Below are 57,671 nucleotides of genomic sequence, written 5' to 3'. Positions count from 1 at the left end.
GATGTCGTCGCCCTCTTGCCATACACCAATGACTTTATAATCGTAGAAAATACGGATAGGCTTTCCGATTAACCAGGCATTGGTCAAATCATCTTTTCCATCCGCGCGCAGTTTGGTGATTTTATTGTTGTTATAGGCAAAGGTCGTATTGACGTTCCATTGGAAATTGCCATTTTTGACCGGTATGGCATTCAAGGTAACTTCGATCCCTTTGTTTGAGGTTTCACCGATATTGGTCAAAATGGTGTTGTAACCGTTCATGACAGGAACCTGTTCACTTAATAAGAGATCCGATGTCTTAGAGGAGTAGTAGTCGATCGTTCCTGAAAGTCTATTTTTGAGAATACCAAAATCCAAACCAAGGTTTAATGAAGCTGTTGTTTCCCACGTTAGATTACTTCCACGGCCATTGAAATTCATCACAAGTCCTTTGACGGGGTCAAGACCATAGATATAATCGACGTTAGTCAGACGGTCGTAAGTTTGATATGGCGATACGGCCTGGTTTCCATTTTTACCATAAGAAACACGAAGTTTTAATAAATCGAAATAATCCTGCACATTTCCTTCTTTAGAAACCACCCAGGCTCCTGCAACCGATGGGAAAAATGCATATCGGTTGTTGATCGAGAATGCACTATAACCGTCCGAACGACCGGTTAAAGTTAATAGGTAACGATCCTTAAAAGCATAGTTGATTCTTCCCATGTAGGAAATCATCGCTGTATTTTGCAGATTAGATTCGATCTTAAGATTTTTAGAGGCAGAGGCCATGTTGTTATATCCGGCATCTGATACAAAATCGTCTCCGTTCATTCTTGAAGTTTTCAAATTTGTTTTCTGCGAAGAATAGAGACCCACGACATTGATCTTGTGGTCACCAAAGGTACGGTCATAGGTCAAGAGATTTTCCCAGGTCCAGTCCCAAAAATGCTCATTGTAAATTGATCCGGTACCATTTACGCCACGTCCTGTAACCGTATTTGAACCGTAATAGGAGTTTTCATTAATATTTCGGTAGTTGGTTCCGAATGTGGTTTTGAAACTTAATCCTTCGATAGGGAGTTTCACATCAAGCCAAGTATTCGCATAGACTGTTCTTCTGGTCTGATCCCATTGGCCTTTTTCGTCTGCAAAAGGATGCGCCCATAGTGTTTGTGCATACATCGGGTACGTTATAGCAGTACCATCGGCATCGCGGTTTTTACTGTAAGGGGAAAGTTTTACAACACTCTCGAAGTTGGGCTGTACGCCGTCGCGGTTCCCTTGAGAAGCCTGCATGGTCATTCCTAGCTTTAACCAAGAGCTTAAACTTTGATTGAGGTTCAGATTGACATTGTATCTTTCGTATGGCGTATTTTTTACAACGCCATCTTGATTTAGGTAGCTCACAGATGCATAATAATCGGATTTATCCGTTCCGCCCGAAAAACTGAGTTGATGTTCCTGAACAGGAGCGCCGCTATTGAATACTTCATCCTGCCAATTGACTTCTTCCCCTTTTTTGTATTGTTCCAATACGTTGGCAAAAAGATAATTCTCAGGGTTAAGCTGATCGCCGGTTTTTCCTTTCGAAGCCTGGTAATCACGCGTAAATTGGATGTATTGTGGGCCGTTCATCAATTTAAGACGACGTTCTACACTTTGTACCCCAAAATAACCGTTATAATTGATGCGTGCTTTTCCTGCTGCACCCTTTTTTGAGGTGATAAGGATAACGCCATTTGCAGCTCTTGAACCATAAATTGCAGTGGATGAGGCATCTTTCAATACCGAGATACTGGCAATTGTATTGGAAGAGATATCACCCAAGGAACCACTAAAAGGGATTCCATCCAAGATAATTAGGGGAGCATTGGACGCGGATATCGAGTTCTCACCCCGAATATTGATAGAAGCTGTTTCACCAGGTTTGGCTGAACCGGAATTGATCGCCAGACCAGAAATCTTACCTTGAAGTTTATCGACAACATTCGGTGAATTTATTCGTTCTAGGGATTTTGCTTCCACTGTAGCGATGCTTCCTGTCAAATCGCTCTTTTTCTGTTTACCATAACCTACGACCACAACTTCATCCAAAACATCCTCGGATTTTGTCAAGGTTATTTGTGCTGCTTGTGCCGCGGAGACTTCTTTCGCTGTAAATCCGATCGAGTTAAATGTTAGGATGGCATTTTTTGAACTGACGCTCAGGGAGAAGATACCGTCTTGATTGGTTGTCGTTGCTGCCGCTTTACCTTTTTCAGAAACGGTAACGCCGCTTATTGGTTTCCCAGTTTCATCAACGACCTTTCCGGAGATGACTTGCTGGAAGGGTGAACGACTGGTTATTGCAACCAAATTACGTGGGTTCGCTACCCCGTAAATAGGTGCCGCTGATGACAAGATTGATAATGGTGTCAGAAGGATGAGATGACTCTTTTTGACCATAGGTGTGTAATTTAGATTCAGTAAGTGTTTAATGCGGCAATTATAAAGAAATAAACCTTTGGCAATTCTATTGCTTCTTGGAAAAAACGATTGCATGAACTACGAAAACGTTATAGAAATGGGTATTTGTAATGAAAATTGGAGCTAATAAAAGCTGATTTGTTCTGTTAGGAACTCGGATCGTTAATAGCCTATGTACACCGAGTGCTTTTATTGTTGTTCAGTTATGTCATCACGATGCCATACGTCGAAAAAAGGGATGAAATCGGTTAAAAGAGTCGTTTTTCTGCTCTTTTTTTAGTATTTTGGGGTAATTTGCTCTTTGTAGCCCATCCCGTTAGCTACCTGCGGATTCGTTTAAGATTGATTTTTTGGGTAAATTTGTGTTTTAGTAGCTAAGGGCTGATGCTGTTTTTCCTCAAAGTCTTTGTTTTTGTAGTAAAAACCTTCAGCTTGTTTTTGTAATTGTGGTATACCACGTTATGAAGCTTATATTATTAGTATTTATTTAAATAGAAAATTATGTCTATTGTAAGAGAGTCCGATCTGATTGGAATTGGAAAAAAATTTCAAATTGAAACCGATGCGGGAGACAATATGGTTGTTGTTATCCATGACGATGGCAGACGGGAACTTTATCGCTATGATGATGAGGAACATGAGTCACGTTGCGTCATGACACTCAATGACGATGAATCTCGGCAGATTGCGGGTATTATCGGTGGTTTGTCCTACAAGCCTAAAGCTTTGGAGACAATTGAAGTTGCTTTGGACGATTTACGCATTGAATGGTACAAAGTGGAAGGCAAAAATGAGGGTGCCGGAAAGACAATTGGAGAGCTGGAAGTTCGTCAACGTACAGGCGCATCGATTATTGCTGGGATACGGGATGATGATACGGTTATAAATCCAGGACCGTCTTATTTGATTAGCCCAGGCACCACACTTGTCATCGCTGGAAAGAAGAATAATATTAAACTTTTGAAGGAAATTTTACTGTAATTTATGCTATCACATACCTTAATACTGGAAATTGGAATCGCTGTAGGACTTGTTGCCATTGTTGGCCTCATCGCCAATAAGCTTAAGTTTTCTGTTATTCCATTTTTCATTATTATAGGAATGGTTTTGGGGCAGCACGCTCCGCAGGTTGGTCTGGTGGATTTAACATTTACAGAAAGTAAACCCTTTATTGATTTCATGGGACGGTTGGGCGTATTATTCCTGCTGTTCTACCTTGGCCTTGAGTTTTCGGTCAATCGACTGATTAAATCCGGTAAAGCAATTGTCACCGGCGGAACAATTTACGTCTTATTGAACTTTACCTCAGGGTTGTTGATTGGTTGGTTGATGGATATGCCATTTAAGGAGATGATGGTGTTATGTGGTATCATGACGAGTTCATCCACGGCGATTGTTGCAAAGGTGCTGACAGATCTCAAACGCACAGCCAACCCGGAGACGGAGGTCATCATGGGGATGATTATGTTCGATGACCTGTTTATAGCGATGCATATTTCTTTCCTTTCGGGCCTGATACTAACAGGAAGCAGTTCGTTTTGGACGGTAGCTGGAACTTCCTTACTGGCTTTGGGATTTATATTGGCCTTTTTGATTTTAGGCAGAAAATTGGTGCCTGCGATCGATCGCTTATTGAAGGAGAAAACTTCTGAATTATTTATATTGATCATCTTTGCCTTACTTTTTATTGTGGCAGGTTTCTCCGAAACCATCCATGTTGCGGAGGCTATCGGGGCATTGATGGCCGGCTTAGTGTTGGCGGATTCGCAATACATCAAAAAGATTGAATCGATGGTGCTGCCCTATAAGGACTTTTTTGGGGCCATGTTTTTCTTTAGTTTCGGATTGTCTATTGACATTATGTCCCTTGGAGGAGCTGTCTTTTGGGCTTCGATTGCAGCGCTGGTGACGGTGATGGGGAATCTTGCTTCGGGCTATTTTGCAGCTAAATTTTCGGGTATGAAACCTAAAACTTCTTTTGATATTGGCTTTACCTTGTCTGCGCGGGGAGAGTTTTCCATTATCATGGCAAATATTGGTAAAGCAGGGGCTTTATTACCCGTTATTCAATCTTTTGTGGTTGTATATGTGCTCATTCTTTCCATTGTATCCCCACTATTGACCAAAGAGTCACGTAAGCTTTGGAAATTACTTTTCGGTGCGGATGCCAATAGCGCCAAGCCTTTGAAAAAGTTGAGTGATTTGGAAAATAATAGTCTCGGTAAATAGACAGGTTACACTCGTCCACTTAAAAGTGCTGTTCAAAAAATAGAGCAAGATTTTTAGATCAAGTTCATCAGTGGTATGACATGGCTTCTTCCAGCTGTTTGATCAACAGCTCTCTTTCCATTGGATAACCTGCTTTCGAAAGTTCATATGTCCCATCCTTTTTAATAATAAAATAAGTCGGGAAGCTATCACTACCTGTTTTGTTCATTGCGTCTTCTGAAAGCTCCCGGCTTGCTAAAACATGACTTCCTTCCATACTATAATAGCGGATGAGTTTTTTCCAATTGAGTTGATTTTTTAAGTCAAAGTTTGAGATATAAAGGAATTGCAGATCCTTATTTTTAAAGTGTGTTTTCAATGCATGTGCATTTTTCTCAATTTCTTGATGACAGGGGCCACACCAAGTTCCCCACATATCAACCAAAACAGTTCTTCCTTTGAATAGGTTGATTACATCATCCAGCTTTTTCAATCGGCCACTGCTATCTAAAAAGACCATTTTTTCATTCAACGGTCGCTTCTCGTTTATACGTGCTTCAGTGATCATTGGTTCGTAAAGAGAACGGTATAAACTGGTCGGATATTTAGCCTTAAAACGGTCGAAGATGACTGTAGCATTGGTTTTTTTTGACCTGCTCATCATTTGTAAGAGGTAAGCATATAGATATTCGTTGATTTGACCTGTAAATTCCTTATTGATGATCTTTTCTTGCAATAAGTTCTCCGGATCACCGGAGTATGCTTGTGCTCTTTGGTTTGAAGGAAATTCCGAATAATAGGTCGAAAGGAAATCGCTTGACTGAGCAGTAGCCCAAAGTTCTTCTTTCCTTTGTAAAAGATAATTTCCGATCAGCATTTTATATATTGGACTGATCAATGCTTCGGCATTATTCAAGGGGTATACAGCCAGTAGACTATCCCTTTTCTGTTTCCAGATTGCCGTCAATTTTTCACTATCATCTCGTGATTCTAAATAAAACTTATGGTTACCGTAAAAATTGAGAAACAATTCTGCAGGAGCATAAGCCAGATTGTATTGTAGAACTTTTTCGAAGGTTGCCGTTGGTTTGTTTTGAGTAATATATCTCTTGGTTTCCTGGCTTAAGCTATCCATATTTTTTTGTATCGCCACAAGTAACCTATCTGGAAGCGAATCCTCCCGAAGTTCTTCAAAAATAAATGTCGTCGGGGAAATAGAACGGCTGATTGTTCTCACTACCTTTACCTGTTATTGTAATCTGATCTTTACCATCTTTTGAAATCTACCCGAACATGAAGATGATCTCCGGGGGAAATGTACAATTGTTGACTCCAATTGGAATTACTGACACCTGTCACATAGAGTTTGGTGATGTGGGGAATCGTAAAAGTCTTATTAAACCGATTATTGATGAGTTTATAAGTTGATGACCCATCGGATGTGATTGTATTGACCCCAATAGCATCCAGCTGTATTGTGTTTCTCTTGGGGAGATGAAATATCGATCGTGAGCGTTGCTTCTTGCGTATGAGATTGATTGATAAATACAAGGAATAGTCCAAAGGCGAGAAGCAGCGGTTTTTTCATATATTGGTTATTTCTAACTAAATATAGGAAAAATTAAACTTCAAATTGCTATCTAAGTATACCTAGAAAAGGTCCAATTATCTCTAATGTGGACCTTTTTTAGGTATGTATCTTTTAAACCTGTCCTCCGCATTTAATGCTCATGTGAAATCACAGTTTGTATTTTTTGATAAAGTTTTTGAGTTTCTTTCGGATTTCGCTATAAAAACCCTAACTCTAGTTTTGCTTCTTCCGACATCATGTCTTTTGTCCATGGTGGATCAAATGTCAATTCGACCAATGCTTCTTTGACACCTGCTACAGCAGCAACTTTTTCTTGAACTTCATTCATGATTTCGCCTGCCACGGGGCAGCCAGGAGCAGTCAACGTCATTACAATCTTTGCAATACCCTCTTCCTTCGTAATGATTTCATATACAAGCCCCAAATCCACAATATTTGCGGGTTTCAGTTCAGGATCATAAATTGTTTCCAGTACAGCTTGGATCTGTGGCGCCAGACCCAGTTTATCTAATACAATGATACTCATTTATTCCGTTTTTTATCGTGAATAGCGTCCTGATAGATCGCTAATAACTTCGCTTCATTTATTTCAGGCGTAAAATTACTAAAATAGTAAGCAATACAGGTCTTTCTTATCTCATCTTTTTCATTTGTTGTTTTTGTGCTCCACTCCCTCAAACATTGGATGATATCGTTTTTGTTGTGGGGATCGAACGTTTGTCCTGTTTTGCCAGGGATAATCAGTTCGGGGAGTGGGCCTAAATTGGAGCAAAGCACAGCTGTTCCGACTGAATAAGCCTCAAGAATCGTAATCGGCATCCCTTCAAAACAAATCGATGGTACAAGTAAAGCCTGTGCTTTGGCTATCAAGGGAAGTATTTCTGATCTCTTTTTAAAACCGAGGTAGGAAATATTCGCCTGGTCTTTAATGCTTCTCAAAACCTCATTTTCGAGCGGACCGCCGCCGATAATTGCTAGTTGAAAATCTGTGCCGATGAAAGCATCGATCAGCTGTAATATCCCCTTTTCATCTGAAAGACGGCCGACATATACAAAGTGGGCCTGCGGCCCCTCTGGTGCTATTCTCGTAGGAAAGACAAAGTTCGGTTTTATCGCGAATTGAACAGGCGGAAGGTGTAACGTCGATTCAACGAATATGTTCTTTGCAAAGGAGCTTAAATTGATGTAGCGATTGACCTTTCTCCAAGTCCCAATTTTACGGTGAAACCAATAATTCAGTGCGAGAAGAAATGTTTTTACGATAGAATTGTTAAATGCTTTTTGTCGGACGGCTGTCCATGGAAACTCCTCTTGGATTGAATCCAGAAAGAGACGGTTATGGTGGTACAGTGTCGCCGAAGGGCATAGTAAACGAAAATTGTGCAGGGTCATGACCTGGGGGACGCCGAGTTTGGCAATGGTACGCACGATAATCGGGCCGGCTGCATAATGCGTGTTGTGAACGTGAACGATGTCTGGTTTAAACGCCCGAATTATTTTTTTGACACGTTGAGCAGCGCAAATATTCCAAAAAGATCCTATTGTCTGTAGTGCACCCTGCAACCCCTTTTTATTTTGAAAGGTTAGCGTTTGGACCTCATGTCCTTGCGCGAGGAGGGAAGATTCCTGCTGAAATACAGTGTCTTCACCACCAGGATCTTGATAAAATGTATGGATAATCAGTATGCGCATAATAAAAGACTTATACAAATGTACAATTTTGAGGTGACTTCCTTTAAAGGGACAAAATTGCCATTTCTATATGATTATTGCTATATTCGCAAGATTCGATCGTAAAGATATATGCAACATTTACAACAACTCGTGATAGAGGCGATAGAGACAAGTCAATTTCCTGAAACACCATCAAATTTATATGATCCGATACGGTATATATTGACTTTGGGCGGAAAGAGGGTTCGACCTGTGCTGACATTGATGGCCGCCGAATTATTCGGCATGCAAGAGATGGAGGAAATTATCCCTGCTGCCAAAGCAGTGGAGTTTTTTCATAACTTTTCACTGATCCACGATGATCTGATGGATAAGGCTCCTTTAAGAAGAGGTAAAACGACAGTTCACGAAAAGTGGGATGCTAATATTGCCATATTGTCTGGAGACGGCTTGTTGGTCAAAGCGTATGAGGAAATTTCAAAGTGTAATCCTATTTACTTGCCTGCAACTTTGAAAATTTTGAGTAAAGTGGCTATGGAGGTATGTGAAGGCCAGCAATTAGATATGGATTATGAGAGCCGGGATTCGCTGACAATGCCTGAGTATCTTGAGATGATCCGTCTTAAAACTTCGGTGTTATTGGGTGGAGCATTACAGTTGGGGGCTATTCTGTCGGGAGCAGATGAACAGCAACAGCAGCTGATCTACGATTTTGGAGAGAACGTAGGCTTAGCATTTCAATTACAGGACGATATCTTGGATGCATATGGAGATCCAGATACTTTTGGAAAGATTGTTGGTGGTGATATCATGATCAATAAAAAAACTTTTTTATTGGTGAAGTTGATGGCAGTAATTTCGGATGATGATAAGACGGTTTTACAAGCCCTATTAAATGCCACTATAGAGACTGCTCCATCAAAAGTAGCGGATATGCTTGCCTTATACGACAAGTATGCGATTAAAACTGCGGCCGACGAGTTGAAAGATAGCTATACGCAACGGGCATTTGAAAAAATGGAAGCATTGAATGTACCAAATGATCGCAAAGAAGCGTTATTAGTGTTAGCAAATAACCTTTTGGTAAGACAGCAATAAGTATAAATTCTATTAAAATTCGTATCTTGCCATTAAATGTTTTTTTTGTAAGAAAATAATTAAATAAATTTTTAGATTACGTTCATGGAGCCTTTAAAAATCACCGTATTTCAAGCATATTTATTCTGGGAAAATATTGAGAAGAATCTAAATAATCTAGCCTTGAGACTTTCCTCATTGCGTGAGAAAACGGATGTTATTATTCTCCCCGAAATGTTTAATACAGGCTTCACGAATAATGTCGAGAAATGTGCAGAACCTGCAAATGGACCTACGACAAGATGGCTATTTGAAATGGCAAGCTCACTTAACTGTGTTGTTGCCGGTTCTTTGATTATCGAAGAAGGTGGGAAATACTATAATCGCTTTGTATGGATGTTTCCAGACGGTAAATATGTAAAATATGATAAACGTCATCTTTTCGGATTATCCAAAGAAAGCGAGTACTTTGAGCCAGGAAATGAACGTATCCTGGTCGATATCAAAGGATGGAAAATCTGCCCGATGATCTGTTATGACCTGAGATTCCCAGTCTGGTCTAAAAATCAAAACGGAGCATATGATATTTTAGTGTATACCGCCAGCTGGCCAGACAAGCGCTCAGCACATTGGAGAGCTCTTATTCCGGCACGTGCAATAGAAAACCAAGCTTATGTTGTTGGGGTAAACCGTGTTGGGCACGACGGTAATGATATTTACTATTCTGGTGGCTCTATGTGTATATCCCCTCTTGGTGACGTGGTGTATTATAAACCGGAAGATGAGGACTTGTATACCTTTACCTTAAATCCGAACGATCTGTTGGAAGCACGTGAGAAATTTCCTTTCTTAAAAGATTCCGATTCTTTTACAATCGGATAACATCCTCTAAATTAGGTACAATTGCAAGCATTTATTTTGTTTGTATCCTTTTTATTTATTAAATTCAGTCTAGTATAAATCAAATTGTTATGATTTATCAACATCTACTTATGACATGTTGATAAAATTTTGTTTGAGACAGCTATATTAAAGCGTAATTTAGGCTAACTATTAGCCAAAATACGTTTAGCTTTTTCTCAAATTGATTGAAAGACGACGTTTTATTATTAAAATAAGTTGCGTAAACAACCATAACCATTATTCATATGTTAGACCAAGATTTAGTATCACAAGAGTATTTTTATAATTTCTTAACAGGGAAATACTCAATTGCAGTTATGCGGAGATTACAGCGTAATCTCAAGGAGGCCGGGTTAAACATTACTTCTGAACAATGGAGTATCATGTATAACCTGTGGGTAGAAGAGGGGCTTACCCAGCAGGAGCTTGCTGTTCGCACATTTCGAGATAAACCAAGTGTCACTCGATTAATTAATAATCTGGAACGGGTAAATCTGGTTATCCGCGTCAATGATAAAAACGACAGACGATCCAATCTGATCTATTTAACAAAAATCGGGCGGAAGATGAAGGATGAAGGAATGAAGCAGGCAAAAAATACAATTGAACAGGCCTTAGGGGGATTGGCCGACGATCAAATTACTTTATCAAATACGATTCTGCACCGCGTATTGTTTAATTTGAAATAAAGATAATTAGCGGGTTTTATCCTGTAAGGGAACTATCAAGGTATAAAAAAAAGGTCCCCTATGAATACATGGGGGACCTTCTTTTTATGAATTGCTAGCAATTAATCTTCAAAAAGTTTGCTTTCGAAGTCTGTATGGCTGTTGACCAATTTACCTTCGGTTCCGAAATAGATTTCTTGAAAACTGAGTGTCCGGATGGCATCCACTTTACGATAGAATTTATCTGCCGATACATCCGAAAGTGTTTTGAAACCACAAGCTTCCATAATTTCGACTGTAGCACGTAATGTGTTGCGGTGGAACTGGGCGACGCGCACATATTTATCGTTTACGTCGAGTCCTTTGTATAAATGCGGCTGTTGTGTGGCAACCCCAACCGGACAGACGTCTTCATTACATTTAAGTGCCTGAATACAACCTAAAGCGAACATCATTCCGCGAGCACTATAACATGCATCTGCGCCTAAGGCAATGACTTTCAAGATATCGAAACCTGTTACGATACGGCTTGATACAATAACTTTAACATGTTTTTTTAAACCAAAAGCAATCAAGGTTTTCGTTACAAATGCCAATGCATCGTATAGTGGCATCCCTAGGTTATCTGTAAACTCAAGTGGAGCAGCTCCTGTACCACCTTCTGATCCATCTACGGAGATAAAATCCGGGAAGATTTGCGTGTTTTGCATGGCATGACAGATGTCGATAAACTCATGTTTATCGCCGATACAGATTTTGAAGCCAATAGGCTTTCCACCGGATAGCTCGCGCAGCTGTTGTATGAAGTGCATCATTTCAGTCGGTGAAGAGAAAGCACTATGTGCTGGTGGCGACATCACGTCTGTTCCGGGGATGACGTGACGAATAGCAGCGACCTCAGGTGTGTTTTTCGCTGCCGGAAGAATACCGCCATGACCAGGTTTAGCGCCTTGCGAGAGTTTCAATTCGACCATCTTCACGTTTTCACGGTTGGATTTTTCTCTGAAAAGTTCGGGATCAAATTTTCCCTCCTTATTGCGGCAGCCAAAATAACCTGTACCGACCTGCCAGATTAAATCACCTCCATTGTTGTGGTAATCGCTGATCCCCCCTTCGCCGGTATTGTGTGCAAAGTTTTGAAGTGCAGCACCTTTATTTAATGCCGTTATCGCTGTTTTACTCAAGGCACCATAACTCATAGCCGAGATGTTGAACACACTTAAGCTATAGGGTTTCTTACAGGCTGCATTTCCTACCGTGGTACGCAGATCGTGGTTTTCGATATGACAAGGGAAAACAGAGTGCGCAGCCCATTCATTCCCGACAGCCTGTGGATCAGTCTGCATACCAAATGCAACAGTTTCCCGTTGATTTTTTGCACGTTGGTATACGATCGAACGTTGTCTTCTGTTGAAAGGACGTCCATCCATGTCCGATTCCCAAAAATATTGTCTCAACTCAGGACGAATAGATTCGAAGATATAGCGGAAATATCCAACTAGTGGATAGTTGCGCAGAATGGCATGTTTGGTCTGGAAACTATGATATAACGCGATCAATAGCAATGGGAATGGGATAATAAGCAGCCAAAACCAGCTTGATGTAAATATAAATCCAAATGATACAATGATTAAATTAATCACAATCATTATTGAAAGAATGAGTTTTCTAACTTCCATAGAAAATACGATTGTTTAGTTTTAATTCGCTATTTTAATGTTTAGCCCAACTGACTATTTTATTACTCAATTAGCATTCCAAAATGCGCTTTTGGACGAAGCAAATGTACTAAAGTTCCTGAAGTAAATGGATATATTTACCCCCTGGAGGTAAGTTTTGATAAGTTTATAACCGTTTCTAATAAACTATTTTCTTTTAGTAATCTCCTGCGACAAAAGTTGATAGATTTGCTGTAAATCTGGTTTATTGCTAATAAATTGCAAATGTTTTTGCATTGTTGTGCTGTCCTGTCGGATCGCCGGACCTGTCTGAACTGTTATTGGAATATGATTTTGCACCTTTTCTGCCGTCTCCAGGATAATTGGTTTGATTAAATAAAAGGATAAGTTGTTTTCTTCCAGTAACTCAAAAGCCATCTGATAGAGGATATTGGAGAAATTATTGACCATGACCGAGGCCAGGTGAATGGCTAAGCGTTGCGGTGAGTTACAATAGATACTCTGCGGTGCAAATGTCTGTGCAAGCTGAAGTAGCGCGGCACTATTTTCATCTGTGTTACCCTCAATGCAAAGTGGAACTGTCGAGAAATCCACTGCTTTATTTTTGGATAACGATTGTGGTGGATAGATGACGCCCGTGTTTTTAAATCCAGCCAGGGCAGCAAGATCGGTTGCTCCTGAACAGTGGACAACAATGCCTGTTAAATCCTTCGGTAGCGCTTCTACTAGCGGTAAAATAGCTTGATCCGAAACAGCAATAAGGTAGAGATCGGCATGGAGGTCGAGTTCAGACAGTAGGTCAGTTGCTGTGCAATGAAGCGCAAAAGCCAATGCGTCTGCATTGGCTTTTGTTTTACTGTAGATCTGAACGATATGCTGTCCTGTTTTTTGAAACTGTTGTCCAAAATGCGTCGCGGCATTACCGCTTCCTAAGATCACAATGTTCATTATTTAAGTGCTTTTCGTTTCTCCTCTTTATTTCTTCTCACAATGGACATGATAAAACCGATGGTCATGACAATTGTTCCACACCAGAAAAAGTTGATGTATGGGAATTTAATGGCTTTAAATACCACCCATTTCTTTTCTGGAAGTGGCTTTTGATAAACCATGATTTCCAGTTTATCCTTGTCAGGTTTAATTCCCGTAAATCTGAATTTAAGTCCTTGCTCGGTAACATCCTTGTTGAAGTCGTAAACACCACCGTCTTTAATTAAGTAAATCGGTTGTACCTCATACTGTTTGTTGTCGGCCGAAAATACTTTTATTTTCAATCCAACCATGACATCACTGGGTCCCTTTGGAATTTTCTCTAGGTGGGCCTCTTTGTTTAAGCCTTCAATGACGTAATATCCATTGCGGTAGCGTAAGGTATCGCCAATATTTACCTGATATGTTGCCGGCTCCTCGTAGTCCTCGAAACCAGTTTTATCTTCAGCAGGAACTTTGGCGTGTGTTGCTTGACTTTCAGCTGCGGCCGCTGTAATCAGTGTATATACGTCATGTTTAACATAATGTTTGGTGGCTGGAGTACCAATCAACCCCCCCATTTTCGCGTTGTTTTGTGCAAAAGGTTGCAGCACAAAATGCTCCTTCACTTTGCCTGTTTCTTCGTCGATCCGCTCGTATTTGATTTTATAGAACGTATTTGGAGCAACAATGCTATCGCCGATATAGGTAATTTTGTATTCACCCATTTGTACAGGTTCACCCTCGGTCAGGAATAAGTTGTCGCCAGGCTTTTCTACTTTGTCGAATCCCGATACAGCGATGTAACCCGTGTTGTTGACAGAGATGACTTCGTTGGTTGCCGCGGCCACCATGGCACCGATAAGTAATAAACCAAAACCGATATGGGCTACCGAAGAACCAGCCAGTTTCCATTTACCTTTGACAGCGTCACCCAATACGCGGATATTTGCCAGAATACAGAAAATACTTGCGAAGGTGATCAAAATGTAGATCAAGTTGGTATACGTCTTCGTAAAATAGACTACAGCAGCCGTTAGGATTAAAGACACAACCAACGATGCTACAGTGGAAGCCAAAAACTTGCGGCTATCGGTACGTTTGTATTTTAAGAATTGCGTAAATCCGGTTAAGATCATCACGATGACGGCAAAACCCGATTGCCATTTGTTATAATGTTGGATCGGATCCAAAGGCGGAGCTACCTTGGTACCAAAGATCTTGTTGAACACTGGAATTGATGTTGAAGCAATGATCTGTGCACAGGCAACAGTCAATACCAAGGCGCCAATAAACATCCAGAATTCTCTTGAATAAATATCCTCATCCTTTTCAGTGATGGGCATCTCTTTCTTTTTGACGGTAAGAAAGACCACCATGATAACCAAAAAGACAACATTGAATAAGATCAATTGTCCGCTCATGCCCAGGTCGGTAAAGGAGTGTACCGAAGTCTCTCCGAGGACGCCACTACGTGTCAGGTAAGATGCGTAGATCACAAGCACAAAGCTGATCATCGCCAAAAAAGTAGCGGTGAAGTAGGAGTGGCCTGAATTCTTGTAAGCAATCATGACGTGAACAGCAGCAATCAAGGTAAACCAAGGAATAATAGATGCATTTTCTACCGGATCCCATGCCCAGAATCCACCGAAGTTAAGTGCTTCGTAAGCCCAGAATGAGCCCATGATAATACCTGCGCCTAAAATCATCACGGCAAATAAAGCCCAAGGAAGTGCTGCATTGATCCATTCTTTGTAACGTTTGGTCCAAAGAGCACCTGTTGCATAAGCAAAAGGAACAATCATCGACGCAAAGCCAAGAAATAGTGTCGGTGGGTGAATCACCATCCAGTAATTTTGAAGTAAAGGGTTCAAACCATTACCGTCGGTGATGAGTGAAAGATAATTTGCTTCTCTAAAGATTGGAATATCCATTGCTTCACGCAATAAGATAAAAGGAGAGCTACCGATCCGCAGACCGAAGATTTCCACACCAATAATCATGGATGCTAAAAATGCTTGACATAACATGACGAAAGTCATAACAGACGATTCCCAGCTTTTTGCTTTAAAGAGCAAAACAGCGCCTAATACCGTTTGCCAGAACATCCAAAGCCAAAAACTACCCTCCTGACCTTCCCAAAAACTGGAAATGATGTAGTAGGTAGGGAGTGTCTTGGACGAGTGCGCCCAGGCATAATTATATTCAAAAAGGTGATTGTATATAATATAAAATAAAGTTGCACCAATCGCTACGACGGAGGCTGCATTAACCCAGAAGGCAATACGTGCAATTTTTTTCCATGAATGCTCTTCAGGGTATTTTGTTGCAAAAAAGTAACTGATACAAGATAGAAGTGCAGCACCAAAAGAAAGTACAATGAAAAATTGTCCGATCTGCCCTGGCAGCAGGTGCTCACCAACGTAATTAACGTCCATTGAAAATTGATTTTACGAATTAATTATTGAAAGCAGTAGCATTGATCTCGGTGACGACCGATTTATCGTTATATTTCGACGGACATTTCATCAATATCTTACTTGCCCTAAACACATTCCCGTCCATTTTTCCTGTCAATACAATCTGCTCTGAACGTTCAATATCTTGAGGTTTGGCACCTCTAAAAATCACTTCACATTCTGTACCATCGTTGTCACGCATGAAAAACGAAAATTTGTTGGCGTCAGTTTTGGGATCATAGTGAAGTGCTTTGTCTTTATTCAATTGACCTACCACATATAGTTCGGTTTTCTTTTCTTTAGCTTCGGTAAATGTCGAATACGTACTTGAATCAGTATAGATAACAAGTATCATGGCAATTGCGACAGCAATGATAGCGATTAGAATAATTGAACTTTTTTTCATTTGTATTTACTTATTTATAAGTGTCCGACCTCATCGTATCAATGAGTTCGTTTCACTCGGTTTGTTTTTTTACCAGTTAATGGCTGTTCCGATCTGTCCGATATCTTTCTGTTTTTTTCGAAAGATTATTACCCAAACCTGACAACGTTATGCGCGCTAAAATCCCAAATTGTTTACATTTGAGACCTAATCGAATGCAAAATTACAAATAGATTCGCTAAGAAAGGAATAATGCAACTTTTCCATATTATTTATATCTATTCTAAATAGTTTGAATTAATTGGAAAAATAAGCTAGATTCGAATGCTTTTGAATAATTTCAAGTGAAATTTGCTGTTTTGGTTCTAATGATATCGCATGAATTTTACAATTTCCTGTTAATATGAGTGTTGCTTTGCGATTTTTAGGCCTCTTTTGGGCTGTTATAGTTCCCTGTTTTTTTGTTTTTGGACAGGTGAAATTCCGTAATCAGGAAATTGCTGTTCAAAATGACAATGACGTCTATCTCCTGACCGGTCAAGACCGCTATTATACAAACGGTATCAATATAAACTATAGGATTGCGTTGCCGGGGAAACTGGATAAACAGTCTTCAAATACGGTATTGGATTTTGAAATAGGCCAGCGTATTTATAACGGTATCAGTATTATTGACTATAGACGGCAGGAAAAAAAATACGATAGACCGTTTGCAGGTTACCTTTATTTTAGTGCTGGGGTAACGCGATTTTTACCGCAGGATCAGGTCATTGAGTTCAAGACCGAATTGGCGCAGATCGGTCCTAAATCCTACGGTGAAGAAGCCCAGAAGTTTATCCATCATCTATTTGGTATGTATGAGGCAACAGGTTGGGATACGCAGCTTGGAAATTCCTTCGGTATTGATTTAAGTGCAACCTATAAAAAAGGACTATATCGCAGTCAAAACCAGCAATTTGATGTGGGAATTATCGGTGAAGGGACTATTGGACTAAATAATACCAATCTGGGGATTGCGGCCCCGTTTCGGTTGGGGAAGCTGAAATCCTATCAGGCATCCACCCTTACACATGGGCATTTGACACAAGATAGAGCAGATAATGATAAAGAATGGTATTTTATCTATCAACCAAGCATGTCCCGTATTTTTTACAGCGCAACCGTAGAAGGAGGGAGAGGTCAAAATGATCCCATAGGCAAGCTATACACTATTCAGCCTTGGATGCTTAGTCACCGCATAGGTTTCAACTGGTCGAATCACAAGATCAATTACGGTATCAATTATATCTTCAATTCGAAAGAGCTCAAATCGGTGTTTCATCGGCATCAATATGGCGAGCTGTTTTTTGCCTACCGTTTTTGATCTGCCAGCCATAGATATGACCCATATTGATCCGCTGCGCATTGGTAGAGTCTCCGTTGATCCGCTATCCTTGAAATGCTTGCCGTTTGTAGCCTGTTTAGCCTGGATTTTCGGGAATAGGATCGGCCAGTTTTTGCCCGATCAATCTGCTGGTGAGCATAGCGGCTACGGTGTCTCCAGTAGCATTGAGCATTGTTGCGAGGGGATCGACCAAGGTTGCGATAATCATAATGGAAGGGATTACCTCGGTTGGCATCTGATAAACCGATATAATCAGCATTTCTCCGATATAGCCACCATTAGGAATGCCACCGGCCACAATACTGACCAATAAGGTAATTCCTACCGCCATAATCAGGTTCGACGGATCAAAAAAATCCTTTCCACTTAATAAAAGCGCAACATAAATTTTAAAGATACAGGCGATTGCAGAACCATGCTTGTGCAATGTCGTGCCTAGGGGAATGACGACACTAGCGACGCTGTCGGGGATTCCAATTTGTTTGGCCGCAAGTAAGTTAGCTGGCATGGTGGCAAGGCTGCTGCAGCTGCTCAATGCAGTTAAGGAAGGTAATATGTTGTTTTGCCAATAGCGTTTGACCCCCTTAAGCCCGAATGCTAAAAAAGCGAATAAACTGAAAACCGTGAAAAAATAGAAGATTCCGAAAAAGTAATATAGCCCGATAGGTTTGGCATAAAAACCGAAGAGCTGAGGGCCTAATGTTCCAACCTGATAGGCAAAATATGCTCCCAAACCAATGGGAGCGAGGTTCATGACCATCACGAGCAGATTTCCCATCACTACATTGCCTGCGTTTATAAATTTGCGGAAAGTCTCTGCAGATGTTCCAGACTTGCGTGTAGCAATGCCAACGAGGAATGAAAAGATGACAAAGGCCAGCATATTTTGTCGTGATAATAAACTTGAAAATTCGCTAACAGTTAAAAAGCGGACCATTTTTTCACCCCAAGAATCATGGGCAACCGTTTCCACGATCTGAGTTGCTTGTTCGATAGGAAGTGGAGCATCTACCGGGAAAATGTAAAGGAAGCAGATGCTTGATAGTCCGGCGACGACAATACCCAGTACAAATACGAACGACATCATGCCGATGATTCTTCCTAGTACACTGTCGCCATCGATATTAGCAACAGATGAGGATATGGCAAAAAATACCAAGGGTATGACGCTAACAAAGAGCAGGTTTAGGAAAATGTCGCCGATCGGTTTAAGATTGTTGACGATAGAAGGAAAAAAAATGCCGATCAAACTTCCAATACTGATCCCAAGGAGTAGAAGTAAGATACTGCCGTAGTTCTGCACAAAAGTTTTTGTAGCGTATTTCATAGGTGTATGATTAGTTATTTAGAAGGAGTTCATTCGCATGGAAGAACTGCTTATATTGTTTTTGTAATTTGGTCATATGGAGAATATCCAATGCTGTTGTATTGCTTGCGCTTGTTAGGTTTGGATATTCCATTAGGTTTTGTGAATGTTTCTTATTTAGATTGCTAAAATACTGTTTTTCTCGAATAGGTCTATTAAAACAAGCTGAATTTATGCGTGTTTGTTCATTTTTGTTTTTTCTTACTGAAAAAATCCGCTTTTGTCGACTGGACTTTTTTTATTGAAAGCATTTTTTTATAGCGGTACCCATGCCTACTATACGCTCGGTATTGATATGCTTTTTCATTTGGAAGTCGATGTATTGGTCAATTGGTTGACATCACCTTTAGTCTACGCTGATCGATGGTCGGGCTTGCTAAAACCGTGAGGATTTTGATACGGGCATTGGCTTTTTTATCTTTGGACAGTAGCAATGATATGCATCATGGGCAGGGAGTAGGCCATTCGTTTTGGCGTCGTTTCTTTGTTTGGACTCCATGTGTAAAAATTAGAACTTAACGTATTTGTATAAAAATGGAATTTGTAACGACAGGAGATGGTTCGAAAACTTTGTTTAATGCTGAAATAGGAGAATGTTATCATTCGAAACACGGTGCGGTACAGGAAAGTAGGCATGTTTTTATAAAAACAGGGCTTGACCACTATGTACAAACGACAGGAGCCGCCGACGTTGGTATCTTGGAGGTTGGCTTTGGTACCGGTTTGAATTTTCTACAAACAGCCGACTTTCTTAGGGATAAATCTTTTCAGGTGGAATACGTCGGAATTGAAGGATTTCCCCTGCCTTTGTCTACTATTGCTGCAACGGGCTATGATGCGACGGTACACCCAACTGTTTGGACAAGTTATTTGAATGCATACGAGCTGGCTTTGACGGGAAACGTGCAGATTAACGAACAATTAAAACTTCATATTGATCATACCCTGTTGATGAATTTTCAATCGGACCGCTTATTTGACGTCGTTTATTTTGATGCCTTTGCTGCTGTGCATCAGCCTGAGATGTGGAATGATGCTGCCTTGGGGCATATTGCACAGTTTGTTAAACCGGGTGGTGTTTTTGTGACTTATGCGATTACCGGGAACCTCAAACGCAGTATGAAAGCATTGGGATTTTCGATAGAAAAGGCTCCCGGAGCACCAGGCAAGCGGGAAATGCTGCGTGCGACAAAGTTGTAGCGGTTGTCTTATATAATAGCATCGGAAAGAGTTAATCAAAAGGATCAACATACATGACGAAAGAAATAACTACATGACGATGCCACAGATTCATTGCTAAGCAGAGTGATACAAAGCTTACACAGGTTAAAAAGCTTACATTTAGGGAATTGGAAGAGTACGAATCTAAGGGAAATTTTGTTACCTAGTGGTAAGAAAAGGCCTGTTGCGAAAAAAAACGATCTATTTTCGTCCATGAGTAATGCTGTTAAATCCAATCGATTTTATTAGGCATTGTGATAACATTAGCTTTTGAGAGTTGCATATCTTAATTAATAAACGCACCGACTATTGCAGCTGGATGAAAGCTTTTATTATTTAATAACAGATGTTTATGGCGATGAAATCCATAATATTCGATGTTCATACCAACAAGTACGGTTGTTGCATCTTTATAGTTTACATCAAATGATAGCTGTTCTAATTCAACCATTTTGGGTCCCGTATGCAGGTTGATGGGGATCTGGGGGCTATGGATATGAATATATTGTTGCTGCTCAAAGTTGAGCATGACAATAAAGAGGTTAAAGATGAGCAGGTCGCAATTTTTTGGCTGCCGTATGTCCTTTTGTTTATCAAATTTTGGAAACTGGATTGTAAGTTGCTTATTGTCCAATAATTGGATCTGTGGATCGAAATGCATAAAGTCCTGCATATGACATTTTTCATTGAATTGAAAATTGACCAAACGGTTTATCTTATTGCTGCGTATAGATTTTTCTTTGGATATATGTCCGCTAGGGCCGTTCACTCGCTGCAACTGAGTTACTAAGCGATTGTGCATATTGCTATCATAAAAACCCATGTGTACTTCTGCCATCGTCCGTCGTATGTAAGCGCCAATCGCACTGCTCACTCCAAAGCTTACGGAGGCGGCTTTTGTCCCTTTGGTTTGTTTTGGTTTCCGTCCTACTTTCGTCTGGACAATTGTTTTTTCATTCGATTGTCGAAAGACCACGTTCCCAACTAAGCCTTTCAGATTTCCATTTTCTATCGTTGCCATATTGTAAATATATGTATTTAAATTACTGAAAAACAAATAGTTGTTTGTTTTTAATAGATTTAAAATTGGGCTTTGCCTCTGATTTTAAATATGGCAATCGCTGTCAAAGGCCAATTATTAAACTCATAATGAAAACGTATTTCATTTGCTACGGAATGATATGTTTGATTTGGAATTCATTCCAATCTTCTTTGGAAAACATTCGTCATAGCGTCGGATTGCCAGCATACTGCAAGCAGCATGAGTCCGTGGTGAGTCCGAGTCAAACCCGGAAATGAGGAGGTAACAGTATGGTCGGGGCATGCATCTATCTGCTTCCTGGTACGAATAAGGGCGGAAATTGATTCGAAGTGACTCAAACGGATGGTCAAATCGGTTGGTTAACTCGGACTTCGTTCTGTTAATATATGCATATATATCTTTTAATTTTCAAAACGTATATTATAATATTCAATTTGTTCGGAATATAGATACAAATTATTTTATGCTTTTCTAAATTTTTGTTTAGAGTTTACATGTGTGATAACCTATTCTGTGCTCAGCACGCTGATGTAATTATCGATGTAGTGCAGTTTGTCTTTGGATTTATATTGTTGTATATAGCGTGGGTGGTCTAGGACGGTCATTTTTCCAAACAACTTTTCTTCTTTGTTGATCTTAGCGAGAAAGGTTGCATTTTTCTTTCCGAGCACAAAGACCTCCTCCGTCGCTAAGCCCATAGCGATGTGTTGTTTCAATGAATCAAGCATAAAAGGGCTGACCATGTCGAAAAGTGTTTTATCATCATAGTAGTTTGCATTGATCCAATTGTTGGGTTTCGTTTCTCGGACAATCGCCAGGGGAAAGGGTGAATTGATATAAAATTGTTTGTAGAAAATATCGGGGCCACCATAGGCTTCGATCATATCGTACATGAACACCGAAGATATTTCATGGGTATATGCAGAATGCATTTGTATGCCACATGCGCTAGCTAGTCTTTTGGTATCCGTAAAAGGAACTCCCGTTACACCTGCCCCGTGTCTGCTCGGATTAATACCAATAATGAATTTTCTTGTTAGGTTATCATTGTAATATTTGTGGTAGAACTGTTCCATCACGACCAATGTTTCGGGGTTGTCAAGGTAGGGGTTAATTACATTGAATGCTGGGGGAAGACTTCCCTGATAATGAAGATGTTTATTGAATAAAACTACTTTTTCCGCAAATGTTAGCATCGTTCGTGTGTTTAAAAACAAGATACGGTTTTTTAAATAAGCAAAAAACAAAGCCGGGTGTCATCTGACATCCGGCTTTGTTTTTTAGTATCTTGAGTCAGGATTAGTGACCTTGCGTACCGTCTACACCATGCGAGTGTCCGTGAGACAACTCTTCTTCAGTAGCAGGACGTACAGTTAAGATTTCAATATCGAAATTTAATGTTTTACCAGCCATTGGGTGGTTTAAGTCAGCAACAACTACTTCTGGAGTAACCTCAGCTACGACAGCGCGGAATTGGTTTCCTTGATTGTCTTGTAAAGGCAATACTTCTCCTACTGGAGGTAAACCTGTTTCTTTGAACATATCTACTGGCAATTGTGCGAATGCTCTGTCGTCTTTTTGACCGTAAGCATCATCCGGTGCCAATTCAAATGAAATCTTATCACCAACGTTTAAGTCTGCGATGTTTTCTTCAAATTTAGGTAACATCATACCTACACCATATAAGAAATCTAAAGGTTGTTCTGCAGTTGTTTCTTCAACGAAAACTTTTTCACCGTTTTCTACTGTGTGAAGTCTGTACGTCAATGCTACGACGTCGTTTGCTTTTATAGCCATCTGATTTTGATTTTTGGAAGCCGAGGCTACCGTTTATTAAATATAATTTATTAACGCTTCTATGGAATCCTGTGGTAGACTGCAGGTCCTGTTTTTACAAAGATATGCTTTTGTCTCCTTTCCGACTCTATGTTCTAGCAATGGAAGATTTTCTTCCGTACCGCCAAGAACAATTTTGTTAGGAATATAATATTTGCCGAGTTCATTTTTGAAAGCCATCGCTTTATCCCCCGTCAATGCAATTTCATTGATTCCATATATTTCTTCTAGCAATAATATTGCCCAATTTGAATAGGCCGAACCATAAGTCTTGATTTGGGGGAATACATTCGCTAGCAATTGGTCTGTAATGGCGATGTAATTTTCATCGTCAAAAAGTAAACCTAATCGTTTCAATTGGCGAACCATTGTCGAGGAAGAGGACGGGATTACGTTATCCATAATTTCGCTTTTCCGTGCGATAAGTTCCTCCGCCGCTGTCGACGTATAGTAGAATGTTTTTTTTGATCCATCGTAAAACAATGCAATGGCCTCATCGGCAAGCTGTCTTGCTTTTGTGAGCCAATTGAGGTCAAATGTCGCTTCATATAAGGCTATAAAGGCTTCAATAGTGAATGCATAGTCATCCAGGAAGCCTGCGATCGCTCTGTTGTTATCTTTTGGTTGGTGCAATAACTGGAGGTCGTCTTGAATAAGGTGTGTACAGATAAACTGGGCATTGTTTAAAGCGAGTTCGAGAAAATGGCTGTTCCCAAGACTGTGATAAGCATCTATTAGTCCTTTTAGAAATAAAGCATTCCAGGTGGTCAGCTGCTTATTGTCGAGTCCCGGACGGATCCGTTGTTCACGATAGTTGTATAATTTTTTCTTTGAAATTTTTAGAAAATCTGCCCATTCGTCAGCTGACATATTGACCTTTACGGCTAACTGGTCTGCATTAATGGCGCAAATTGGGATGTTAGTTTTCTCTTCCGTCCAGTTGCCAGCTTCGGTGATGTTAAAATATTGCCCGAGCAGGGTGGCATCGTTCCCCAGTACCTCGTTAAATTCAACTTTAGAGAAGGAATAGTATTTCCCTTCAATACCTTCACTATCTGCATCTAATGCGCTATAGAAACCATGGTTTGGTGCTAGCATCTCCTGTTCGGCCCAGTCTATCGTTTCCTCGATAATCCGCTTATAGAACGGATCTTGACTTTGTTGATAGGCTTCGGCATAAAGGGACAGTAGCTGTCCGTTGTCGTAGAGCATTTTTTCGAAATGAGGAATATGCCAATAATGATCGACAGAATAGCGCGCAAAGCCACCACCGATCTGGTCGTATATACCTCCTGATCCGATCTTTTTCAACGTAAAATGAACATGATCTACAATCTCTCGATCGTTGGCCAGCACGCCATATTTTAGCAAAAATAACCAATTGTTTGGTAGCGGAAATTTCGGTGCTTTTTGATAACCACCTTCTTTTTTATCGAACATCTCGGTCCAAGTGGCAACAATTTCATTTAAGTCCTCGATTGTGTATTGCTCTGGAATAGGGTGAATGGGAAGTTTCTCGGCCCGTTGAATACCATTGTTCAGCTTTTCGGCATAGTCAAATGCAACTTCGGGTTTCTCCGCCCACATTTGTGCAATTTGCAATAAGATATTTTGCCAGTCGTGCGGTTTGAAATAAGTACCACCGTAAATAGGTCTCCCATCGGGCAGACAGATACAATTCAATGGCCAGCCCCCTGCATTGGTCATCAGTTGCACAGCAAGCATATACACTTGATCAATATCGGGGCGTTCTTCACGGTCGATTTTGACCGATACGAAAAACGTATTCATGGTTTGGGCGATGGCTGAGTTTTCAAAACTTTCACGCTCCATCACATGGCACCAATGGCAAGCAGAGTAGCCAATGCTTACAATGATCAGTTTATTTTCGTCTTTTGCCTTTTTTAAAGCTTCCGGTCCCCAGGGCATCCAATCTACTGGATTGTGTGCGTGCTGTTTAAGGTAGGGTGAATTTTCAAATTGCAATTGATTCGCCATAAGACGAAGGTAGTGAAAATCTGCATCAACTAGCATTGTTTTACCAGGCAACACGAGTTGACGCAGATTCTTCTACATTAAAAGCGTTTAAATTGGCTAACTAATCGAACAAAACCATCTTTTACGCGGTATTTTTTATTCTTTTCCGTATATCCGTTGAGTTCAAACTCGGCTTCCAGTAAATACAATCCTCCGTCGAGCTCTTCAAATTTTAAAATCGTAAACGTAGCGTCATCCTGGATATTGTTATTCAATTGGACCGGTTTTGTCATGGATCGATCTGGAATATACGAAGATATCGATTCCCTCTTTGGGAGAGAAATACTTAAAAATACACCTGAAGTTTTATTTTCACGCTCATAATCCGTCATAAATTGTTGCGGTCCTGTTGTTAATTGAAATCCATTGATAGGTTGATACACTGTTGATCCTTTTTGCAATTTCGCAATATTGTATTTTTTAGTAAAACCAATCCTCACAAGCGCTTCACCTGAAAATGCATAATTATATTCAACGAGCAAAGAATCTTTTTCGCCATACCACCAGGTGTCACTAGTGCGATAGGCAAGTTGTCTATTGGGCAATTCCTGATTATAGGGTTTGATGTTAATTTGCCTATTACTGAAACCAGTAGCAAATCGATCATTACAAGTATATTTTACGCCGTTAATTGTATATGAAATACTGTCGCTCAACATCAGTTGTTCTTTTGTATTGTTATCAGGCTTAATTTCAGGTTGATCTTTTTTGCAAGAAATAAAGAAAAGACCGATTACAGTCAATAAAAAAAATGATTTCATTAGTGTAAAATTAAATTTGTGGCTTTTATGAAAACTATAAGAATAGCAGTTAAAATTAGAGGGTTAAAATCCTTCTGTTTTTCTGAATATTAAAAATATGTTTTAATATTTAGGCTCTCCGATAATCATATAATGTTCAACATTATCTTTTGGATAACCTATTAAGGCTACAGCGGTGGATCGGTTTTCCCAGATTGCTAATGTGGTGGCGTTAAACCTATTTTTGAAAAGTAAATTATACTTATTATCTAGTTCAGCTTGCCCATTATTCCCTGCAGAGAGCGAAGGGCTACTATAGGTTTTACTTGCCGCTTCCAGTAAATATTCTTTTTCTTTTTCTGGTGTTAATTGTGCGGATTTATTTTCATAATAAAAATCTATGCTACTATAGGGATATTGTTTTTTTACATAAGTTTGATCAACGCGATAACCCTTGTAGGAGTACGATTGCCCTACAATGCTGCTGCTAGGTGGATTTCCCCAATCGACATTAAAAAAATCTTTTCCGGGAACGGCTCTGATCATAAGCTCAGCTTTTTTGACCACCTTATTGTCTTTGTAAACTAGTAAGTTAAATTTGTATTCCCCAGGTTTGTAAAATGTGACCCCAGTCATGGAACGAAAAGGATTAACACCTGAACTGTAGTGTAAAATATCATCAATGTGCCATACAATAGAATCGACAGCCTCTTTATCCAATTGGAAAGTAGTGTAATGATCCGCATGGTCCTCTTTATCATAAATACGGATTTTACCTTCTTCAAATATATTAATCACCCTATTGTCAGTCCAAACATCCATATTTTTGGTCATCCTTGTTGTAAGAGATTCTTCTTCTGGTTTTATTAACGCTGGGTTTTCAGGATAATTTTCTTTTGCACATGAAATGAAAATAAATAAAATTAAACTTATAAAAAAGTGGTATTTTAACATGTTTTGTGATTTTTTGTAAAAATAGAAAATTTATTTAAAATTCACTTAATTGTGTCGCGTTATTGTTTGTTTTTACGTTAAACAGTTTTGGTGACTCATTAAGTTGTAAATTAACTAGATGCATAAAATCTCCATGGAATTTGATTATTTTTACATACGTTTATTATTAGCTTTACCTAAGTCCTATGTCAAATGACGTTGACCTGCTTAAGAAGATAGTCCAAAAAGATCGTGATGCTTTTGAAGCTATTTATAAGAGCCATTTCCGTAAATTGTATAGCTTATCTTTTCGGTACGTGCGGGAGGAGGCCATCGCTGAAGAGCTCACCAACGACGTATTTATGATGTTATGGGAAAATGCAGGCAAGTTGGCCATTAGTCAATCACTGGGAGCTTACCTATCTCGCAGCGTTATCAACCTTTCGCTTACCTACCTCAAAAAGAATCAACGTTTATTGGAACGGAATAACGATTATAGCAAGGAATTGGATCTGACCGATGATGAAGATGAAACTGATCGTGCCGCACTTTACGAATCCAAGTTGTTGATGATCGAAAGTATACTGGAAGGACTGCCGCCGCAGTGTCGAAAAATCGTTCTTATGAGTAAGTACGATAAGATGAAACAACAGGAAATCGCAGATCAATTGGGAATCTCCATAAAAACGGTTAAAAATCATCTGACCATTGCCTACGATAAAATTCGGGTCGCTTTGGCCAAGCAAAAAACTTTTCTGTTGCTTCTCATTGGCTTTTTATTTTTTTCATTAGGACTTTTTGTCCAGTTTATTATCTTATAGTTATGGAAGAAAACAATACTTCAAGATTTATTCCTTATGACTTGATTCAGAAAGAGCTGGATGGGACTATTTCCGAAAGGGAAGGAGTGTTGCTTGGGCGTTGGATTTCGGAGGATGTGGAGAACCACGAGCTATACCAGGAAGTTAGAAGTATAGCTGACGACCTTATAGTACTGGAACGCTATAAAAAAGTAGATACTGGTAGCCAATGGGAAAAATTTAAAAATCAGTTAGATAAAACAGGGGATCAACAAGAAGCGGAGATCGAGACACCTGTACGAGCAATCTGGAAACCCTGGATGAAATTTGTGGCTGCAGCCGTATTGTTCGTGGTCGGTTTTGCCGCTTACCTGAACTTCGACCGTTGGATGGGCAATGAAATCCGATTATATGGATCAGTAGCTCAGCAGCCTACCCTACTTCCCGATGGTTCGATCATCACACTACAGGCCGGAGCTGAAGCGATGTTCAACAAAAGGACATTTCCACAGCAAAGAACTGTCGAGCTCAAAAAGGGAAAAGCGCTATTCGATGTCAAACATCAAACAGGAAGCTCCTTTGTGGTTGATCTTAAACATAATTATGTACGTGATATCGGCACTACCTTTGAAGTCAACCTACTAAAAGATGATGTCGAAGTACTTGTTAAGGAGGGGATAGTGGCTTTAAGCAGTGGAAAAGGAGACCATGCGGAAGAGCTTGTTTTACAGAAAAATCAAAAGGGCCTTTATAAAAGACAAACAGCGTCTTTATCTAAAATTGATCTGTCTGTAGACAATGATACTGACGTAGCGCAAAAGCTGAGCTACTCAAATGTTCGGTTGGATAGTATCTGCTCAGATTTGGAAAAGCACTTTCGGGCGAATATAACCGTCGTTGGAGATAGTTTAAAAGCACGGAAGCTCAGCATGTATTTTGATGGGCAGACGCTCAATGAGATCGTTCAGATTCTTTCCAAAACCTTAAACGTGAAATGGAAAACTGGTAAAAAGGGATATAGTATCTACGAATAGACTCTTCGCGTTGCTGATATGAAAGATAGGATCCTGTATCGTCTGCTCTTTTTCTGCTGGTTAGTTATGGTTGTATGTTCGAAAGCCATGGGACAGAGCTCCCCTGCTGAATTACGGATCTCAATTGACACACATAACAAACAGATTCTTCAAATACTTGCCGAAATTCATAAAACATACGATATATCCATGTCCTATGATGAGCAGATTTTTAACAAGGACATCATCTATAGTCGTTCGTTTGACAAATCCAGTTTGGAAGAAGTCCTTAATTATTTGCTGAAAGATTCCAATGTTGGATTTACAATTATCAATAGAGCGCTGATCTTCTATGAGGAAGATAAAACTTTTACCATAAAAGGACGTGTGGTGGACAGTCTGAGCGGTGAAAACCTGATTGGTGCCACTTTGTTGATCGCGGAGAAAAACAAAAGTAGTTTAAGTAATAAATATGGGTTTTACTCACTGACATTACCACGGGGCGAATACAGTTGTTATGTGAGTTATCTGGGCTATAAAACAAGGGTGGTCTCTTTAAATGCTGCGTTAGAAAATAATTACCTGGTCATTAAGCTTGCTCCGGTAGATTTCAACTTGAGTGAGGTGGTGGTTAATGTTGATTCTTCCTTGACAGCGCAGCACATGGGAAGTTTCACAGATAAGATCAATTGGACCCAAACACGAAGAAATGCTTTTTATAAAGGCGAGGCTGATATCATGAAGGTATTACAGATGCAAAATGGGATTAACGGATTAACAGAAGGTGGCAGTAATCTTTTTGTAAGGGGAAGCGGTAAAGACCAGAATCTTATTTTGCTCGATGAAGCTGTTGTTTATAATCCATCGCATCTATTCGGTTTAACCTCGGTGTTTAATTCGGATATCTTGAAGAATACACAGTTTTATAAGGATGCTATCCCTGCAAATCTAGGGGGACGTCTTTCTTCCATTATGGATATGAGCACCAGAGACGGCGATGCCAATGCTTTTCATGTTTTTGGTGGATCAAGTCTTTTGATTGCTCGGGTTGGTGCTGAGGGGCCATTTATAAAAAAAGGAAAAGGTGCTTTCATTGCCACTGCACGGGGAAGTATATTAAATGCTTTTAATACAGATTATCGGTTGTTTAATGTCAAAGGTAAATACAGTGACTATAACGTGAAGTTCAACTATACATTTGACGAGAAAAATCGGGTTTATCTTTCGGGTTATTATGGGCAAGATAAAGTTATTTCACCGAATAAGAATACCAATCGTTGGGGTAATTGGACTTCTACTTTGCGGTGGAACCATGTGCATAGTGACCGATTATTTATGAACCTTTCGGCCATATTCAGTGATTATCATAATAAATTGGATGTCAGTAAACCCGAATCGAGTGACAATCAGATCTGGTTGACACGGATACGTGACTTTAGTTTGAAATCCGATTTTACGTATTTTATGGGATTGGATCGCACCTTGGATTTTGGTCTTCAGGGAACCTTACATCGTTTTAATCCCGGGGAGATATCACCGGTAAATTCAAACACGGAGGATAATATCTTTAGGGCCCAGGCCTATGATTATACGGGTTATGTTTCGTTTAACTGGAAGATTGATTCCGCCTTCCGGATTGTTGCGGGAATGCGGGCGAATGCCTTTTTTAATGCTTCCTTTGGACGCTATTATTTATTGGATGGCAGCTCGTATAAGCCGTTGTCGAACGATGCCGACAAGAAAAAATCGTATTATGGTTTAGAGCCACGCCTGTCTTTGCAATATAAAATGGGCAATGATTTTGCTTTCAGACTGGCTTATAATCGGAGTTATCAGTATTTGCAGTTGTTACAGAACGATGAACTTGCTTTTTCCTCGTTGGAAGCATGGGTACCGGCGGGATTAAATATTAAACCACAATATGTTGATGCGATTTCTTTTCGTATCAACAGATTATTGTATCGTGGAAATATTGGACTGGAAGGGTATTGGAAGAGAATGGGCAATCAGGTCGAATTGATCGATCATGCGCAGCTAATACTCAACCCATTTATCGAAACACAGCTGCGCCAAGGAAAGGGGCGCGCCTATGGACTGGAATTATCCGTCAATCAGCGTATTGGTGAGTTTTCGGGCAGTATTTTCTATAGCTGGTCCAGATCTTTTCGGAAGATCAACGGCATCAATAAGGGAAAAGAATACGCAGCCAATTTCGATATTCCACATGTGCTTAAGAGCAACTTGTCCTACGATTTGGGGAGGTCGGTGCATCTCAATGCTTTTTATACGATTCATACGGGGAGGCCTTTAACTTATCCAATAGGATTTATGGAATATGAGGGTATATATGTTCCGGTGTATTCAAGCCGTAATTCCCATCGCATGCCTACGTTTAGTCGTTTTGATCTAAATTGCTCGGTAGATTTGGAAACGATAAGGCAGCGAGAGCGAGGAAGAAGACATACCCTGAATTTTGGATTGTATAATATATTTGATCAGCGCAATCCACTTTATTATAGTTTCTCCGAAGATAGCAATGGGAATTTGGCAATTCAGAAAACATCCTTTTCCGGACGGGTTCCCTCAATTAGTTACACCATGAGATTTTGATTGATATGAGATTCTTATTGATTATAGTTGCTTGTTTTTTAGTGGTTTCTTGTCAGAAGTCAGCTGTAGACGAAGGGCAATCGTACGATATGATTGTTGAAGGCGGGATTAATACGATGTACAAAGAGCAGTATATCCAGTTAAAGAAATTGGATGGGCTAAAGTCTAATTCAGGGACTATTGGGATTAGCGGAGCCACCGTCCGGGTAACCAATGGTCCCAATACGATTGAATTCAATGATTTGGGTGAAGGGCTTTACTATGGGGAGCTGTTCAACCTCAAGGACACCGTAGGAAATGTATTTCAGCTTACGATTACTTTGAATGGGAAATCATATGAAGCACAGGATCAATTGATACCCGTTGTACCGATTGAAAATGCCTTTCTTCCGGTAGAAAAAAATAAATTGAATAGCAAATGGGGGGTAAAAGTTAGTAAACATCTGTTCGGGATGCGAACCTCCAATAAATGGCTTATTATGCCGCAAAAGGATTTTTCCGGAGATGATATTTCTTCTTTTCGATCTCCTTTTAGTTATAGTTATCGTTTGGGCGCGCCCAACGTACTGAACAACTTACTTGGGAAGACCTACAACTATGAAGTATCGTTGAAGGACAGTTTAATCGTCTCTAAGTTTTCTGAATCGCCACGTTACTCCCGTTTTATTTATAATCTATTTCAGGAGACGGAATGGAAAGGTTTATTGTCTGCAGTACCTGCTAATGTCGAAGGTAATATTTCGAATAATGCCCTTGGTTTTTTTTATGTGATGGACGGTGTGCGTAAATCTATTCCAATAAAGGACATTAGAACCGGTAAATAGTGTCAGAGGAAAGGATTTCACGGCGTATTTATTAATGAATCATTCCAGGTGGTCACAGGCATTGTTATTATTCAAAGCAAATATTTACACATATTATATACACATGAACACTGCACATTATAAAGCAGATAGATTATTGCTATTGCTATTTTTTTGGCTAAGTCTTGCCCTAAAACCAGTACACGCAGAAGTACTACCAAGTTACGTTATTCCACTTAAAGATGCCAATAACAAACAAAAAACAATGCTTGTATTTATTACGGGTGATGGCGGTTATAATGATTTTAGTAAAAGCCTGTTAGCTTACTTTTCGCTCGATGGATATCCTCGTTTGGTCATCGATGCAAAAAAATATTTCTGGAAAAAGAAAACACCACAAGAAGCGGGCAGGGAATTCGAACGATATATTGACCATTTCAGAAAAGAATGGGACTGTGATCAGATTTATATGATTGGACATTCATTTTCTGCCGGAGTGTTGCCCTTTGTCCTGAATAATTTTTCGGATCCATTGAAAAAAGCTATCCGGCATGTTACCTATTTATCACCAGATCAGTATGCGAGCTTTGAGGTGACCGTATCGACAATGCTCAACTGGAAACAGAAAGCCAATGGCTATGAGGTACTTGCTGAAGTGTTGAAGCTAAAGCAAATCCCTTCGACTTATGTTTTTTGTAAAGAGGGCGAAGAAGATCTCGTGAAAATGTTTCGTAATGCGGGATTAAAGGTCGATGTATTGGCTGGACCGCATAATTATAATCGTGATTTTAAGACGATTTATAATACTGTGCGATTAAGATAGCAATCGCACTAGGACTTTTTTATAAAAACCTTGTCATCCTACTGAATTTAGATGCAAGGTTTTTTTATGCAATATCGTTTCTTATTGGTTTTACTGTTCTTTACTTCTCGACTATTTGGACAAGGAGCTTCATTAACAGGAATTGTCCTCGATGCCTCATCAGCAAAACCCATTCAAGGTGTTACTGTAACGCTTTCCCACACGGCCAGATCTGTAGCAACAAATAAAGAGGGGCATTTTCAACTATCATCCGTGCCTGACAACTGGGAATTATTATTTAGTGCCGTTGGCTATAAAAAGCAGTTGTTCCCGATGAGTGTCGCACAGGGCAAGAAGGTTCTTATTATCCGTTTGGAAGATGAACAACAGAGCCTCGATGAAGTTGTCGTGAATGCGCCTAAAAAGAGGAAATACACGAATAAACATAATCCAACAGTCGATTTAATCCGTAAAGTAATTGAAAAAAGAGACGAAAATAATGCCCTAAATGGGGCAGCGGGTAGCTATCAGGAATATGAGAAGCTATCGATGTCCCTGTCTATCCAAAATCAAAAGGTGGATAAATCCCGCTTACTCAAACGTTTCGGATTCTTGAAAAAGGGGATGGATACGCTAAAGTATCCCGGGAGATCGCTGGTACCCATATTCATGGATGAAAAAATCGGTCAGCGAAAATTGGATGCCGTTAAAGGTAATAACTTTATTTTACTGGGGGAGAATCAGTCGCGCGTAGATCAGTACCTGGATGAAGACGGTATTGATGAGTATCTGGATAAAATCTATGGCGAAACAAATATCTATGATACGGATGTCTCTATTGGGAATAGACGGTTTTTGAGCCCTATAGCGACGTTGGCACCTTCGTTTTATAAATATTACCTGGTTGACACTTTGAAAGATAGTAAACCTTGGCATGCCAAAATACGCGTAGAGCCACGCAATAGGGAGGATGCGCTTTTTTCAGGCTTCATCTATATCCGCTTAGATGGGAGTTATGCCTTAGATCAAGCGGAGCTGACCATCAACGAAGCGACCAATATCAATTGGGTGAAGGGGTTAAATATTGTTTTGAATTATTCGGAAAATCAAGCACATCGTCTTTTTCTGAGTAGGGGAGTCCTGACGATAGACATGGGGATTTTTAAGGATGGTATGGGTTTGTTTGGGGAGAAAGTGACCAGCAGGTCACCTTCCAGTGAAACACAGCTTGCTGTTAATGGTAAAGCATTGACACGAACAGGACCACAGAATCCGAATGGAATTGACTGGAATCTTGCGAGACCTGAGAAACTGAGTAAGCTGGAGGCGCAGGCCTTTACGAATATCGATAGTTTAAAACAATCAAAATCTTTCAAAAACCTGATGGCATTGGGCTCCTTTATCATGTCGGGCTATTATGGCCGCGGTGTTATCGAAATAGGGCCAGTACCTTCATTCTATAGTTTTAACCCTGTCGAAGGAAGCCGATTTAAATTTGGGGGCAACACGACGGATATTTTTAGCAAGACATTGGTCCTGGATGGTTATGGTGCCTATGGTACGAAAGATAGGCAATGGAAATATAATATGGGGGCTACTTACTCCCTTAATGGTGCATCGGTATACAAATTTCCGGTAAAGTTAGTCTCCGCTAAGGTTAGCAAAGAGGTGCAGGTGCCGGGGCAGGATCTCAATTTTATTGACAATGACAATTTTTTGCTTTCATTCAGAAGAGGGGAAAATGACAAAATGTTTTATCTACAGCGGAGGCAGATCGAATATTGGCAGGAGTTTGAAAACCATCTATCCTTTAAAGTGGGGTTCTTCAATCAAATCCTTAGTCCGGGTGGTATCTTAACGTATGACCGTCGCGCTTTTAGAAGAAGTAACGGCAATGAGCTGTGGACTTCTGCTTTCACCGGAGAGATTCGCTGGGCTCCACATGAGAAATTATACCAGGGAAAACGTTATCGACGTATCATCAATACGGGCCAACCAATTTTTACCTTAGCCGCACAGGTTGGTGTGAAAGGTTTATTGGGTGGAGATTATAACTACCAACGTTTCATATTAAATGCCAATAAGCGATTTTTTGCGTCCCAATTTGGTTTTGCCGATATCGTATTTGAATCGGGTATCCAATTTGGAAAGGTTCCTTATCCGCTGATGATTATTCATCGGGCAAATCAAACGTATTCGTATCAGCTCAACTCCTACAATTTGATGAATTCGATGGAATTTATGAGCGATAAATATACATCACTATTGCTTCAACATTCATTTAATGGTTTTTTTCTGAATAAAGTTCCGCTTTTGAAAAAACTGGATCTCCGGGAGATCGCGTCTGTAAAGATGCTGTATGGCGCTGTTGATGCCTCCAACAGATACACAAAAAATTTTGATGAATTGCCCAAGGATCCGCGCGAACCGCAGCTGTTCTCGCTTAATAATGGGGCCTATATAGAAGGTAGTGTTGGGCTGAGTAATATCTTTAAAATTTTACGGGTCGATCTGGTTCGCCGTTTTACGTACCTGGATAATCCGGGGGTATCTCCATGGGGTGTGCGGGCAAAGATCGGTATTGATTTTTGATGCTTGAAAAAAGACAAATTGGATTGGGACTATTTTGAGGAAATGATGTCATTAGTAAAAGTGGTTTAGAAAAACGAAATAATTGGGTTTGTCAATTCGAGAGGTAATTATGCTGATGAAAAACAAGATGTTGATCTGGAAATCCTTGTTGGGCCTATTGGTCATTTTGGGTGCTGTATATTTTTTTGCAAATCAAAGACAGGAGCTAGCATCGTCGGTAGGGCTTATCCAGTCAAGCTCGTTATTTTGGGTGGCAATCGGGATTGTGGTTTCTTTGGCTTATATCGCCATGCAAGGTTTGGTCTATGTCTATAGTTTTAAGTCTTTGCAACAAAAACTATCACTGGGTGGGGCTACCCGCCTATTTCTAAAAAGAAACTTTATCAGTGTCTTTCTTCCGGTAGGTGGATTTACCTCACTGGCTTTCTTTAAGAAAGAGGTCAATCAGGAGGGAATTGATGATGCAAACGCCAATCTTTCTTCTGTTATCTACGCCGTCATTAGTTTAGTGTCCTTATTTATCCTCTGTCTTTTTGTTTTTCTGTTTGTTGGAATCGCAGGTCTTGATATGCAAATCATCGGGATTATGCTTGTTTTTAGCGCACTACTGCTGGGATTTGGCTGGTACTGCAGCTCATTTTACCGTGGTGGCCGAGCATACAATTTTACAGTACGTCATTTCCCTTCCGTTGCAGGTACCTGGGATGAGCTCCATAAAAAAGGCGTAGATTTTTGGGCTGTATTACAAAGTCTCCTTTGGGCAACAGCCATTGAGCTTGTCGGGATTTTACATATCTATATTGCTATGCTTGCTTTAGGTTTTGAAACATCGTTATTGGCTTGTACGGTAACCTATGCAGTCGGAACCTTGGTCTATTGTTTTTCACCGTTGATGAAGGGGGTTGGACTTATCGAGGTGTCAATGGTTGTCATTCTGTGTAAGTTTGGCTACAGCGAAGAACAGGCGATTTCTATATCCCTTTTATATCGTTTATTTGAGTTTTGGGGACCGTTGGCATTGGGTGGAATTAGTTTCTTCGTGAATAAAAACAACATCTTTGTTCGGATACTTCCATCTGTTTTTATTTTTGTGATGGGCCTTATCAATATCATCTCGGTCTTGACGCCGGCTATCCATAGCCGTATAACGGCATTAAAGCAATTTATATCTTATGATGCATTAAATTTTTCAAATGCAGCGGTACTTTTCTTCGGTATATTGTTGGTGATGTGTTCGGGCTTTTTGTTGAAGGGACTACGTATGGCTTGGTATGTTGCGGTTGCGTTATGTTCACTTTCTATTATTGCCAATCTTTCCAAAGGGTTGGATTTTGAAGAAGCCTGGTTTGCTTTTTTGGTGTTGCTGATGTTACTCTATTCATCGAAACATTACTTTGTGCAAAGTAACAGAAGGCTAAGCTCTTTAAATCTCAGCTTGGTTTTGTGGCTTATTGGGGTTGTGCTTCTGTATGGGATTACGGGCTTTTATTTCTTGAATGCGAAGCATTTTAATACGGACTTCACCATTGTAAATGCAGTGAGCAATACATTACACGGTTTTGTACTGCTCAATGGTGATGTCGCAGAGCCGCAGACAGCCATAGGACAATACTTTTTGTATTCTATCAATTTTTTTAGTGTGATCAGTCTTTCCGCATTATTCTACTGGATGGTCAACCCATGTCAGTTAGCGGAGGAAGAGGTGGATGGACAGATGGAAATCGCGCAGCGCATTTTGGAGCGTTATGGTAAATCACCTGTCGATTACTTTAAGACCTATGGCGATAAAGATCTTTTCTTTAACAAGGAGCTGACAGGCTTTATTGCGTATAAAAAATGTTATGGTTTTGCGATGGTACTCGAAGGTCCCGTTTGTGAAGATACTGAAGATGCCATGAAAGAACTGATAAATGCATTTGAACACTATTGTCGCAAATCGAGTTTAAAAACAGCTTATTACCGCGTTGACGGTAGACATTTGGGGGTTTTTAAGCAGTTGGGCAAAAAATCTTTTCTGATTGGAGAAGAGGCCATTGTCAATGTCGATAATTTTTCGCTGGAAGGAAAGAAACGCAAATCACTCCGGAATGCGGTGAATAGCATTGAAAAGAAAGGTTTTGTTTCGAATTTATATCGGGCGCCGTTATCCAATGGTTTGCTTCAGAAATTACAGGTTGTGTCGGATCATTGGTTAAGAGACATGAAGCGTTCAGAACGTGTTTTTTCTCAGGGCATGTTTGACGTTGGTAAGATTAAAAATAGCCATGTAATTACTTTGGAGGATAACGAAGGGCGCATTTTGGCCTTTTTGAATATCATTCCTAATTATGCTCCGGACGAGGCGACGTATGATCTTATCCGGAAATTGCAAGATGCACCAGGCGGAAATATGGATGTATTGATTATCCGTTTTTTAGATTATTGCAAAGAGGAAGGTTATTCTTTTCTCAATATGGGACTGGCTCCTTTTTCAGGATTTGACAAGAAAAAAGGGCTAGTTGAACGTTTGATCAGTTTTTTATATGAAAATAATCCTTACTTCCGTCAACCAAAGGGCTTAAAAGAATTTAAGGAAAAATTTGATCCCTGCTGGGTCGAGAAATTTGTGGTGTATTCACATGATTTGGATTTGATTTCAGTGCCTTTGGTGATTGATAAGGCAATGAAATCAAATGCCGGTAAGTGATCAGCAGATATTAGCTGGAAATAAGTTTGTTCTTTGAATAGAATTTTAATCAATTATTTGCACAAGATCGGCACAATTGCCACTGAGCATATGAAAGGTGAAGCCGCCATCAAGTCTTATCTCTGCACAAGATGAGGTGCGTAAGTAGGCTGCTTTTCGGGTCAGGTATTCCACCAGATCAGTCAACGTGGGATTGTGCCCAAAGAGCAGGACATGATTGACATGATCGGGGATGGCATTGATGATGGACAGCATATGCTTGTACGTACATTCATAAATTGTTTCTTCAATTTGAATATCAAAAGAAGAGGAGCCCATGACGTCTAGAAAAATACGCGTTGTTTGGAGTGCGCGATTGGCTGGCGAACTGATCACCATACTGTTTTCATCTAGGGTCAATTTTGCGGATAACTTAGCCGCAACTTGTTTGGCCTGTTGTATACCGTCGGATGTAAGCGCACGATCAAAGTCGTTTATGCCCGGAATAGTTTCGGCTTTTGCATGTCGGATGATATAAAGTTTTTTACTGTTGTCCATGATTAAAATTTTTGATTCTTAATACCAATATAGATAATAACGCTTGTTGTTCCGGTTCATTGTGTTTGCGCAATGAGCAGGCTTGCGTATGAATACAAATAATAATACAGTAAGTTTTGAAAAGTATATTACATTATGAATAGTTTTTTTACCTCAAGTGATACGTTTAATATCGTGTCAAAGCTAAAGCATTGTGGTTTTTTTTGTGCCTATAACGGCAAAATGAAAGTCTTGATAACGAATTTTTTAGATTGATTTTGGGTCTTTGTTGTCTTGGTGATTTAAAAAACAAAATCGTTGTTTTACTTTGATAAAATTATGCTAATTTCGCAGCGAAAAACAATAATTTGTTTTATCCAGCTATTTGCCGTCAGCTTATTTTATTTATTGAAAAACATCATTAGCCAAGTCGCATTTTTTTGTTTCTACCGTTTGATATTTACTTATGATTCGTAATTTTTTGATACTTCTCTATGGAAGTATTATTCTCGTGGCTTGCCACCGTCCAGAGGACTTTTTTGCGCAGGATGTTGAAGCTCCTATTTGGACTGTTGAACCCATTGATTCAGTTACTTTTGATAGTGATGAAGGTTTGGTCAATATACATACTGTTGCTGACGCTAATTTTAAAGGCCTAAAAAATGCCAATGATTTTATAGATATCTCGGGTGCAAATGCCAGCTATTGTCATCCGGATGTTCTCTATTTTCCAAATAAGCTGAATGGATACAAGTATTGGATGGTTTTCACGCCTTATTTTGGCGCAGTTGGAACGAATCAAAACTCAAAGAAATTTGAAAATCCAAGTGTTGTTGTATCCAATGATGGTCTTGATTGGGTAAATCCTCCGGGATTGAGCAATCCAATTATCAATGCTCCCTTTCCGACAGAAAGTTTCGGTGAAAACAAGGTTGATCCGATTCAGGGTTTCTGGTCAGATGTGGATTGGATCTACTTAAATAATCAGTTTTATCTTTACTATAGGGGTAGTTTTATCACTGCGCAGGCTTTGAAAGGCAAATGTGTGTTAAGTAATACCAATTTTGATCGATTGAAACAAAATGCACATCGCACCATTGTACAACAAACCTCTACAGATGGTATAAAGTGGTCGAATTTGAATGTCGCCTTTACCAGCAACCCTCCGTTTACGCCCAAAGATGATCATCTATTGTCCCCTTCGTTTATTCATGACGGGAAGGAGTTTTTGAGTTATGAAATTGAGCTGAATTTTAATTCGAAAAATTTTAAAGGTAAAGACCCTTCTTATGTTGTTCGTAGAACATCTACCGATGGCATTAATTTTACAGGGTTTAAAGAAAGCAAAATCATAAATTTTCTAAATAGACCCTGGTTAAAGGAGGGACGAGTGAATTCACCATGGCATATTCAGGCCACATTTGCCGATGGTTATTATTTTCTCTGTGTTGCTGTGGGTGATGTGAAACGATATACCGCGGAACTATTGTACGTTGGGTATTCCAAAGATGGATTAAATTTCAAAGTATTACCGAAGCCGCTGTTGAAAAATAATGCCTATAGAAGTTCAATTTTTCCAATGGGCAGCAACGAATCTTTAATTAAAATGGGAGCAATGATCGGTAATAAATCTGGTGAGTTCAGATACCGGGAATTTACATTGAATAAAGACAGGATCGAGAAATCATTAAAATGATTTCAGCATTTAATATATCATTTCTGTTACTATTTTTGTATATTAAAGATTAATGATGGTAAAAAATGGTTGTATGGATTGTCCTCGTCCGGTTGCTGTTTCGGTAGTTATACCGGTATACAATGTCGAAAAATATTTAGACGAGACGATCCAAAGTGTGCTTGATCAGGAATTACAAGATTTCGAAATCATACTCGTTAATGATGGTAGCAGTGATTCTTCGGCTGAAATCTGTCGGAAGTATGCATCATTGGATGCTCGCATTTATTTTTTTGACCAGGAAAATTCGGGCGTTTCTGTCGCTCGAAATAACGGCCTCATTCATGCGAGCGGAGAATATGTCTATTTTTTAGATTCTGATGATACTATTGAACGCACCTTTTTGTCAGCTTCTTTAGCGATTGCTAAACAGCAAAATTTTGATTTGCTGATTTTGGGGGAGCCTTATTGTTCCCGGGCGCCACGTTTGACTGCTGTACCGACATGCGGTTTGCTGACCAAAAAGACCTTATTGGACACTTATCCCAATATCCGTTTTCCTGAAGGAATTCAGCCCTGCGAGGATGGCTTGTTTTCACATCGTCTCTTTTTGATGACCGATAAGATCGGATTCAATCCGGGCGCAGTATATTTTTATAGACAGCACGAGAATCAAAATCATACGCAAATTAATCGGCAGACGGATCGCTTATTGAAACAGATCCCAATATGGTTAGAACTATTGAAGGAGTTTTATAAGGAACATGATCTTTTTGCTTCAAAAGCCTTAAAACTAGCGCTATTTATCGAACATGAACCTTTTGAGTTTCGCTATTTAAAAATGGCATTTAATGATCTTGAGAAGGAAGAGCTGTTTAAGTTATTGCAAATTTTATGCAAGAATATGTAAGCCCACATCTTACCAAAGCTGATAAAGAAATATTAACGGTGCCTTTTAGCTATTTTGTAGAAGCTCGAGATCATAGGGATTTTGATACGTTTTACGTAGATTATTGTAAAAGGAGAGCTGAAAAATTGAAGCGAGGCTTATTTTGGGTGAGGTTTATTCCAATTGCTGGCCTAAGAAGAAAAGTCCGTCAAAGGATCAGAAATAAGTATCTCGACGTATGAAGATTTTACTAATACAACATTTGTATTTTTTAAATGGAATAGGAGGCACGGAAAAGATATGTTCTACGTTAGCGAACATACTGAGTACAAATGGATATGTAGTGGAGATTGCAACCAATGAAACATAAAAGGCTCCCCAGTTTTTCCGCTGCATAAGTCGGTGAAAGTGACGAATATCTTTGACGCTAATTTGGAGCAGAAGCTCGAGCTTCCTATTTATAACTATAAGGGGACGAATCCACTTTTATGGTTGAAATACAAGGCCCGCAAAAAATACAGCAAGTGGTATAACCGCCGATTGAAGCAACGGATGGGGGGGGAAGCTAAATTATTTCAATTTAATCTGCGAAAGCGGGCGATTTTATGGAAAGATTATATCGACGGACTAAAGCCGGATTTGATTATTACCATGTCCATTGGCTCACTTCTGGAGATTACTTATGGAAATACACTGTCAATCCCCATTATAGATTCGGTGAATGGAAGACCTGATTACGATTATACCAATGTTCTAGGCGGGAGAAAAGCATATATGGTTGATTTGTTAACGGCTAGTTTCGATCATCTGAATGGTGTTCAGATCTTATTTGATAGCTATCGGGATTTTCTACCGTCTAATTTTTCGGGACAACGCGACGTTATTGCCAATCCAATCCAGCAGGTAGATTCCCGCGATTTAGTTAGGCATGACCGTATCAAGGAAAGATATAAGATTATTCATGTTGGGCGTTTGGATACAGAATGTAAGCAGCAGCATGTTGCCATTGCAATTTTTGCTGGCCTGGCAAACAAATATCCCAATTGGGATTTGGAGTTTTGGGGGACAGGTCCAGACTTTGATCGATTGAATACACAAATTTGTGATCTTGGATTGGCTGAACGGGTTTTTCTGCGTGGATTCACCGAGGATCCTCTGATAAAGATGCGGGATGCGGATATTTTTATTTTCCCCAGCAAATATGAGGGGTTTGGATTAGCCTTAGCAGAAGCCATGTCAATAGGCCTGCCAAGTATTGGCTTTTCCACTTGTTCCGGGGTAAATGAATTGATCAAACATAATCAGAATGGTTTTTTAGCATTGGACGACCGTGAGATGGCCCTGTACCTCGAACAATTGATCATGGACTCTTCGCTACGTTCGAGATTTGGCGTTCAGGGCAACTTGGCAATGGAGGTGTACAGTTTTGAAAATATGGCTAAAGGGTGGTTAAATTTAGTGGAGACCGTCACAAAGCATTTTCGGGGCGAAGGCGAGATTTAGTTAGTCCGGCAAAGAAAAATTCAAATAGAATGTGGCATTTTCCGAGAATAATTCGTATTATTTATTATAAAAGCAAATGCTGCTTTTTACCTATTCAATAAGAATAAATGCAAACAATAAAGAGAAAGAGAATATTATACTTTATGCCTGAAAATCCTAACAGTTCGAAAGCAGGCAATTTGACTAGGTGTAAGCAATTGTTAACTTATTTTAATACGATAAGTGCAAATTTTGAGATCGATTTTGTATCCTCAATTAATTGGAGAACAGGTGATGAAGCTATTTTTCAATCCGAATTTCCAAATATTAACCTGATTATTTTACCTTTTAAATCTTCCAAAAAAAATAGGATTAGTTATTTCTTTCGTGATAAATTACAAAAAGAGATTAAAAATATCTTCCACTCCAATTTGATTGATCGTGTTTCGCCATCATTTCAAAGAAGATTTGAAAAGATTTTAAGCGATCATAAGTATGATTACGTTATTATTAGTTATGTTGAATTTGGTAGTTTGGTAAAGAATTTGATAGGATCTTATACAATTTTAGATTCGCATGATTTTCTGACGCTGCAAAATAAGACAAAGGAAAAGGAAAACTTTTCAATGCGTCAATTGGGTAAAATGTTTGGAGCTGAGTTGTCTATGATGACCTCTTTTAATGAGATATGGACATTTTCAATTGAGGAAAAATATATTTTTGAACAGTTTGCAGATAAATTTGTACGATTAATTCCGGTTTCAATGCCATCTCCTGTTATTCAAGAACGCGAAAAGAAGATAGACTTAATTTATGTGGCGAGTGATAATCCACACAATGTGTCGAGTATAAAGTGGTTTTTAGAACAAGTATTTCCGCTACTTGCACATGTTGAACTGCATGTGATTGGAAAGATTTGTGCACATATTCCAACCGTGAAAAATGTTATAAAACATGGATTGGTGGATGATCTTGCAGCATATTATGAGCAAGCTAAAGTTGCGATCTGTCCAATGCTTTCAGGGACAGGAATCAAAATAAAGGTTTTGGAAGCATTATCTTTTGGCATTCCGGTTGTAACCAATCAACGTGGTGTCGATGGATTGTTTAATAAATCAGATAATGGATGTCTTATATCGTTAGATGAACAGGCTTTTGCTTCTCATATTATTGAATTGCTCCAGGAGGATGAATTTTATAAGATAAAATCGAATCAGGCCATTGAATATATGAGAAATAATCATACCGTAAAGAAAGAGTATGAAGTCTTGGACGCTGTTTTTAACAATAGATGAATAAATGAAAATCTCTCTAATAATATCTACTTATAACTGGCCGGAGGCGTTGGCATTATGCTTGGAAAGTGTATTGCTTCAGAAGGTTCTTCCTGATGAAATCCTTATCGCTGATGACGGGTCTGGAAAGGAGACAGAGCGAGTTGTGGCAGAATATAAAAGTAAGTTTAATATTCCTTTTATTCATGTATGGCATGAAGATGAGGGGTTTCAGTTGGCGAAAATCAGAAATAAAGCCATTGCTAAAGCCTCATCCGATTATATTGTCCAAATTGATGGTGATTTAATTTTGCATCCCTATTTTATTCGAGATCATCGAAAGTTTGCGCGAAAAGGATCGGTGGTACGCGCCAGCCGTATTTACCTTGATCGGGAATTTTCCGAGAAAAAATTGACGAAGCGTGATACAAAGGTAAATAGATTCGATAAAGGAGTTTCGAACTTATTCAGTGCTTTTCGTTTTCAGTTGTTATGGAAATATTTTGAATTTAATTATAAAAACAAAGGCAACGAGCGTTGGGAGATTCATGGTGCCAATATGGCCTATTGGAGAGAAGATGCCATTCGTGTGAATGGCTATAATGAAGACTTTAAGGGCTGGGGGCCGGAAGATAAAGAATTTGTCGCTAGACTTCTAAATATCAACATCAAAAAACGATTCTTAAAATTCGGCGGCATTGTGTTTCACATCTGGCATGCGATAAATGCAAAAGAGAATTTAGGCAACAACAATTGTTTGTTTGCAAAAACAAAAAAGCTAAATTTGACCTATTGTGATAACGGTATTGATAAATACCTGAAATCATCTGATTAGCACTTACGGTTTTATAGCTATTTTTTGGAAACTTCAATAATTATTACAACGTATAATAGGCCCGATGCATTGGAATTGGTGCTATTGTCTGCATTAAATCAAACAGTTTTGCCGAGTCAAGTTATTGTTGCAGATGACGGTTCTGATGATCGAACAAGACAGCTTGTCCATCGTTATGAGCAGGTTTCTGAAATTCCAATCAGCCATGTTTGGCAGGACGATTGTGGTTTTCGCGTTGCACGTATTCGAAATCAAGCGCTAGCCCAAGTAAAATCACCCTATGTTGTACTTGTCGACGGTGATATCCTTATGGCACCAAATTTTATTGAAGACCATCTAAAACTCGCCAAAGTCGGACATTTTATCCAAGGTGGAAGGGTTTTACTGAATCAAGCATTAACAGCTAAATTGTTAACTGAGTCGAATCAACTAAGGTATCCGAATATGTTTCAGGCGGGATTCGAATCTGGTCGGTTTGAAAAGAGAATAAGTAGTTTTCGTAATCTTCTTTTAGCACGATGGACTGCGAAAAACCTAGCACATAAAAGAAGCAAAGTACGCTCTTGTAATATGTCCTTCTACATGCGCGATGTTCGTGCAGTGAATGGTTTTAATAATCTTTTTGAAGGCTGGGGCCGGGAAGACAGTGAATTTGTGGAACGTTTATTCAATTATGGACTCAAAGGGCAACTAATCAAGTTTGCTGCAATTGGGTATCACTTATATCATAAGGAGGCGTCTAGAAAAGCACTACCACAAAACGATCATTTATTAGAAAAGACAAAATTAGAAAAGCTGACATCCTGTGCTGACGGACTTTCTAGTTTCCTATAGTTATTCATTATCATGGGAATTCCAAAAAATATATTTCAAACATTTAAGGATAATAAGATTCCTTGGCTTACGAAGCTCTATATTCGCTCATTTTTAAAAAAGAATAAGGATTATTCGTATGAGTTCTATGATGATCAACGGGTGAGTGACTTCTTTGCTGAACATTTTGATGAGCGCATTAATAAAGCTTATCATCGTCTTCAGATAGGGGCCGCCAAAGCAGATTTTTTTCGCTATGCTGTTTTATATATATATGGTGGTATTTATATAGATTTAGATAGTGATTTGTTAGTTTCCATCGATAAATATCTAAATAGCGATGACGTTGCGGTAATAACGCATGAGAACAATAGGAGCCTGTATGCACAATGGGCACTTATCTTTGATAAAGGACATCCTTTTTTAAAAAGAACGATGGAGCTGATTGTGGATAATATTGAACAGAATCGATTTCCACATGATGTACATGCGATGACAGGCCCAACAGTTTATACATTAGCGATTAATGAAGTTCTGAAAGAAAATCCGAATGTAGCGTATCGCTGCATTGAAGATGATTATAAAGGATTACTGAAATTTAAGTATAAATTAGGTAAACTCATGATTTATAAAGACAAATCTAACCATTGGAAGAAACTACAACTGCGTATTCCTGTTGTAAAACCTGATACAGACTTTTAGGCTTATTTATTTTAAGGGAGAGTTATTTTTACTTATTTTTGAGGAAAAGTATTGCACATCGATGAATTTCAAAAGAATCTTTTTGCGAAATAAGAATAATAAGATTTACTATTATATTAAAGCAATTCTTAGGGAGCTGGTTCCTGATAGTCTTTCTCAAGCCCAACTGACAAAGCTTTTAAATAGCACTTATTATCGCAAAAATGCCACATATATTGATGATAGGGTAAATTATTACAATAAGTTGGAACGGCTTGAGCCTTTAGATCAGGACGCTATTGAAATAGGCAAATATCGCATACCAGAACGCATACGCGTTTATTATTTCGACAGTAAAGAATATTTAAGGTTTTTTAACCGCAAATTGCGGTTCGGTATTTTGCCAGGTGATATCATTCATATTCCCTCACATCCGACTTTACTCAAGAGCCGACCTATTCATGGTAATAATAGCAATGCAGTAGTCTTAAATTTGGATAAAGCAAGACATTTTAATTTTCTTCAGGACGACGTGTCTTTTGATAAAAAAATAGATATGTTGGTCGGAAGGAGTGGTTTTGGACAAGTGCATCGTAGCAGATTCTACCAATTGTATTGTGATCATCCATTGTGCAACATCAAAAAGGCTAATCGATCTTCCGATAAGGATTATTTATCCATCGCAGGGCACCTTGATTATAAATTTATTTTGGCGCTTGAGGGAAACGATGTTGCGACAAACTTGAAGTGGATTATGTCCTCAAATTCTATTGCCGTCATGCCTATGCCGAAATATGAGACTTGGTTTATGGAGGGACGCCTAATTCCAGATGTCCATTTTATTTGTATTAAAGATGACTATTCTGATTTGGAGGAAAAATTACGCTATTTTATGGCAGATGATCATGCGGCTAGGAGGATCGTAAAAAATGCGAACGCATATATAGCTCAGTTTAAAAATAAAAAAATAGAGGATATAATCGCATTAAAAGTCTTGGATAAATATTTTACGCATACCGTTCAGCCTAAATTACAATAAGGACTGATAACAGTTTATGAGTTCTGATGCAATTTTTTCATCATTAAATTTTTGCACATAGTGACGTCCTTGTGAAATTATCCTTGCACTGGTTTGAGAGTCGCTCAGAATACGTTTGATCGCTAGATTTATTTCGTCTACATTTGAAGGGTCGACATAACAAGACGATGGTCCACCAGCTTCTGGAAATACGCCCGAATTGGTTGTAATGACAGGAGTACCAGCATATAAGGCTTCGATGATAGGGATACCAAAGCCTTCAAAGATAGAAGGGTATATAAAAATTGATGCCATCGCATAAATAGTTGATAGTTCTTCAATAGTAAACCCTTGTTTTATAATGACTTTGCTTTCCAATTTGTTGGCTACGATATATCTGTTAATCTCCTCAAGATAGGGCGTTTTCTTACCAATTATTAATAATGGGATATCGATATCCTGAATAGCTTTTACAATTTGTAAAACATTTTTTCGTTTTTCAATTGAACCCACATTTAACAGAAAGTCTTTGGGTAAATTATATTTTAACCTTAATTTGTCCTGCTCGTCGTCACTTTTTGGAACCTTGAAAGCCGGATGGCAACCCTGATAGATAACCTCGATCTTATGTTCGGGAATTGCATAGTAATCGATGATATCTGATTTAGTCTGTTCACTAATTGCAATAATTTTATCCGCGTGATTAACCGCTAATTGGAATTTCTTGTTGTATATCCAACGATCGATGGGTTTATAGAGTTCGGGATAGCGTAAGAAGATTAAATCATGTATCGTGACAACAGATTTAATTCCACGGGCTTTTAAGCCCCTTGGTATTTCTCCTGTAAGCCCGTGAAAGAGTTCTACACCGTCATTAAGCAGGTCAGATGCTATTCCAAAGCTTCGCCAAAGTGCGGGAAAAGCGCGGTTAAATGTGCTTTTGGGGAGACGAATTTTTTCTTCCATAAGCGCCTTCTTCGAAAGATCATTATCGTCCAATCTTGGTGTATACTTCAAATAAGTATTATCCGGATAATATTGTTCCAGTATACGGACAAGGTCCCGACTATAATTGCCTAAGCCTGTTCGATTGAGAAAATATCGTTTAGCGTCAAATCCAATTGTTATCATGCTTGACCCGGTTTAGCTTTCTTTAAAAATGTGTTCAAATTTACTTAATACCAAATCCCAATTATAATATTTAGAAACATATTCTTTAGCTTTTGCCGCAATGATATTCTTATCGGTATTTGGATCTTGCAAATATGTGATAATGGAACTTAGGGAGTGGAAGGAATCATAACAGAATACAGCTCCACTTTTGCGTTCATGTTCGACCATGACATCACACTTTTTGTTACCAATGACTGGTTTCCCTAAATGGAGCGCTTCTAATGTCAATAGTGATAAACTCTCGGCGAGTGAGGGATTAATAATGGCAAAGCTTTGTAGCATTAGCGCTTTTTTTTCTTCCTCGCTTACAAAACCAGTATAGATGATATCAGGATCTTGCTGAACATCCATGGTATTTTCTCCTGTAAGTACAAGCTGCAAGTCGATCTGTTTTTCCGATTTTAATTTCAGAAAATAGGCCATAAAATTGTTGATTTTCACTGGTGTAATGCGACCACAATAAAGTAAGTATGGTGATTTGATCTGATATTTGGCACTGATGGCTACTGCAGCTGCTAGGTCATCTATTTGATTGACGCCTATGCCAACAATTGTATTTTTTGCCAGCGAATTTCTGAAAATTTCTAAACACATTTCTTTTTCACTTTCTGTATTAAAGGCAATATGATTGACTTTTGAAAATAAAAGTGTGTTGATACTTCTAAATAACATGCTCTCCATATGTGCAGTGGGAATCAGAATAGACTTCTCTGGTACAAGGAGTGATCCCAATATGGTTAGTGGGTTTTCGTAAGTAAAGAAAATGAATTTGTCGAAATCGTGTTGGAATTCCCTAATATAGTTAAGTAATGAAGACGAATAAAATGGATGTCCTTCCAAATAGGTTGATTCATCATCAACTTTGAACTTCCAAACAGGAAATAAGGAGAAAATAGGCTTTGCTAATCCCCAGCGATAGATCAATCGGCGTATCTTCCGGGCGATTTTACTTTTCTTTTCGGAACGCAAATTTTTATCGGTCACGAACCTCGTCACAGGTATTCCCTGTATAATTTCTAGGCCCGGAGTGAAATCTTCCGCTGGTTTATTTAAAAACTTAATAGTGGTGGTTAATACTGTCACGTCATGCTTTGCTGATAATCGTTCAGCTAGCATTCTACAATGGAATTCGGCTCCACCGGTGATATCCAATCCGTATCGAATGGTTATTAACCCTATCTTCATCCTATTGCTCTTATTTTTTCAATCACCATTTCCGGTGTAATTAAATCAATTGCTTCTATCCCATCACAATCACAGGGCTTGTTGCCGTACACTGAACTCGGTCTGTTGGGGTGTTCAACTTGGATGCAATCTGTTAGCTGCTGCCCGTAACCGGTGAATCCAGCATACGGATGCGTTGCTCCCCACAAAGAAAGACACCTTACGCCCATCAACGATGCCATATGAAGTCCCGAAGAGTCCATACTGATCATGAGATCTAGATTTGAAATTAAATCCAGTTCTTCCCGCAGCGAAAGCTTGCCTATGGTATTATAGGTGTTGGGAAATCGCTCCGTCCAGTTTTGCGCAATCTGGAATTCCTGTTCACCACCGCCAAACAACAAAACATCATAGCCATTGTGCGTCAATATGTCTATCACATTTTCCATCTTGGTTTGCGGAAAAATCTTATAACGATGCTGTGCAAATGGGGCAATGCCAATTTTCTTTCGATCGAAGTTTGCAAACATACTAAATGCAGCTTTGGGTACATCCTGCAAATTAAGAACCAATTTATTGCTGAGTTCGAATTTGAAACCCAATGCGCGAAATACATCTGCATAGCGCTCCACTGTCAGCTTTAAAGGAACTTTAATTTTGTTGTTTTCGCGGGTTAAAGCTTTTTTTTCAGCCCTGCCTTTGTCAAGTTGTTTTACTTTTACACCCGATAAGGAAAATAAAAGATCGACTACGCGGGAGCGTAAATTGAAATGTAAGTCCGCTACAGCATCTGCGCCGTATTGAGCCAGTTCTTTTTTTAGCTTGACTAATCCAAAAAAACCTTTATGAATTGTTTTGGGTTCAATCGCGTGAAACCGTACACCTTTTATTCCATCAAAAAATGGGGCAAAGAATTTCCGGCTGACCATAATGATTTCTACATCAGGGTATTGAATGCAGAATTCTTTCAATACTGAGGCGACCATGGCAACATCGCCCATAGCTGAAAATCGGGTTACTATGATCCGTTGCGGTAAGGACATGTTTTATTTTCCTGATGAATATAGGACAGGGTTCAATGCCGGATCGTTATACATTTTCATCTGTTTATAGACTTTCATGTATTTATCACCTGATGCGATGGCGGTCATCAATTCATCAATACTTTGGGATAAATCTTTTCGTTGTTCCAATAAAACGTTTAGTTTTTCTTGGCAGGAAATGATGTGTGTTTCGGAAGCATCTTTGCGTAATGTTTCCTGTTCCATGTGGTAGATTTTTAATGCCAGAATGGAAAGTCTATCAATAGCCCATGCCGGACTTTCAGTATTGATCGTTGCTGTAGGAGTCGCCTGTATACCTTGAAATTTTTGCAGAAAATAACTATCAATGTACTCGACGGTATCTGTGCGGTACTGATTGGATTCATCGATACGTCTTTTCCAATATAAGCCTTCTTGAGGTTCAATAGCGGGATTACGCACCACATCTTCCATATGCCATTGCACAGTGTCAATCCAGCATTTTAAATAGAGGAGATGTTCCAGAGATTGTTTGTCATACGGATTTTGGATTGGATGATCAATCTGATCGTATACGTGGTAATCCTGGATAGCACGCTGAAAAATTGGATTTGCTATTGCACTAATCATGTTACAAATATAAAATATATTATGGAGTTATTCTTACTATTCAACGCAGACATTAAGGGAATGAATTGGACGATAAACTTATTAAAATGAAAGAAGTTTCCTGTTTTCTAGAATGCCGAAAGTAATAAATCGGGAAAGATACCTAAGATCAACACCGCGACGGTACATAAGATTCCAATACATAAGAGCAGCGTATTGAATTTAACCGCTGGAGATCCCGTATTTTCCCTTAGAAACGCATTCAGTGGTATCTTAAAATAATAAAATAGGGAGATGACAGATGTCAATGCACCCACTAGGAGTAATGCCAGCAAACTAAAGGATTGGAAGTTTTGGTATTGCTCGAATACTTTGGAAAAGACCAAAAGTTTCCCTACAAAACCCGCAGTAGGAGGTAGGCCGACCAAAGCGATTAAAACAATCGAAAAGGAAGTAAACAATAAGGGAAATTGCTTTCCTAAGCCACGATAAGATTCAATCGTGGTATTTCCTAAACTAGCTTCCAAGGCATCAATGAAGATAAATACAGCAATATTCATCAGCGCGTATATGGAAAGGTAAAATAAGAGCACATTTGATTCCTTATTTTGATAAACCAATACAGCCATAAGGAGTATACCCGTATGCCCAATGGAAGAGTAGGCCATCATCCTTTTGGTATCCTGTTGACGCAAAGCGGCTAAATTACCAATCAGCATGGTTGCGATGGCGATCGCAATAATCACATAAGTCAGAAAATCGCTGAAATAAAATGAGACATTGAGCCATGCGGAGAATATCTTGGACAAAAGAACAACGACCGCAATTTTAGGTACAGTTGCAAGATAGGTGGTAACCATTGTTGGGGCACCTTGGTAAACATCAGGACTCCAGACGTGAAAGGGAAAAAAACTCAGTTTGAAACCAATACCTGTCAGCAAAAATAATAAAGCAATGCTGATCATGATCTGGGGTGCTTCCATCAAGCCAGCAATGTGGCTTGGTGCGTCAAAATTCAGGTTTCCCGTGAAACCGTATAGTAAAGACAAGCCATAGAGCATAACGGCAGCACAAATGGATCCGAACAGAACATATTTTAAAGCAGCTTCCGATTGAACCTTTGTGGAAGAAAAATAGCCAACCATAATATAGGAGCTGATCGAAACAGTCTCCACAGCGATAAAGATCATCAGCCAGTTACTCGTCATCGTCAGCAGGTTCAGGCCAAGGGTTGCGGTCAATAGCACGGCGTATAGGTCGCCTAAGGGACGGTCTTGCTGGCGTTGTTGGATGAAGATACAGATGAGCATTGTCGACAACAGCATAATCAAACGTGCAGCTACAGCAAATGCATCAATATGGATCATATCAAAGAAGCCTGTTGCCTCGACCTTACTGAGTCCCTGGCCCACAAGGTAACAACCACTGAGCAATAAGCCAACGAGGGTGATGACAAAAGAGGTATTCTTCCAGTGTCTGTCAATAAAAAGACTAGCGAGGATAGTACCAATAAAAGTGACGATCAATGTCAGTTCGGGCTTAAAATAAGGAACGCTTACGATAATCTGATCGATGAAAGAACTGATATATGGACTGAATGCGAGCATGCTGAATTAGATAAATTGTTGGATAAAACTCACGAGATTCAGAACACTGGCGTTTAGGTTGTTAAATACCAATGCCGGCATAATTCCAAGTAATAGCGCGAGCGCTAGGGTAGGAAATAAGATCACTTGTTCGCGTATATTTAAGTCTGTCAGAGCATTACTCCAGGAGTCTCCGCCTTTTAAGCGAATTTGTCCAAAGAACATGCGTTGCAGTGTCCAAAGTAAATAGGCTGCACTTAATAGGATACCTATGGATCCCGCCAGTGCCATCCAGCGCGGTAATCCAGTTCCTATACTCGCGGCATTGAAGGAACCGATAATGACAAAGGCTTCGCCAATAAAGGCTGAAAAGCCGGGAAGGCCTAGGGAAGCAAAAAATGCGACAGCGACATAACCTGTGTATTTGGGCATAATCTGAGCTAAGCCACGGAAACTATAGATATTTCTGTCGTGTACACGGTCATAGACCACACCAACAAGGAAAAAGAGTGCCGCGGATAAAAATCCATGCGAAATCATCTGAAACATGGCGCCAGAAATACCTTCTGCAGTCAGCGATGCAACACCAAGCAGCACAAAACCCATATGTGAAACCGATGAATAAGCAATCATTCGTTTCAAGTCTTTTTGCGATAGGGCATTCAAAGCACCATAAATAATGGAAACAACACCGATTAACCCAAGCCACCAATTGGATAAGGCTGCCATATCGGGAAAGATGCTGTAACAGATACGGATGATACCGTAACCACCAATTTTCAGGAGAATACCGGCAAGAATAATAGATACTGGTGTTGGCGCTTCAACGTGCGCATCCGGTAGCCAAGTATGTAGCGGAACAATGGGTACTTTAATAGCAAAGGCAAAAAAGAGCACAATGAAACCGACCAGACGAGCGGAAATGCCCAAAATCTCCTGATAACCTTCCCAGCCGAAAATAGAACCCTCAAGATAATTCTGTGGATTCATCATATAGATCATGTTGAAGGTATGTGCTCCAGTCAAGGGGTTGATTACTGAAAAATACAATCCGACGATAATCAACAACATAAATACAGACCCGAATAGGGTATATAAAAAGAATTTTATAGCTGCATATTCGCGTCTTGCGCCACCCCAGATACCGATCAAGAAGTAGAGTGGCAGTAACATGACTTCATAAAACAAATAGAATAGGAAGAAATCCAATGCGCAGAAAATCCCCATAACGGCCATATTAAGTACCATGAGCAAGGCAAAATATCCCTTCGGACTTTTCTGAATATTCCAGGAGGCACCTATAGCCATCAGCATAACGAATGCACTCAGCAATAACAAGGGCATGGAGATCCCGTCAATACCAATAAGATAATCAATCTCTAGTTTTCCTATTGATCCTAAATCTAACCGGATCCAGGAAAGCTGTTCAACAAATTGATAGCCCGCCAGATCTTGGACTCCTGTTTTGCTTGCATCAAATTGTGCATAACATATTCCGGCCAGTACAAATTGTATTGCTGTGAATGCTAAAGCAATATATTTGTAACTCGATTTATAGCGTGTTGGTAAGGCGAGAATGAGCGCCGTAGCCAATAGCGGTAAAAATATCAATAAGGATAGAATAGGCATTTCCTAAAAGAATATAAGATAAATTAAACCAAGTAAAACTAATAAAAAGACGGAATACAATGCTGTCTGTATCTTTCCATTTTGGACCAAGCGAACTTGATTGCCTGTCCAATAGGCTACAGTAGCAACCGTATTAACAAAACCATCTACAATATATTTATCTATCCACACACTTAGCTGTGAGAGGGATAAGACGATAAACTGAATCAAAGAAACGAAAGCGTCAACGATGTGACGATCAAACCAATAACAGAACTGCGCTAATTTTAATATGCCATTCACAAAGACTGCTTGGTAAAATTCGTTGATATAACCCTGGTTGAAAGCGGCTTTTAATGCCTGGCTAGCGGGGTTTAACGGGTATTTATTTTGTACATACCATTTCCAGCCGATGATCCAGCCAATAACCGAACCAAGGAGCAGTATTGCAGGGATAATAAGGTGTGCACTATGGCTTGGTGCAAAAGCATATTCATCCAATAAAAGGCCGTCCATCAACCAGGAATCGTGATACGAAAACGGATTGAAAGAAAACAGTGGAAATAAGCAGAATAGTCCCAAAACAAACATGGGGATCAACATGGTCTTTGGGGCTTCATGTAGTGGATGATCCAGTAGTTTGCCCTGAAGCTGTTTCAACAGTCTGAACTCTCCAAAAAAGGCTTTAAAGAGCAGACGACCGATGTAGAAAGCCGTTAAAATACTTACTAGAATTAAAATCGCGGGGATGATAAGGTATAAGTTACCTTTTGAAAGAGCCCATTCAAAGGAAGAGATGACGATACTGTCTTTGGATAGATAACCTGAAGTCAAAGGGAATCCTGCAAGTGCTAGCGAAGCTATACACATCAGCACGAAGGTTTTTGGCATATATTGACGTAGCCCGCCCATATTCCGTAAATCCTGCGGATCAAAGTCCAATTGGCTATGTGCTTTGAGATGGTCCATTTCATGAATGACAGCTCCTGCTGAAAGAAACAACAGGCACTTAAAGAAAGCATGCGTAGTCAGATGAAATAAAGCAGCATCCCATGTTCCAATGCCAATGCCAACCATCATAAAACCAAGCTGCGATATGGTCGAAAAAGCAAGAATACGTTTGATGTCGTATTGGCCAAGCGCGAAGTATGCGGCCAAAGCAGCGGTTATTGTACCGATGATGGCAATAAATAATAAGGCAGATTCATTAAATAATGGAAATACAGTTGCCAGCAGAAATACACCGGCAGCAACCATGGTCGCAGCGTGAATCAACGAGGATACTGATGTAGGGCCTTCCATCGCATCAGGAAGCCATACATGTAATGGAAATTGTGCAGATTTAGCCATCGCTGCCAAGAAGAAGGCTAAGCCTGCAATGGTAAGCCAAATCTGAGGTAAGCTATTGACTGGAGATATCCATAATCCTTGGGCGATTGTGGATTGATAAATTAAGCCATTGTCTCCAAAGAGATCGATTAAATTGAGGGTTTTGAACTGTGTAAATAGGATCGCAAGCCCAATTAGAAAACCGAGGTCGCCGATGCGATTGACCAAAAATGCTTTTTTATTGGCTTGTACAGCTGTTTCACGTGTGAACCAGAAGCCGATGAGGAGATACGATGCAAAACCGACTAATTCCCAAAAAACATACATCAATAGGAGGCTGTCCATAATAACCAATCCCAACATCGCAAAACAGAATAAGCTGAGATACATCCAATAGCGGTGAATACCTGAATCGTCCTGCATATAGGCTCTGGAATATATATGTACAGGTAGGGCAACGGTCGGTACCAAAAAAAGCATCAACGTGCTCAAATTGTTCAGCAGGATACCAACTTTAAATGATGTTTCACCAATAGTGAACCAGCTTACTTGAATTGATACCGCCGGATTATTCCATATGGAGAACCAGGTCAACCCTCCAGCGATAAAACTGAGGATGATAGCCGTGAGAGAAACTAGGCCCGACTGATCGCGTTTGCCTGCTATTGCTTGATATAGGAATGCCACTAATGGTGCCACCAAGGTAAGCAGCGCGGTCAGAAGGGGCGATATGTGAACAAATTGATCCAATGTTTACTTGTCTTTTAATTGGTTTATCTCATCCGGATTAATGGTTTTGTAATGCCGATAGACATTTAATACGATAGCCAATCCAACGGCGACTGCGGCCGCTGCAAGAACGATGGCAAATAATGCGAAAATTTGCCCACCATAACTCAGTTTATCGTATTTTCCAAAGGCCACAAAGTTCAGGATAGCGGCATTGATCATCAACTCAATACCGACCAAAATCATAATTGCATTTTTCTTGGAAAGAACGGTATAAAGACCAATGCAAAAGATGCAGGCACTGACAACTAAAAAATGGGTCAGTGTAATCATATCGTACGCTCCTTTCTGGATAAATGTGATGCTCCTATCAAGGCCATCATCAAAAACACGGATATAATTTCAAATGGCAATACATAAAAAGTCATAAAACGCAATCCAATTTGATGAATATTGTTGTCTGTTGCGACAATCTCGGTATTATTTTCTCTAGCTTGTAAAATCCACGTAGGTGGGGCTTGTTGCCATTCAATAATGCCGTATATCATCAGGAACAGGAAACCACATACCACTGGAATAGTTTGCCATGTGGGCATGCTTAAGAAGGAACCGCTGCTATCTTGAAGATCTTTCAAAAGTTCTTTGTTGGAGAGCATAAAGGCAAACAACATCAGGATGAGTACACCTCCAACATAGACCATAATTTGTGTAATAGCCACAAAATCAGCTAAAGCAAATAAGTAGAGTCCTGCCATCGCAAATAGCACAATAAAAAACAGGAACAATGCACGTGCAATATTTTTCAGATTGACAAGTAAAAGTGCTGAACCGATTGCTAGGGTGGCAAAGGCGTAGAATAAAATACTTTCCATCTTTTATTTTTGCTTTGCTGCCTCCTTTTCAGCTTGAAACTTGGTCCATTCTGCTTTTCGTTGTGCGACCTCGCTATCGGTCATATCTGAAAATCCATAGATAAGGTCAGTCAGTTTTTGCGAGCTGCGGTCATATTCGTTGGTCATGGTAATACATTCCGTCGGACATACGACAGTGCATAGTCCACAATACATACATTTGGCCATATCGATGTTGAATTTGGCCGGGTATAGTCTTTTAACGCTACCATCTGAGGTTTTTCCAATCGCTTCCGGTGATTTGATAGCTTCGATTTCGATGCAGTCGACGGGACAAGCCTTTGCGCATAGGTCACAGACAATACAGTCATCGATATCGACTTGTAATTGATAGCGGGCAACTTCGGGGATAGGCATTTTTTCACGCGGATACTGTACCGTGACAATACCTTCCTGTTGATCAAAGTAATTGTCTTTCTTGATATTCA

The 57,671-nt window shown here is 39.6% G+C and carries 50 protein-coding genes (2 of these 50 cut by a window edge); 23 read left to right on the top strand and 27 right to left on the bottom strand.

What is annotated here, in order from left to right:
* Positions 1-2,430: the 5' portion of a SusC/RagA family TonB-linked outer membrane protein gene (locus DTA23_RS12180; protein WP_112375430.1), read on the bottom strand. Its footprint begins 555 nt before the window's first position; only the first 2,430 of its 2,985 coding nucleotides appear in the window; its start codon is at positions 2,428-2,430; its stop codon lies off the left edge, out of view.
* 522 nt (positions 2,431-2,952) lie between these two features.
* On the opposite strand from DTA23_RS12180, the gene DTA23_RS12175 reads away from it, so the two are divergent.
* Both DTA23_RS12175 and DTA23_RS12170 read left to right on the top strand, forming a co-directional pair.
* Positions 2,953-3,432: a cation:proton antiporter regulatory subunit gene (locus tag DTA23_RS12175; RefSeq protein ID WP_046672804.1), complete on the top strand. Its 480-nt coding sequence runs from the start codon at positions 2,953-2,955 to the stop codon at positions 3,430-3,432.
* Between the two features lie 3 nt (positions 3,433-3,435).
* Positions 3,436-4,680: a cation:proton antiporter gene (locus tag DTA23_RS12170; RefSeq protein ID WP_112374899.1), complete on the top strand. Its 1,245-nt coding sequence runs from the start codon at positions 3,436-3,438 to the stop codon at positions 4,678-4,680.
* Between the two features lie 67 nt (positions 4,681-4,747).
* Here the strand turns inward: DTA23_RS12170 and DTA23_RS12165 are convergent, their stop codons facing one another.
* The 4 genes from DTA23_RS12165 to DTA23_RS12155 all read right to left on the bottom strand — a co-directional run bounded on the left by DTA23_RS12165 (position 4,748) and on the right by DTA23_RS12155 (position 7,942).
* A complete protein-coding gene (locus DTA23_RS12165) occupies positions 4,748-5,896 on the bottom strand; it encodes a TlpA family protein disulfide reductase (protein ID WP_112374898.1) in 1,149 nt (382 codons plus the stop codon).
* 180 nt (positions 5,897-6,076) lie between these two features.
* On the bottom strand, positions 6,077-6,247 hold the full coding sequence (locus tag DTA23_RS27130) for a hypothetical protein (protein WP_172462402.1): 171 nt from the start codon (positions 6,245-6,247) through the stop codon (positions 6,077-6,079).
* 199 nt (positions 6,248-6,446) lie between these two features.
* On the bottom strand, positions 6,447-6,776 hold the full coding sequence (locus DTA23_RS12160) for a metal-sulfur cluster assembly factor (RefSeq protein WP_046672802.1): 330 nt from the start codon (positions 6,774-6,776) through the stop codon (positions 6,447-6,449).
* Positions 6,773-7,942, bottom strand: a complete 1,170-nt coding sequence (locus DTA23_RS12155) for a glycosyltransferase family 4 protein (RefSeq protein ID WP_112374897.1) — start codon at positions 7,940-7,942, stop codon at positions 6,773-6,775. Before DTA23_RS12155 ends, DTA23_RS12160 begins: the two co-directional genes overlap by 4 nt.
* A 111-nt stretch (positions 7,943-8,053) precedes the next feature.
* Between DTA23_RS12155 and DTA23_RS12150 the strand changes: the two genes are divergently transcribed.
* The 3 genes from DTA23_RS12150 (at position 8,054) to DTA23_RS12140 (ending at position 10,593) form a co-directional block, all read left to right on the top strand.
* Positions 8,054-9,022 carry a polyprenyl synthetase family protein gene (locus tag DTA23_RS12150; RefSeq protein ID WP_112374896.1) on the top strand — a complete coding sequence of 323 codons (969 nt, stop codon included), beginning with the start codon at positions 8,054-8,056 and terminating at the stop codon, positions 9,020-9,022.
* A gap of 84 nt (positions 9,023-9,106) precedes the next feature.
* A complete protein-coding gene (locus tag DTA23_RS12145; RefSeq protein ID WP_046672799.1) occupies positions 9,107-9,883 on the top strand; it encodes an amidohydrolase in 777 nt (258 codons plus the stop codon).
* Between the two features lie 266 nt (positions 9,884-10,149).
* Entirely contained in the window at positions 10,150-10,593 is a 444-nt protein-coding gene (locus DTA23_RS12140; RefSeq protein WP_046672798.1) for a MarR family winged helix-turn-helix transcriptional regulator, read from the top strand.
* Between the two features lie 101 nt (positions 10,594-10,694).
* Here DTA23_RS12140 and DTA23_RS12135 read toward each other — a convergent pair whose 3' ends face one another.
* From DTA23_RS12135 to DTA23_RS12120, 4 genes are all read right to left on the bottom strand, one after another.
* Positions 10,695-12,251: an FMN-binding glutamate synthase family protein gene (locus DTA23_RS12135; RefSeq protein ID WP_075994264.1), complete on the bottom strand. Its 1,557-nt coding sequence runs from the start codon at positions 12,249-12,251 to the stop codon at positions 10,695-10,697.
* 186 nt (positions 12,252-12,437) lie between these two features.
* The gene (locus DTA23_RS12130) at positions 12,438-13,199 is read right to left on the bottom strand and encodes a Rossmann-like and DUF2520 domain-containing protein (RefSeq protein ID WP_112374895.1); all 762 of its coding nucleotides are present in this window, start codon (positions 13,197-13,199) and stop codon (positions 12,438-12,440) included.
* Positions 13,199-15,658: a heme lyase CcmF/NrfE family subunit gene (locus DTA23_RS12125; protein WP_112374894.1), complete on the bottom strand. Its 2,460-nt coding sequence runs from the start codon at positions 15,656-15,658 to the stop codon at positions 13,199-13,201. Before DTA23_RS12125 ends, DTA23_RS12130 begins: the two co-directional genes overlap by 1 nt.
* A gap of 19 nt (positions 15,659-15,677) precedes the next feature.
* Positions 15,678-16,085 carry a cytochrome c maturation protein CcmE domain-containing protein gene (locus tag DTA23_RS12120; RefSeq protein WP_046672794.1) on the bottom strand — a complete coding sequence of 136 codons (408 nt, stop codon included), beginning with the start codon at positions 16,083-16,085 and terminating at the stop codon, positions 15,678-15,680.
* Positions 16,086-16,467: 382 nt separating this feature from the next.
* On the opposite strand from DTA23_RS12120, the gene DTA23_RS12115 reads away from it, so the two are divergent.
* Positions 16,468-17,427, top strand: a complete 960-nt coding sequence (locus DTA23_RS12115) for a lipid A deacylase LpxR family protein (RefSeq protein ID WP_112374893.1) — start codon at positions 16,468-16,470, stop codon at positions 17,425-17,427.
* 97 nt (positions 17,428-17,524) lie between these two features.
* On the opposite strand, the gene DTA23_RS12110 is transcribed toward DTA23_RS12115, so the two are convergent.
* On the bottom strand, positions 17,525-18,775 hold the full coding sequence (locus DTA23_RS12110; RefSeq protein ID WP_112374892.1) for a dicarboxylate/amino acid:cation symporter: 1,251 nt from the start codon (positions 18,773-18,775) through the stop codon (positions 17,525-17,527).
* A gap of 280 nt (positions 18,776-19,055) precedes the next feature.
* Between DTA23_RS12110 and DTA23_RS27125 the strand changes: the two genes are divergently transcribed.
* Entirely contained in the window at positions 19,056-19,202 is a 147-nt protein-coding gene (locus tag DTA23_RS27125) for a hypothetical protein (RefSeq protein ID WP_172462400.1), read from the top strand.
* A 146-nt stretch (positions 19,203-19,348) separates the two neighbouring features.
* Positions 19,349-20,014: a tRNA (5-methylaminomethyl-2-thiouridine)(34)-methyltransferase MnmC2 gene (gene mnmC2 / locus DTA23_RS12105; protein ID WP_112374891.1), complete on the top strand. Its 666-nt coding sequence runs from the start codon at positions 19,349-19,351 to the stop codon at positions 20,012-20,014.
* Positions 20,015-20,321: 307 nt separating this feature from the next.
* Here mnmC2 and DTA23_RS12100 read toward each other — a convergent pair whose 3' ends face one another.
* The 6 genes from DTA23_RS12100 to DTA23_RS12075 form a co-directional block, all read right to left on the bottom strand.
* A complete protein-coding gene (locus DTA23_RS12100; protein WP_112374890.1) occupies positions 20,322-21,056 on the bottom strand; it encodes a hypothetical protein in 735 nt (244 codons plus the stop codon).
* A gap of 527 nt (positions 21,057-21,583) precedes the next feature.
* The gene (locus tag DTA23_RS12095; RefSeq protein ID WP_112374889.1) at positions 21,584-22,273 is read right to left on the bottom strand and encodes an SMUG2 DNA glycosylase family protein; all 690 of its coding nucleotides are present in this window, start codon (positions 22,271-22,273) and stop codon (positions 21,584-21,586) included.
* A 103-nt stretch (positions 22,274-22,376) separates the two neighbouring features.
* A complete protein-coding gene (locus DTA23_RS12090) occupies positions 22,377-22,874 on the bottom strand; it encodes an FKBP-type peptidyl-prolyl cis-trans isomerase (RefSeq protein ID WP_046672788.1) in 498 nt (165 codons plus the stop codon).
* 36 nt (positions 22,875-22,910) lie between these two features.
* The gene (locus DTA23_RS12085; RefSeq protein ID WP_112374888.1) at positions 22,911-24,911 is read right to left on the bottom strand and encodes a thioredoxin domain-containing protein; all 2,001 of its coding nucleotides are present in this window, start codon (positions 24,909-24,911) and stop codon (positions 22,911-22,913) included.
* Between the two features lie 77 nt (positions 24,912-24,988).
* Entirely contained in the window at positions 24,989-25,711 is a 723-nt protein-coding gene (locus DTA23_RS12080; protein WP_112374887.1) for a hypothetical protein, read from the bottom strand.
* 102 nt (positions 25,712-25,813) lie between these two features.
* On the bottom strand, positions 25,814-26,644 hold the full coding sequence (locus tag DTA23_RS12075; RefSeq protein WP_112374886.1) for a hypothetical protein: 831 nt from the start codon (positions 26,642-26,644) through the stop codon (positions 25,814-25,816).
* A gap of 185 nt (positions 26,645-26,829) precedes the next feature.
* Between DTA23_RS12075 and DTA23_RS12070 the strand changes: the two genes are divergently transcribed.
* From DTA23_RS12070 to DTA23_RS12040, 7 genes are all read left to right on the top strand, one after another.
* Complete coding sequence (locus DTA23_RS12070; protein ID WP_112374885.1) at positions 26,830-27,444, top strand: RNA polymerase sigma factor; 615 nt, start codon at positions 26,830-26,832, stop codon at positions 27,442-27,444.
* Between the two features lie 2 nt (positions 27,445-27,446).
* Positions 27,447-28,457, top strand: coding sequence for a FecR family protein (locus DTA23_RS12065; protein WP_112374884.1), 1,011 nt, complete (start codon positions 27,447-27,449; stop codon positions 28,455-28,457).
* Positions 28,458-28,475: 18 nt separating this feature from the next.
* On the top strand, positions 28,476-31,046 hold the full coding sequence (locus DTA23_RS12060; RefSeq protein ID WP_112374883.1) for a TonB-dependent receptor: 2,571 nt from the start codon (positions 28,476-28,478) through the stop codon (positions 31,044-31,046).
* Positions 31,043-31,870, top strand: a complete 828-nt coding sequence (locus tag DTA23_RS12055; protein ID WP_218565376.1) for a DUF4249 family protein — start codon at positions 31,043-31,045, stop codon at positions 31,868-31,870. Before DTA23_RS12060 ends, DTA23_RS12055 begins: the two co-directional genes overlap by 4 nt.
* Before the next feature lie 103 nt (positions 31,871-31,973).
* Positions 31,974-32,672, top strand: coding sequence for an AcvB/VirJ family lysyl-phosphatidylglycerol hydrolase (locus DTA23_RS12050; protein WP_172462399.1), 699 nt, complete (start codon positions 31,974-31,976; stop codon positions 32,670-32,672).
* 51 nt (positions 32,673-32,723) lie between these two features.
* On the top strand, positions 32,724-35,243 hold the full coding sequence (locus DTA23_RS12045) for a DUF5686 and carboxypeptidase-like regulatory domain-containing protein (protein WP_112374880.1): 2,520 nt from the start codon (positions 32,724-32,726) through the stop codon (positions 35,241-35,243).
* A gap of 115 nt (positions 35,244-35,358) precedes the next feature.
* Positions 35,359-37,929, top strand: coding sequence for a flippase-like domain-containing protein (locus DTA23_RS12040; protein WP_172462398.1), 2,571 nt, complete (start codon positions 35,359-35,361; stop codon positions 37,927-37,929).
* A 45-nt stretch (positions 37,930-37,974) separates the two neighbouring features.
* Here the strand turns inward: DTA23_RS12040 and DTA23_RS12035 are convergent, their stop codons facing one another.
* The gene (locus tag DTA23_RS12035; protein ID WP_070561258.1) at positions 37,975-38,466 is read right to left on the bottom strand and encodes a SixA phosphatase family protein; all 492 of its coding nucleotides are present in this window, start codon (positions 38,464-38,466) and stop codon (positions 37,975-37,977) included.
* Between the two features lie 445 nt (positions 38,467-38,911).
* Between DTA23_RS12035 and DTA23_RS12030 the strand changes: the two genes are divergently transcribed.
* From DTA23_RS12030 to DTA23_RS11995, 8 genes are all read left to right on the top strand, one after another.
* Positions 38,912-40,141: a hypothetical protein gene (locus tag DTA23_RS12030; RefSeq protein ID WP_112374878.1), complete on the top strand. Its 1,230-nt coding sequence runs from the start codon at positions 38,912-38,914 to the stop codon at positions 40,139-40,141.
* Positions 40,142-40,193: 52 nt separating this feature from the next.
* Positions 40,194-41,030, top strand: coding sequence for a glycosyltransferase family 2 protein (locus DTA23_RS12025; protein ID WP_256603558.1), 837 nt, complete (start codon positions 40,194-40,196; stop codon positions 41,028-41,030).
* A 387-nt stretch (positions 41,031-41,417) separates the two neighbouring features.
* Positions 41,418-42,512 (top strand): glycosyltransferase, encoded by a 1,095-nt coding sequence (locus tag DTA23_RS12020; protein WP_146753066.1) that lies wholly within the window; start codon positions 41,418-41,420, stop codon positions 42,510-42,512.
* 143 nt (positions 42,513-42,655) lie between these two features.
* Positions 42,656-43,786 carry a glycosyltransferase gene (locus tag DTA23_RS12015; RefSeq protein ID WP_172462397.1) on the top strand — a complete coding sequence of 377 codons (1,131 nt, stop codon included), beginning with the start codon at positions 42,656-42,658 and terminating at the stop codon, positions 43,784-43,786.
* A 4-nt stretch (positions 43,787-43,790) separates the two neighbouring features.
* Positions 43,791-44,600, top strand: a complete 810-nt coding sequence (locus DTA23_RS12010; protein ID WP_083295763.1) for a glycosyltransferase family 2 protein — start codon at positions 43,791-43,793, stop codon at positions 44,598-44,600.
* A gap of 24 nt (positions 44,601-44,624) precedes the next feature.
* On the top strand, positions 44,625-45,434 hold the full coding sequence (locus DTA23_RS12005) for a glycosyltransferase family 2 protein (protein WP_070561254.1): 810 nt from the start codon (positions 44,625-44,627) through the stop codon (positions 45,432-45,434).
* A gap of 12 nt (positions 45,435-45,446) precedes the next feature.
* Complete coding sequence (locus DTA23_RS12000) at positions 45,447-46,115, top strand: glycosyltransferase family 32 protein (protein ID WP_070561253.1); 669 nt, start codon at positions 45,447-45,449, stop codon at positions 46,113-46,115.
* 82 nt (positions 46,116-46,197) lie between these two features.
* A complete protein-coding gene (locus tag DTA23_RS11995) occupies positions 46,198-47,133 on the top strand; it encodes a glycosyl transferase family 90 (protein WP_256603554.1) in 936 nt (311 codons plus the stop codon).
* On the opposite strand, the gene DTA23_RS11990 is transcribed toward DTA23_RS11995, so the two are convergent.
* The 10 genes from DTA23_RS11990 to DTA23_RS11945 form a co-directional block, all read right to left on the bottom strand.
* Positions 47,125-48,243 (bottom strand): glycosyltransferase family 4 protein, encoded by a 1,119-nt coding sequence (locus DTA23_RS11990; RefSeq protein ID WP_239468757.1) that lies wholly within the window; start codon positions 48,241-48,243, stop codon positions 47,125-47,127. The two genes, DTA23_RS11995 and DTA23_RS11990, sit on opposite strands and share 9 nt — an antisense overlap.
* 12 nt (positions 48,244-48,255) lie before the next feature.
* Positions 48,256-49,470, bottom strand: a complete 1,215-nt coding sequence (locus DTA23_RS11985) for a glycosyltransferase family 4 protein (protein ID WP_112374874.1) — start codon at positions 49,468-49,470, stop codon at positions 48,256-48,258.
* Positions 49,467-50,492 (bottom strand): glycosyltransferase family 9 protein, encoded by a 1,026-nt coding sequence (locus DTA23_RS11980; protein ID WP_112374873.1) that lies wholly within the window; start codon positions 50,490-50,492, stop codon positions 49,467-49,469. Before DTA23_RS11980 ends, DTA23_RS11985 begins: the two co-directional genes overlap by 4 nt.
* A 3-nt stretch (positions 50,493-50,495) precedes the next feature.
* A complete protein-coding gene (locus tag DTA23_RS11975; RefSeq protein ID WP_112374872.1) occupies positions 50,496-51,101 on the bottom strand; it encodes a DUF4254 domain-containing protein in 606 nt (201 codons plus the stop codon).
* A 107-nt stretch (positions 51,102-51,208) separates the two neighbouring features.
* Positions 51,209-52,687, bottom strand: coding sequence for an NADH-quinone oxidoreductase subunit N (locus DTA23_RS11970; RefSeq protein ID WP_112374871.1), 1,479 nt, complete (start codon positions 52,685-52,687; stop codon positions 51,209-51,211).
* A 6-nt stretch (positions 52,688-52,693) separates the two neighbouring features.
* Positions 52,694-54,295: a complex I subunit 4 family protein gene (locus DTA23_RS11965; RefSeq protein WP_112374870.1), complete on the bottom strand. Its 1,602-nt coding sequence runs from the start codon at positions 54,293-54,295 to the stop codon at positions 52,694-52,696.
* 3 nt (positions 54,296-54,298) lie between these two features.
* Positions 54,299-56,353 carry an NADH-quinone oxidoreductase subunit 5 family protein gene (locus DTA23_RS11960; RefSeq protein WP_112374869.1) on the bottom strand — a complete coding sequence of 685 codons (2,055 nt, stop codon included), beginning with the start codon at positions 56,351-56,353 and terminating at the stop codon, positions 54,299-54,301.
* A 3-nt stretch (positions 56,354-56,356) separates the two neighbouring features.
* Positions 56,357-56,665: an NADH-quinone oxidoreductase subunit NuoK gene (gene nuoK, locus DTA23_RS11955; RefSeq protein ID WP_075994232.1), complete on the bottom strand. Its 309-nt coding sequence runs from the start codon at positions 56,663-56,665 to the stop codon at positions 56,357-56,359.
* The gene (locus DTA23_RS11950) at positions 56,662-57,204 is read right to left on the bottom strand and encodes an NADH-quinone oxidoreductase subunit J family protein (protein ID WP_112374868.1); all 543 of its coding nucleotides are present in this window, start codon (positions 57,202-57,204) and stop codon (positions 56,662-56,664) included. The genes nuoK and DTA23_RS11950 overlap by 4 nt, the downstream gene beginning before the upstream one ends.
* Positions 57,205-57,207: 3 nt before the next feature.
* On the bottom strand, positions 57,208-57,671 hold the 3' portion of the coding sequence (locus DTA23_RS11945; protein WP_112374867.1) for a NuoI/complex I 23 kDa subunit family protein. It continues 100 nt past the right edge of the window; the window shows 464 of its 564 coding nt (coding positions 101-564); its start codon lies off the right edge, out of view; the stop codon is at positions 57,208-57,210.

Origin of the sequence: Sphingobacterium multivorum (genome assembly GCF_900457465.1) — a bacterium.
GTDB classification, from domain to species: domain Bacteria; phylum Bacteroidota; class Bacteroidia; order Sphingobacteriales; family Sphingobacteriaceae; genus Sphingobacterium; species Sphingobacterium multivorum.
Note: the sequence above shows the minus strand (reverse complement) of the source record. Positions and strands in the feature narration are given on the sequence as shown.

What these genes read in the sequence shown, in the direction of transcription:
- DTA23_RS12080 (WP_112374887.1), bottom strand. Translation starts at nt 25,711, where the DNA reads ATGAAATCATTTTTTTTATTGACTGTAATCGGTCTTTTCTTTATTTCT.
- DTA23_RS12070 (WP_112374885.1), top strand. Translation starts at nt 26,830, where the DNA reads ATGTCAAATGACGTTGACCTGCTTAAGAAGATAGTCCAAAAAGATCGT.
- DTA23_RS12125 (WP_112374894.1), bottom strand. Translation starts at nt 15,658, where the DNA reads ATGGACGTTAATTACGTTGGTGAGCACCTGCTGCCAGGGCAGATCGGA.
- DTA23_RS12060 (WP_112374883.1), top strand. Translation starts at nt 28,476, where the DNA reads ATGAAAGATAGGATCCTGTATCGTCTGCTCTTTTTCTGCTGGTTAGTT.
- DTA23_RS11980 (WP_112374873.1), bottom strand. Translation starts at nt 50,492, where the DNA reads ATGTCCTTACCGCAACGGATCATAGTAACCCGATTTTCAGCTATGGGC.
- DTA23_RS12000 (WP_070561253.1), top strand. Translation starts at nt 45,447, where the DNA reads ATGGGAATTCCAAAAAATATATTTCAAACATTTAAGGATAATAAGATT.
- DTA23_RS12050 (WP_172462399.1), top strand. Translation starts at nt 31,974, where the DNA reads ATGAACACTGCACATTATAAAGCAGATAGATTATTGCTATTGCTATTT.
- DTA23_RS12030 (WP_112374878.1), top strand. Translation starts at nt 38,912, where the DNA reads ATGATTCGTAATTTTTTGATACTTCTCTATGGAAGTATTATTCTCGTG.
- DTA23_RS12115 (WP_112374893.1), top strand. Translation starts at nt 16,468, where the DNA reads ATGAGTGTTGCTTTGCGATTTTTAGGCCTCTTTTGGGCTGTTATAGTT.
- DTA23_RS12075 (WP_112374886.1), bottom strand. Translation starts at nt 26,644, where the DNA reads ATGTTAAAATACCACTTTTTTATAAGTTTAATTTTATTTATTTTCATT.
- DTA23_RS11975 (WP_112374872.1), bottom strand. Translation starts at nt 51,101, where the DNA reads ATGATTAGTGCAATAGCAAATCCAATTTTTCAGCGTGCTATCCAGGAT.
- DTA23_RS12040 (WP_172462398.1), top strand. Translation starts at nt 35,359, where the DNA reads ATGAAAAACAAGATGTTGATCTGGAAATCCTTGTTGGGCCTATTGGTC.
- DTA23_RS11985 (WP_112374874.1), bottom strand. Translation starts at nt 49,470, where the DNA reads ATGAAGATAGGGTTAATAACCATTCGATACGGATTGGATATCACCGGT.
- nuoK (WP_075994232.1), bottom strand. Translation starts at nt 56,665, where the DNA reads ATGATTACACTGACCCATTTTTTAGTTGTCAGTGCCTGCATCTTTTGC.
- DTA23_RS11970 (WP_112374871.1), bottom strand. Translation starts at nt 52,687, where the DNA reads ATGCTCGCATTCAGTCCATATATCAGTTCTTTCATCGATCAGATTATC.
- DTA23_RS12015 (WP_172462397.1), top strand. Translation starts at nt 42,656, where the DNA reads ATGCCTGAAAATCCTAACAGTTCGAAAGCAGGCAATTTGACTAGGTGT.
- DTA23_RS12150 (WP_112374896.1), top strand. Translation starts at nt 8,054, where the DNA reads ATGCAACATTTACAACAACTCGTGATAGAGGCGATAGAGACAAGTCAA.
- DTA23_RS12090 (WP_046672788.1), bottom strand. Translation starts at nt 22,874, where the DNA reads ATGGCTATAAAAGCAAACGACGTCGTAGCATTGACGTACAGACTTCAC.
- DTA23_RS12025 (WP_256603558.1), top strand. Translation starts at nt 40,194, where the DNA reads ATGATGGTAAAAAATGGTTGTATGGATTGTCCTCGTCCGGTTGCTGTT.
- DTA23_RS11950 (WP_112374868.1), bottom strand. Translation starts at nt 57,204, where the DNA reads ATGGAAAGTATTTTATTCTACGCCTTTGCCACCCTAGCAATCGGTTCA.
- DTA23_RS12065 (WP_112374884.1), top strand. Translation starts at nt 27,447, where the DNA reads ATGGAAGAAAACAATACTTCAAGATTTATTCCTTATGACTTGATTCAG.
- DTA23_RS12110 (WP_112374892.1), bottom strand. Translation starts at nt 18,775, where the DNA reads ATGAAATACGCTACAAAAACTTTTGTGCAGAACTACGGCAGTATCTTA.
- DTA23_RS12160 (WP_046672802.1), bottom strand. Translation starts at nt 6,776, where the DNA reads ATGAGTATCATTGTATTAGATAAACTGGGTCTGGCGCCACAGATCCAA.
- DTA23_RS12140 (WP_046672798.1), top strand. Translation starts at nt 10,150, where the DNA reads ATGTTAGACCAAGATTTAGTATCACAAGAGTATTTTTATAATTTCTTA.
- DTA23_RS11965 (WP_112374870.1), bottom strand. Translation starts at nt 54,295, where the DNA reads ATGCCTATTCTATCCTTATTGATATTTTTACCGCTATTGGCTACGGCG.
- DTA23_RS12170 (WP_112374899.1), top strand. Translation starts at nt 3,436, where the DNA reads ATGCTATCACATACCTTAATACTGGAAATTGGAATCGCTGTAGGACTT.
- DTA23_RS12010 (WP_083295763.1), top strand. Translation starts at nt 43,791, where the DNA reads ATGAAAATCTCTCTAATAATATCTACTTATAACTGGCCGGAGGCGTTG.
- DTA23_RS27130 (WP_172462402.1), bottom strand. Translation starts at nt 6,247, where the DNA reads ATGAAAAAACCGCTGCTTCTCGCCTTTGGACTATTCCTTGTATTTATC.
- DTA23_RS12095 (WP_112374889.1), bottom strand. Translation starts at nt 22,273, where the DNA reads ATGCTAACATTTGCGGAAAAAGTAGTTTTATTCAATAAACATCTTCAT.
- DTA23_RS12175 (WP_046672804.1), top strand. Translation starts at nt 2,953, where the DNA reads ATGTCTATTGTAAGAGAGTCCGATCTGATTGGAATTGGAAAAAAATTT.
- DTA23_RS12155 (WP_112374897.1), bottom strand. Translation starts at nt 7,942, where the DNA reads ATGCGCATACTGATTATCCATACATTTTATCAAGATCCTGGTGGTGAA.
- DTA23_RS12045 (WP_112374880.1), top strand. Translation starts at nt 32,724, where the DNA reads ATGCAAGGTTTTTTTATGCAATATCGTTTCTTATTGGTTTTACTGTTC.
- DTA23_RS12100 (WP_112374890.1), bottom strand. Translation starts at nt 21,056, where the DNA reads ATGGCAACGATAGAAAATGGAAATCTGAAAGGCTTAGTTGGGAACGTG.
- DTA23_RS12130 (WP_112374895.1), bottom strand. Translation starts at nt 13,199, where the DNA reads ATGAACATTGTGATCTTAGGAAGCGGTAATGCCGCGACGCATTTTGGA.
- DTA23_RS12085 (WP_112374888.1), bottom strand. Translation starts at nt 24,911, where the DNA reads ATGGCGAATCAATTGCAATTTGAAAATTCACCCTACCTTAAACAGCAC.
- DTA23_RS12135 (WP_075994264.1), bottom strand. Translation starts at nt 12,251, where the DNA reads ATGGAAGTTAGAAAACTCATTCTTTCAATAATGATTGTGATTAATTTA.
- mnmC2 (WP_112374891.1), top strand. Translation starts at nt 19,349, where the DNA reads ATGGAATTTGTAACGACAGGAGATGGTTCGAAAACTTTGTTTAATGCT.
- DTA23_RS12120 (WP_046672794.1), bottom strand. Translation starts at nt 16,085, where the DNA reads ATGAAAAAAAGTTCAATTATTCTAATCGCTATCATTGCTGTCGCAATT.
- DTA23_RS11990 (WP_239468757.1), bottom strand. Translation starts at nt 48,243, where the DNA reads ATGATAACAATTGGATTTGACGCTAAACGATATTTTCTCAATCGAACA.
- DTA23_RS12145 (WP_046672799.1), top strand. Translation starts at nt 9,107, where the DNA reads ATGGAGCCTTTAAAAATCACCGTATTTCAAGCATATTTATTCTGGGAA.
- DTA23_RS12035 (WP_070561258.1), bottom strand. Translation starts at nt 38,466, where the DNA reads ATGGACAACAGTAAAAAACTTTATATCATCCGACATGCAAAAGCCGAA.